This window comes from Aphanizomenon sp. CS-733/32, assembly GCF_028330045.1.
GTDB lineage: Bacteria > Cyanobacteriota > Cyanobacteriia > Cyanobacteriales > Nostocaceae > Dolichospermum > Dolichospermum gracile.
This window is the reverse complement of the sequence record NZ_JAQMSE010000238.1, coordinates 1-43,605: the sequence shown is the minus strand read 5'-3', so window position 1 is coordinate 43,605 and position 43,605 is coordinate 1. Positions and strand designations below refer to the sequence as shown.

Below are 43,605 nucleotides of genomic sequence, written 5' to 3'. Positions count from 1 at the left end.
CTTTCAATTATCTTGACGACGAGGATTGGTTTAATCTATTCTTTCAAAGTATTATTTTTTCTCGGTTCAGTTGCTTGGGAGTCGTTTCTTTCTCTTCGGCACTTATCTAACATATCAATCCTTCCTTTTTCTGTCAAGGGGGTTGAGAAATATTTTTTTGAGGAGGTGGGTAAAACCAGAGGCTATCTCCAGCTAAGGGCTTTATATGGCAAGGGTTAAACGGATTTCGATAATTTCAAATATCTACTGGGTGTTGCCCATAATAAGGTAGAGCTTCTGACCAATGGGGATTTTTTCCTTGCTGCCAATCTAAATAGGCTAATTCCAAAATGCTGTTGACGGTGGCTGCTAAGTGAGATGTGGCTGATATTAACTGATTGGTATGCCAATTAGTTAGGGTTTCTTGCCATGCAGACGGGGTGAATAATGTATCTGATAATAGGGCTGTAATGCCCGAATTATCAGGGTTAGGTTGATAAATAGCACCAAAAATTTGTCCCCGTTGTGCTGGCATTTCTACGGCAATTATGGGATGTTGGCAGTTTCTTTGGGATTTATGGGCTTGCCAAGCTACTGCGGCTAGGGTGGAAACTGTAAATACTGGAATGTTTAGCTGTTGTGATAGTGTGCGTGCGGTGACGACTCCGATGCGAGTTCCTGTGAAACCACCAGGTCCTTGGGCTACGGCGATAAGTTCTAGGTCTGCCCAGGTTCGTGGTTTAATTACTTCAACTAGATATTGATGAATGTGACTGGATAGGTCACGCCCTAAGTTCCAAACTTGAGATTGGGGATAGTCTGCAAAGTTGCTAATTGCTAAACCGAGTTCTGGTGTGGTGGTGTGCAATGCTAAAGCGTATTTATCGGGTAAGATATGTTTGATTATGGTTGTCAAGGTAAATGCAAATGTATTTTTCTGCTAAATAATACAGCATAATTCAGAAGTTAAAGGTGAAATCACCTCATTTTTGGGCTTTTACTCTTTTGCCGCTGGAAAATACCAATTAAATGTGATTGAACCACGAAGAAGCGAAGGACACGAAGAAAGAAGGAAAGAAAGAGAATAATTGGAAGTTAATGGAGTTTGTCAGAATTTGTGTTGCTGATTTTGGCTGTAAATACTCAGCAACATCTCAGAATTTAGTCTAATTAGGTGGGGACTAATTCACCTGGACGCAATTTAGACCATTTACCTGTTTCTTGTTTGAAGCTGAGACAACCGACAACATCCCATTCCATTTCAATTATTTCGCCTTGTGTGCGAATATTGACGTTGATGGCAGGTTCGTTGGGGTCAAAATCTGGTGTTTCTGTCAGGTGAGGCTGTTGGTGCTGGGTTTCTACGGCGTTGTAGGTGACGCAGCGGTCTACATAGTGGCAATTCACGCAAATACACATAATAGAACCAACTTTGGGAAGCTTTATAGTTAATGTAGCTTAATGCAAAATAATCGGCATTAGTTACTAGGTTGATTTTTATGACAATGGATAAATTAGTTGCTGCTCGTTTAGCTGCCAAAAATTGGCCTTTTAGTCTGAAATATTTGCCACAACCTGTTTATATGGTGGGTGGTGCGGTACGTGATGCGATTTTGGGTAGGGTTCGGGAATATGTGGATTTAGATTTTATTATTCCAGGGGATGCGGTGAAGGTAGCTAGGAAGATTGCTCAACGTTATCAAGCTGGTTTTGTGTTACTTGATGCTGAAAGAAAAATTGCCCGTGTGGTGTTTCCTAATGCTACGGCTGATTTTGCTCAACAAGAGGGGGAAAGTTTAATTACGGATTTGCATAGAAGGGATTTTACTATTAATGCGATCGCCTATAATCCCCATACTCAAGAAATTATTGATCCATTGGACGGCTGTAAGGATATAGAGTCTGAACTGTTACGGATGATATCACCTGTAAATCTACAAAATGATCCTTTGCGGTTAATGCGGGCTTATCGTCAAGCTGCCCAACTTGGGTTTACTATTGAACCAGCTACTCAAAAGACAATTCGCAGGTTAGCAACCAGTATTAGTCAGGTAGCAGTGGAACGGATACGGGTAGAAATTGGTTATTTATTGGCAAGTTCTCAAGGGACATTTTGGTTAAATACTGCTTGGAAAGATGGTGTTTTGACTAGTTTCTTTAAGAACGCAACTGATAAAAGTTTTATTAAATTGGCTGCTGTTGATCAAGCTGCTGCTTTAATTAGCCAATGTTGGCATGATTTAGGAGAAGAATTAGGCAATTATGTGCGAGGAACTGTGAAAACTTCTTGGTTAACTACTGCTAAACTGGCTTGTCTTGTAGACTTAAACCCGGAAATTGCCGAAGTTGAATTACAGGAACTTACCTATAGTCGGGCAGAAATTCGGGCTGTGACAACGGGATTAAGAATGTTTTCGGAAATAAAGGCGATACATAAGCCTTTGCGAAAACAGTATTTTCTCTTTCGGGAAATGGGAATTTTATTTCCGGCTGTGTTGGTATTAGCTTTAGCCAATGATATTGTAGCTAGGGGAATATTTGACGAAAGTATGCTATTTATATATGAACCTTTAATTAAGCGTTATCTTGACAAAAACGATGTGGTTGCACACCCTATTCCTTTACTCAATGGTAAGGAAATGATGAGGGCGTTAAACATTCCCGCTTCACCACTGGTAGGTGAATTATTAATGGAGGTTGGTGTTGCTCAAGCTGAGGGGAAAATTTCTACAGTAGAAGCAGCGATAGAATTTGCCAGAAATTTAGTCAAAAACTAAATTTGCTATACTCACTTTTGAGTTGTTTAATTTTTATGGAGTAGGGAATGAGTCTGATTTGGCAGGCTGATTTTTATCGTAGTCCGCTACAAAATGTTGAAGGGCAAATGCTATGGGAGTTATTAGTTTGTGATGAAACTCGCAGTTTTGAGTTTACAGCAAGTTGTCTCCAGTCCCAGGCTAATTCTACTTGGCTTGTCCAACAATTACAATTAGCGGGTAAGGACAAGTTACCAGATTTAATTCAAGTATTTCGGACTCAGTCTTTAAGTTTAATGACAATTGCGGCAAATAATTTAGGAATTCGGGTTGAAGCTAGTCGGAGAACTTTGGCTCTAAAACAGTGGTTAGCAGCGAAACAATATCCTGTAATTGTAGATAAACTACCTCCATTACCATTATCGGAAAATCTATGGGGGGAAGAATGGCGGTTTGCGACGATTCCATCGGGTGATATTGTGGATGAGTTTGCAGAACGGCCAATTCCTTTTTTGCAAATACCAGAATTTCTCAAACCAATTAATCTGGGTTTGGCTTCAACAGTACCTATACCTGGTGTAGTGATTTATGGTGGGAGAAAATCTATGCGGTTGGCGCAATGGTTAAAGGAAAGTCAGCCCGTTTCATTAAACTACATCGCTGGTGCGCCTGATGGGTTAGTATTAGAAGCTGGTTTAGTAGATAGGTGGGTGTTGGCGACTTTTACTGATGAGGAGGTGACTGCTGCGGGTAAATTGTATCAAGAGAGAAAACAACTAAGTCGGGGATTGCATTTTTTATTGGTGCAACCAGATGATTCGGGAATGACTTATAGTGGTTTATGGTTATTGCAAGATGAAGATTAAAAACTGATGCTTGTTATATTTTGTTGCTGAGGACAAGCCTACTGAAGTATGAAAATTGATGTATAATCAGAGTCCTGGGTGTTAGTAATTATTTATATGGGAACTTGGCAAGTTAACCAAATGTCTGCATAATTATTAAAGAAATCATAACTTAGTCAAGTTTTCTTGACCTTTTAAACGAAATTAGATCAATAAACGTGTAGTCGAGATATTCAGTTAATTCATGTAAGCTAGAAGCAAATGAGCGAAATTAGTCAACGCAGGGTTGTTATTGGTGATGTACATGGACACTATGAATGTTTGATGTTGCTGTTGGAGAAAATAGCCCCCACATCAGAGGATCAAGTATATTTTTTGGGAGACTTAATTGATCGTGGTCCAAAAAGTGCCGATGTTGTTGAGTTTGTTAAAGAAAATGATTACCATTGTTTGCTAGGTAATCATGAGCAGATGTTATTGAATATAATGACTGGTAAGAATGGTGCGTCTACAAATATGCAAACGTGGTTATATAGTGGAGGACAGGCTACCATTGCTAGTTACCAATCGGCAACAATTCCGAAACAACATCTAGATTGGTTTGAGAGTTTGCCCACATATTTAGATTTGGGAGATGTTTGGTTAACTCACGCAGGTGTTGATCCAAAAAAGAGTGTGCAAGAACAGACGGCGGAAGAACTATGCTGGATTAGGGATGAGTTCCATCGGATAGAGCAACCATATTTTGCAGATAAGTTGATTATAGTTGGTCATACTATAACTTTTACTTTACCTGGTGTAGCTCCTGGTAATTTGGCACAGGGGCAGGGATGGTTAGATATTGATACTGGTGCTTATCATCCCCGTAGCGGGTGGTTGACAGGGCTGGATATTACGAATAAGTTGGTTTATCAGGCTAATGTGTTCAATAGGTCTGTACGGACTATGGACTGGGAAGAGGTAATGACAATTGTGCAGCCACAAGAGTTCGCAGGTAGCCGCCGTCATAGAAAACGAGAATAATTATGGCAAAAATGCTCTCATTTTGCTTTGATAAACGGGATTATCTAAGCCATAGTTTTGACGGCTGGGTTGATTGTTAATCTGATTTTGCAGAGAGATGACGCGATCGCTGGCTCCTGGATGTGTACTTAAAAATGCAGGTACGGAACTACTTCCTTGTAGCTTTTTCATGAAAGAAACCATTGCTGACTGAGCATAACCAGTGCGGGTGATGTTTGCTAATCCTCTTTTATCAGCATCAAATTCGTCCTGGCGACTACGGGGAAGATTCAGGGCGAGTTGCACACCAATGCCTACGGCTTTACTTTTATCTAAACCTGATACTGAAGCTACACCACTGGCTATAGCTCGTTGTCGCATTTGTTTAATTAAATGTTTGCCTTCGATATGTCCCATTTCATGAGCTAATACACTGGCAAATTCGGCTTCATTGTCTGCTGTTTTTAACAAACCTGTATTCACATAAATAAAACCACCGGCGGTTGCAAAGGCATTAACAGCAGGATCTTCGACTACTTGAAAAGTATAAGGAATGTTTGGACGAGTGCTATTAGCTGCTAAACGTCTACCGATTTGTTCAACATAACTGTTTAGTTGTGAATTACGAGAAATTCTGACTTCTTGCTGTATTTCTTGGTTCATTTGCTGACCCAGATCAACTTCCTGGCGATCGGATATATTAGATAGGTTCAATATTTGGGTGACTTGTGGGACTATACGGATCAGATCGCCAAAACCTATAGCTTTACTTAATAATGGTGTACCTAAGCAAATCATCACAGCAACACTTACAGAAATGAACGGATACAAACAGCGCCGCTGCCACAAACGATAATTTGTCCAAATTCCTTGCGAGTTAATCATGATTCAGTTATATGAGATTGGTGTAACAACTTAAAATCAGAGGACGAATTTTCAGGTTACTAAGTTGCATTTCCAACTTCAGATAGTGCAAATAGTCAATTCAAATAACTTACTGCTACTATGATCCTGAAGCCCCTGCAATCATGATAAACTGTCGCATAACCATAATGTCTAGTTTCTGTCAATTCTGATGCAGTGATCAAGATTGTGAATCACTGGAAAAAACTTGTCAGTACGATCAATTACTTAGCTGAAAACTCAACTGCAACTTATCCAAACCTGATTATGGCTATTTTAGATTCTAAAGGTCGCTTGTTCGGTAAAATTAACCTATTAGATTTAGGGGCTGCATTAGTAATTTTGCTAGTGATAGTGGGTATCTTTATTTTCCCTGGTACTTCTGGGTCTGTGGCTCAAGTCGGTGCGAAAACAGTACCCATTGAGGTAGACTTACTGGTACGTGGACTCAATATTCGTAATCCTCAACAATTAATTAAAGAAGGATTTACAAAAGGTGGTAAAACTAATGTGATTATCCGTAATCAACCCTATGGTCAGATTGGGATTAAGTCGGTTGAGCAGTTAGAGAGAACACTGACAATTGGTCAACCAGATGGTTCTGTGAAAGAATTACCAGATCCTAGAAAAATTAACTTTAGTACGGATTTTCTCCTGACTTTAGAAGGACAAGCTACAGTTACTAAGGATGGGCCTGTTCTTGGTAATAGCAAGGTGAAAATTGGAATGCCTTTTGAATTAGAAGGTTTTAACTATAACTTCAATGCGTCTGTAATTGATATTCGATTGCAGGATAAATAGCATTTTGTTTAAGGCAGGACTTACGCAACTGGCACATTGGCTAGGGTGCGTCAGATATCAACAATCTGTTTATTTGCAGGATTTATGCAGTCTGACACACCCTACAACAAATTTTTACTGTGACACTTGCGTAAGTCCTATAAGGGTGAAGTTGTCCTGATTTCATCCTGTAGATTGGTAAAAAATATCTATTTATAATTTTGTAATCAAGTAGGTAAATACTGTGGCACAGGCTTCGTCTTCTTGGCGACAATTAATTAATCAAGTTTCAGAAATTCAGATCAAGATTCCCAAAAATCAGGTTTTTAAACATTTCTCTGAACCTGGGGTTTTGTTGGGATTATTGACAATTATTGTGGCTATGCTACTTTGGAGTTGGCAATTGCTGTTAGCTCTGGTGGTGGGTATTGGAATGATGGTATTTACTTATTCAGTGCAAAAATGGAATTGGCAATTGCGCTGGTTAGAAATACGTAAGTTGATGAGTAGCACTAATAGTAGGTTAGCTTATGCGATCGCTAGTGGTGGTATTGCGACTGTGATAACTTACATGGCTTCAGCTATTTGGGTTGATGCTCCTAGTCATTGGTTGGCTGCTGGTGCTATTGTTCAAGGTTTGGGAACGCTATTAACTTTAATTTTGCTGGTGTGGCAAATATTCAGTTTTCAAGGAAATCGAGAGGAAGATTATCTTGATAAATTATTGAACAATTTAACGGCAAAGGATTCTTTAAAACGGTTGCTTTCTATCCGTCAACTCAATAAACTGATTACCCGTCAGCAAGTTGATGCAGCAATGCAGGAAGATATTGGGGAATGTTTACAACTATTACTGAGTCAGGAACAAGAAGTAGTGATTCGGGAAGCTGCTTTGGATTGTTGGCAAAATTTAACTGGGTTGCAAGTGCTAAAGCCTATTCAGACAAAGGTATTTATGCCTGTATCAGCCAAAGTGAAGAACAAAGTTGTTGTAGATTGAACTACAGCAAATTGTCATCAAACCTGGAACAAGAACCCCACCCCCAACCCCCTCCCCGCAAGCGATGAGGGTGCTAAGATATACCTTATATGATTGGAAATTGCTGTAAGTAGGTGAATACAATAAAACCAAACTCTGTAAATAAACGTAAAATCACCCAAAACCTCTTTAATCTTGCATGAGTGCCTTTTGCCTCTTGCATTGCCATAACGACAATTTTCAACGCCAACCTACTTAATGGTTCTATTTTGTATTTTTAGTTGGGTTATTTTGCTTTAATTCTTCTTTGAGGACTTGCTGGTAAATTTTGGGTAAGGAACCACTAACAGAATTATTTTCTATCCCGTATCCTAAACTTGTCCATGTGGGGGAGAGTTTTCGGAGAACGTCATTTAATTTTTGTTGCTGTAATAGCTTAGGGATATTTACACCCCAAACTTTTGCATCATTTAACCAACGGTAAACTACGACATCCTGATATTCGGCTTCAAAACTATAATTAGTCCAAAACATCATTTTGGTGGGGTTTGGATGATAACGAGGAGCAATGTGATACCACGTAGTATTAATAATTTGATATCTACCTGCGGCTGTGGAACAGTTGCCTGTATTCGGACCTGTGACTATGGTGACACATTTTTGAGGATGACGGCTGAGATCATTAACTTGTTCACCACCATATAAGAGAGAGTAGGGACGATTACCACTGGCTTCGCTGGCGGATATTGTTCGCATTAATGCCCGAATATAAGGGTCTCCACCTTTCATGACTAAGGGAGGCTGTTTTCTGGTAAATATGGGTTCGGGGGATAATTGTATATCCCCAAAAATATACCACTGAAACAGGTACACAAAGCCCAAAAGTGAGGCGATGGGAGCGATGAGTTTTTCTACACCTTTAAGTTCAAAGTTTTTCAGAATTTAACTCCTTGTAGTTGTTTCTTGGGACTAATAAGAAAAAGTTAACTTTTTTATTTCAGAAGCTTGATAAGCTCAGTAATACTGCTATGATGACGGTATTTCGGTATTTAGCTACAATATCAATTATTGAATGACTGTGAATTGGTGACACCTAAATTTACCATTTTTCTAGTTGTTGACTGACTGTACATAATCAGTTCATGCTGTTTGTGTAAAGTTAATGACAACTTGTTGAAATTTTCGTGAACATTGAATTTTGATGCGAAAAAGCTTCCCTGAAGCGGGAATGATGAATATAGACAAACTTTAAAATATACAAAAAACAAATTTATGGTTACAAACAATAGTAAATACCAGGCATGGAAAGTAGCAGATGAGACTGAAAAACAAGAAGCTTATCTAAGTGCAACTAAATTTTATGGTAATTATCAAGATGCTATGAAAATGTATGCTCCGGTGGAGCAGGTAGAGGAGTATTTTAACACTCACTCTTCCTGGTTTGGTCGTTGTGCAGAACCGATGAAGGTGAGCCGGATAGGGGAAAATAGTTATGCTTTGGCGGTGGGTAAGTTTGGTGCTTTTGGTTACGATGTAGAACCGAAGATTGGCTTGGAGTTATTAAAATACCAAGATCATCAATTCCAAATCCGAACTATTCCGGTACCTGATTATCAGTCGCCTGGTTATGAGGTAGATTATAAATCATCAACACGATTGATAGGTAATTTAGATGGGGTGACGCGGGTAGAATGGGAGTTGGATTTGGTGGTTGAGTTGGAGTTTCCCAGATTTATTCAGCGATTACCCTATTCGTTAATTCAGTCTACAGGCGATCGCATCCTGAATCAAATTGTCCGTCAAGTTTCCCGTCGTCTCACACACAAGGTACAAAGAGATTTTCATCAATCTCTGAATATACCTTTTCCGCACAAGAAAAACAGGTAATAACAGTCTAAAGTATTGTTATCAGTGGGTTAATTTCCAAAAAAGATTTAGATGTAGCATCAATGGTTAAAGTATTGGGATTAGCTGGGTTGCCATTAACGAGTAATTTCCCGCAGAGGCGATCGCTAAATGAGTTAATATGATAGAAGCGAAAGTAACAGGCCAAAAAGCTATGGTTACAATATCTTATGAATATCAAAATCTGCCCACAGCAGAAGACTTACCCGACAGCGACGAAACCCCAGTGGATAATGAACTCCAAAATGATATTCCCAATCTATTGTTAAATTTATTGAAATGGATTTGGGGCGATCGCCAAGATTGGTTCTGGGGAGTAGATATGTGTGTTTACTATGAACCAAACACAGAAGAACCAGCAAAATCTAAATCAGTTGTTCCCGATGGATTTTTAGCTTTAGGAGTGGAGAGAGTCAAAAATGAAGGGGGTAGATTAAGTTATTTATTATGGGAAGAAAAAGTATTACCAATTTTGGTATTGGAAGTAGTTTCTCATAAATATAATGGCGAATATGATAGCAAGTTGTTAGAGTACCAAGATTTAGGGATTTTATATTATTTGATTTACAATCCCTTGAGTGGAAGAAGAGGATTGTATAAAAAACATCAGTCTTTAGAAGTTTATAAATTGGTAGATAGCAAGTATGAATTAGTCCCATCGGTTGCTCTGTTACCAGGAAATGGTAAAGTGGTCTGGATGCCGGAAATAGAGCTAGGAATTGGTTGTGAGCAGGGAAATCAAGGCAGTTGGCAACGAGAGTGGGTTTATTGGTATGATCGCTCTGGGATGAGGTATCCCACTGCTGAGGAACGGGCTGACAATGCTCAAGAATTGATTCAACAAGAACGTGCTGCTAAAGAAGAAGCTGAGGCGATCGCTCTTCAAGAACGACAACAAAAGGAAAAACTGGCAGGGTACCTGAAAACCTTGGGTATTAATCCTGACGAAATCCCATAGATGTCTTGAAAAAAAGCGCTCTCTACTTGCTTCAATAAGATGGGATCTACTTGCAGCAGTGCTTACGCTATTGCTTTTTGTCACATCGTAGAAATCTGCGGTTAGGACTATGTTAAACTAAGAAAAACAAATTAAGGCGATGAAGTTGCTATGGTATTAACAAAACCAATCATTGCACCACCAACTACATCTGAACACGATCAAATCACACTCCCCGACCATACACAACTGCCAGATTCAGATGGAACTTTTGTGAAAAATTTTCAGGAACTACCCCAAAGTATAATTCTCACAACTTCTATAGAACCAATTTTACAAAAACTACACCCTGACGGACGATATTGTATTGGACAGGATAGCGGTATTTATTGGCGAATCACAGAATCACCAGTTAGAGGCGCAGAAGCGCCGGATTGGTTTTATGTTCCCCATGTTGCTCCTTTATTAGCAGGAGTATATCGTCGTTCTTATGTAATGTGGAAGGAAATTGTTGCTCCATTAATTGCCATTGAATTTGTCTCTGGTGATGGTTCAGAAGAAAGAGACAGGACATCATTATATGATATTGATGAACAAACTGGAGAACCAAAGAAAGCTGGTAAATTTTGGGTATATGAACAAGCAATTCGCATTCCTTTTTATGCTATTTACGAGGTAGAAAAATCATCGGTTGAGGTCTATCATCTTGTAGATGGTAAGTATGAGAAAATGCCAGCTAATGAACGAGGACATTATCCGATTCCACCAATGGGGGTAGAGTTGGGGATTCAACAAGATACAGAAATACCTTGGTTACGTTGGTGGACTAGAGATGGTGAGATGTTGTTAACTGGCAATGAACGGGCGGATCAACAACAACAAAGGGCAGATGAGCAACAGCAAAGGGCAGATGAGGAACAGCGAAGGGCAGACCAGGAGCGCCAACAAAAAGAAAAATTAGCGGCTCATCTAAAATCTATCGGTGTTAATCCTGATGAAATTCTGTAGAGGATGTTTTAAAAGTTGATGGCGACTAGAAGTCGCTACTACACAAGCAAAGTCCACCTACGTGGACTAATGAGAAATCAAAGGTTTCAAACCCACGCAGGTGGGTTTCGTCTGTATAGCCGCGACTTCTAGTCGCCAGGGTTGGTTATCTAAGGACTGACAACTGGGCGCAGGCCCTGCGCCCCTACTGATAATTGACAATCTAAGCTTTCGTGAGAATTCTTTGGATGATTTCGACACCAGAGAGTGCTTGCCAGATGAAAAGCCCCAAAATGGCAAAATTTAACAATATATGAGTTATCCGCGCCCAATTTGCGCCTTTTTGCATGAAAGGAGATAGAGATGCGGAAAAAGCTATTAAACCTGTCATTCCTAATCCGGCTAATAGATGGGGTCCGACAAACAACTTACCATTATTAATGTAGGTGACAGCCATGCCACCGATTGAACCTGCCACCATCAGAGCTAACATAATAGAGCCAATTTGGTGATGTTTGATGGTATAACGCCCTTTAATTAGTTCTTTCTTTGCTTCTCCCTGAGCATTTCTGGTACGCTGTACTTGTAATCCTAAATATGCAGCATACAAGGAAAGTGCTAATAGTACCCACATAGTAACTGGGTGAGCGAAGTTCAACCAGAATCTGATTGTTGGAGTTAGTTCAAAAGCCATATTTTTTACTTCCAATTATTAAATCTTCATAAAACTTAGCATACATTGATTTTTCTTCCGGAGAAATTTTTCCATCTGGCCAAAGTGTAATCTGGAGTTGGAATCAGTCACATCTACCGAACCAGGATCTAACCAAATGATAGAAAATCAAGGTACTTCGTTGTTGAAGGCTGTGAAAGCTGGGGATATGCAGGGAGTATTTACGCTGCTGTCCGACGGTGCTAATGTGGATATTAGCGATATAAATGGAACTACAGCATTGATGTTTGCGGCGAATTTAGGTTATGCAGAAATTGTGCGATCGCTCTTGGATGCCGGTGCTAACATTAACTTAACCAGAAAAACCTATAATTTAACAGCACTAATGCTGGCTGCTAGTGCTAATCAAATAGATGTTGTCAAATTGTTAGTCTCTCAAGGAGCAAATGTCAATGCTACCAACGATGATGGTAGTACCGCGTTAATGATAGCAGCACTGAAAGGTCATCTTGAGATTGTACAAATTTTATTAGCCGCCGCTGCTGACATCACCATTACCGACAAAGATGATGATACCGCGTTCAAACTGGCCATAAAACACAAACATCCAACAGTAGTTAAAGCATTATCACAAAATAACCATATTGTCAATAGTCAAGATCCAGAGGGTGATACAGGACTAATAATCGCCGCAGATTTAGGCTATTTAGAAATAGTCCAAGCATTGTTATCATCTGGTGCTGATGTTAACATTAAAAACGTTGATCATGGAACAGCATTATTAGCAGCCACAGCAACGGGAAACACTGCTATTATCATCGCTTTATTAGATGCGGGTGCGGAAATTAATCATCAAGATAAAGAAGGTGAAACAGCTTTACATCTTGCCGTTGTCGAAGAATATATAGATGTAGTCAAAATATTAATCCAACGGGGCGCAGATGTGCAAATTAGAAATCATTTGGGAGATACACCCTTATTAATAGCCGCATTCCAGGGATATAGCGACATAGTAGCAGTTTTACTAGACGCAGGAGCAGATATGGAAAAGAAAAACTTCGGCGAAGTTGCGCTCACCTTAGCAGTATCCCAAGGACATTTGCAAACAGTGAAACTATTACTTAAACATGGAGCAGATATTAATAAATTAGCAGATGATGGTAAAACCGCTTTAGTTAAAGCCATAGCTGCCAACTATCCCGAAATATTCCAATTACTATTAGAAACAGGAGCAAATGTGAATCTGCAAAACTCCGCCGGTGCAACTGCTTTAATGTTAGCTGTAGCAGAAGGTTATAGTCAAGCAGTGGCAATGCTATTACAAGCTGGGGCGGATGTCAATTTAAAAAATCAAGGGGGTTATACAGCCTTAATGATTGCCGAATTTAATCATTATCGTGGTATTTGTAATATGTTAAGACAAGCTGGAGCGCAAGAGTGATAGATGTTGAATTATTTAAATATGAATTATTTTCACGCCAAGGTAAGAGTTTTCAAAATTAAATTCAGTGAAGTAAATTTATACTTTCACCAGAATTTAACCAGCCAGATATGCGATTTTTAGAATATAAGCAAATAGAAGTACAAGTTTCATCAATTCTGACTGCTGTTAACCCTGCTAATCCTGCTTGTTCTAATTTATCATAAATCCAAGCAGCGATCGCCTCACTAGTTGGTGATTCTAAACCCAGAGATTCATTTAAATAATAGTGATCTAAATAATTCTCAAGCAAGGGTTGGAGATATTTTTTAATTTCTGAATAGTCCATAACCATACCCTGTTTAGCACCTTCTGTTACTAATCTATCACCAGCTACATAAACAACTCCACGCCAACTATGTCCATGCAGCCGGGAACATTTACCATCATGGTAAGGCAATTTATGTGCTGCTTCAAAGCGGAATTCTTTAGCTAGTAGCCACTGCTGATTAGTCATTGTACCCCGATATACTTGTGTGTTTGTAAAGATAGTCTATAGTTAGGTTTTTGTTGTAATATCTGGAAAATCAGCGGTAGTGATTTCGACGAACTGTTCCACTCAGGTTGTAAGTAGACAAGCAAATTAGGGTGAGTAGATAGATATTTTTCATAAAAATCAATTTCTCTCCCAGTTTCTATGATTATCTTAACTTCATTAGCTCGACTCCAAAACTGACTTTGCACTGGATATTTAGTATTAAGATGTTCCTTGGGAGATAGAGTAATCCAAGCAGCGGGGGAAACTTCTTGCCAAAAAGAGCCTGATGTTTCAATGCTAACCAACTTATCTGCAACTAACAAAGCTTGTACTAATTCCGGTAAATGCTTATGAATAAATGGTTCTCCACCAGTTATTACCACTCTGGGAGATTTTATTTCCCCTAGAAGTTCAGCAATAGGACGTTCTATTCGGGGTAGATTTGCTCTTGGGTCAGCATAACCCGTATCACACCAAGGACAAGCAACTGGACAACCAGATAAGCGAATAAAGTCTACTAAGCAACCAGTCCAGTATCCTTCTCCCTGAACCGTACTTTGAAAAGTTTCATGAATTGGTAGCTTGATTTCTAAAGACGACATTTTTTAAATCCATAACCTCTTTGACTACCAGCTTGCCATAGAAAATTCCACAAATTATCGTTATGTCGAACTCACGTATTGTTGATATCTGACGCACCCTACCAATGTGCCAATTGCGTAAGTCATGCTCTTTTTATTGTATGGGGTTTTTATGTAAAATTTATACTTTACTTAAGTAAATATTGCTGGATTTAAGAATAATTAATCAGATAAGATTTTGATAAAAATCAACGATTTACAAATTATTAAAAAAGAGAAACATCAAGATGAAATTTTTAGACGACAAGGGTAGAAAGAAGTAAATTTATCTTTCACCGTTACCTTGTTTCTGCCTTGATGTTTCCTACTGTGCTAGATTTAAACAATATACATTTTTTTTTGTTGAGGAGAAGTATTGGAATTATCAATTTTTATGTGATAAAAACTACGTAGATGATAAATGAATCTCTCTTAGGTGTGGTTTTTTGAGCATTTGTGGCACTTTCGAGTAATCTTGAAGAAAAAATTAATTTTTTTAATCATGCCTTTAGGGTGTAGTGCGTAAGCACAATATACCTCGAAGTTATTTCTTATCAGAATTAAGAATAAACGGTTAAATACAGTAAAAGATAATCCTCCTTTTCCTTATATTTGACATGAAAATATTGGCGGTAATATTTCTGCATTACCCTATTCTTAGTTGGGAGAGCGATCGCCTGAGTAATCTATACTTAGGGCTTGCTGAATAAAGCTAAAATTGTTCCCTGTCCCCTGTCCCCCGTTCCCTGTTACTCAACTACTGTAGCCATAGTTTCCTCCATTCCCGGAGGTAGACTAGGTAATTCCAGACAATATCCTGCACCGTAAACGGTTTTAATGTAGCGTGGATGACGAGGATCAGGTTCGAGTTTAGTTCTCAAGTGGCGAATATGCACGCGAATAGTTTCAATGTCATCATCAGGATCATAACCCCAGACTTCTCTAAGGATTTCGCTAGGGGAAACAGTTTGTCCATGACGTTGCAGCAAACAGTGGAGTAACTCAAACTCTAAATGAGTCAGTTTCACCGTTGCTTTGAACCAGATAGCCTCAAATCTTTCGGGAACGAGGGTAATCGGTCCATAGTTGAGAATTTCGCTATGTTTTGCCGCTTGGGGAATCCGGTCAGTGCGTCTTAATAAAGCCCTTACTCGCGCTAACAATTCTTCTAGCTCAAAGGGTTTAGTCAGATAGTCGTCTGCACCAGCATTAAACCCTTCCACTTTGTCATGGGTTTGGCTTAAAGCAGTTAACATCAAGATAGGAATCTCGGCAGTCCGTTCATCCCGACGTAAGCGTTGGCAAACTGTAAATCCATCTACTCTAGGTAACATCAGATCAAGCATAATTAAGTCGGGTTGTAGCTGGAGAGCCAGAGCCTGACCTTTAATGCCATCTTCAGCTTGACTAACATCGTAGCCCGCCATTTCCAAGTTGACGGCAACAAGTTCTGAAATCGCTGGGTCATCGTCTATGACAAGAATCCTCGGCATTCTTAAAAAATTATAACTACTTTATTTAACGATAATTGACTCTCTCCCAACTACCAAAATTTCGCTACGCTGATTTTGGGAAAAAGTTGAGTGAGGGATGATGGGATAATCAAGCAAACCATAAGGCTTTGTTTTCCTTGATATATAAAAAGACTACCATCTTAATTATGAAAAATATGTTAAACCTAATATAAATATTAAAATCAAATCATTGTAAAATATACAACTCCTTATTTATGTATAAATACGAATATTTACCGCCCTGTTTTTTGCAAAATGGCGTGACCATGACGGCTTATACGGCTTTATGGGCTAATCGGGATTGGGAGAGTAAAATTACTCATCCAGAACCAAAATATCACGAGGTTATCTTCTCTGGGGGTCAGGGTGTACCAATTTTTGGTCAGGTTGCTATTCCTCCCAATGCCCATAGTACGATTGTTGGCACCTATGGTATTACTGGAGAGTTAGACCAGCAATGGTTTTTACGAATTTTGGGACGCAAGGCTTACGCCCAAGGCTATGCTGTGGTGTTATTTGATTGGCGGGCGCATGGTAAAACCGCAGAATTATCACCAACATTGACTTCGGATGGTTTGTATGAGGGGGAAGATTTTGTGAAAATAGCCGAAGCTGCGGCGAAAATGGGTTGTTCTTCACCATTTTGGTTTACAGGCTATTCTTTGGGGGGACAGTTGGCTTTGTGGGGAGTGAAAGCCGCTGTGGATTTAGCACCTAAAGACATTGACATTGCTGGTGGGGCGGTGATTTGTCCAAGTTTGGATTCGCTGCGATCGCTCACCTATTTAGTTAAACACCCTTTTGGTAAATATGTCGAGTCTCGCATTGCTAAGGAATTGAAAAAACTAGCCTGGAAAATCCATGCTGCTTATCCTGAATCTATTCAACCAGAGGCGATTGCAAGGGCTAACAGTATTTGGGGATTTGACGAAGAATTGGTGATTCCCCGTTTGGGTTTTGCAACGGTTGCTGATTATTATCAAGCCAGCAGTGGTTTAGAATTATTACCAAAATTATCTCAACCAACTTTTATTTTATATGCTGCTGATGACCCTTTATTTGATCCGGCTATCATTCCTGATTTAGAAGTTGCTGCTAGAAAAAATCCTGATATAGATTTATTACTGACTCGCTACGGTGGTCATGTTGGTTATGTGAGTAGCAGAAAATGTCAAAATCAATACCAAGATCCTGATCAATGGTGGGCGTGGAATCGTGTTTTAGAGTGGATAGAAGGAGTTAGGAGTTAGGAGTTAGAAAGAAAAAGGAAGAAAGAATATACCTAATTTTCCCGGCTATATCAAACATTTTGTCTCCCGGATCTTTACAGTTTAATTATTAGCGATTGTGTTGAATTTGAATTGGCTACCCGCACCTAAAGAATTAGATTTGTTATTAAATGATGTGCATATTTGGCGCATTAATTTAAATTCTGATGAATTACAATTACAATCTTTTCGGGAAACTTTATCTAGTGATGAAATTGTTCGCGCTGAAAGGTTTTATTTTCCTGAACACCGGCAAAGATTTATGGCTGGACGTGGCACTCTCCGCACCATTTTAGGGCAATATTTGGATATTGCCCCTAAACAAGTAGAATTTGAATATCAGCCGCGTGGTAAGCCTTTATTGGCGGCTAAATTTGCTGATCAGGGATTATTATTTAATTTATCTCATTCCCAAGATTTGGCTTTATTGGGGGTAAGCTATCAACATCAAATTGGTGTGGATTTAGAATATATTCGCACTATGTCTGATTTGGAAGGTCTGGCGAAAAGATTCTTTTCTGCTAGAGAATATGAATACCTGCGACTACTTTCTCCCGCCCAACAACAACAAATATTTTTTCGTTATTGGACTTGTAAAGAAGCTTATTTAAAAGCTACAGGAGATGGTTTAGTACAGTTAGAAGAAATTGAAATAGATTTAACACCAAATCAACCTAGTAAATTACTTGTCTCAGGAGATTGGAGTCTCAGAGAATTAACACCAGCAAATAATTTTGCGGCTGCGGTTGTGGTTGCAGGTAGTAATATTCATTTGCATTTTTGGGAATATTTTCTTGATCTCAGTTAATATCTTCCTTTATCCCGTTCTAAATCGAAAATCGCCTTTTCAAGATACCATCGGTCAGACTGTCCAGGGTGTTTGATCATGAGATGGTTGATTAGTCTTTCGGCGGTTGTATTTTCATTATTGAGTTTGCGAAGTAGTTGCTTCCACAACCTCGAATTTTTGTATGTATTGTGGGTATTTTTGGTATAGGTTTTAATCCTTAGTCTCCGTTGAAAAATGTTTTTAATGATCCAAATCGGGTTTTTATTTGGTGAAAATCTAACTCGCCTATAAGCATTTATTACCTGATCAAGTATCAAAAATATTACTCGTAGTCCCAGGAGGAAGAGAATGATCTGGGTGAGTATAAGAATTAGAGGACTCATACTTGACTAAACGGAGACATCGTTGAACTCATCTTTTAGCTTAATATCTTTCTTTCCAGTGACTTAAATCATGTGAAAGCGTATATTAGAAATTTCACGAAAAGGCGAACTGGCAAGTCAGCACCATCGCACACATCAGTAATAGAACTGATCCGTGTAGCAATTTGGATTGGCGACACGGTACGGACGGTGTTTTTTAATTTTTAATTCCGCCTGTGGTACTAAATGGTTTCTATTTCAAAATCGCGTAAATGGGCTTTAAACTTTTTGCTAAACTGGACTAAAAAAGGAAAGTTGGCACTTACAGGTCTATCATGCCATTGGGTGACAATAGCCACTAATTCCCCTTCTGCATCCTTGATGTCAAAAGCATCACCGCGATGTTCGGGATGATGATAAACTACTACTGATTCTTTAACACGCACGCGATCGCCTATTTTCATAATATATTGTGTATCTAACTTTTGTTGTTCCTAAACCATCTCCACAGCTATTTTGACTGCAAAATCCAGCATGATTTAATGGCAAACCCAATTTTACAACACATTGCGCTATTAAGCTGTAGAACAAACTTGTATATTTCTTATTGAGATGATTGGTAATTGGTAATTAGTAATTGGTAATGGTAATACTCTTTTCCCTACCACCCCTACCTATTCCCTTCCTGGACATAATTCTCGCACCTTTTGCGGAAGTTGTCGGCAGACTTGTGAGAATGATTGGGGTGATAATTGCCACCAAGCAAATAAACTGATTGTGGTACTTCCCAATAATAAAACTAATAATCCTGCTAATAGTACCAAACCTTTACTTCTAGATGGTTTTAGAGGTGCTTCTGTCAGACTTAAATCAAGCAAGGCTTGGGAACTTGCTGTTAAATCTGTTTCTATAGTGGCTGCTATAATTAATGCTTCTGCTTCAGGGACAGCTAGGGGTTGGGGCGGAATAATTTCTGCTGGCGGTGCGGGTATAATTGCCATTGAGGATGGTTTGGCAACCCGGCAAAGAGTTAAGACTACAGATATATTATCTTGGCCATTCTTTTCGTTAGCCAGTTTAATTAATTCCTGGGTAGCGTCTGCTATGTCTAAATCGCCTGTAAGTACGGGAATTGCGTAGTCTTGCCAAGATTGTGCGACTAAATTGCGATCGCTTAAACCATCGGAACACAGCAATAAAATCCCATCTTCCTCTATAATAAATCGTTGAACCGAAAAGTTGAGAAATTCTGCTTCTTTTGTGCCTAGTGCTTGGGTTAAGGCTTTGGCTTCTGGGATTTGCAATGCTTGACGATATAAACTTTTCCCTAAACCAACTTCTCGTTTTACCATATCATCGTCCACAGTCAGGAGTTGACAATAATTTTGAGTAATCCAATAAGCACGACTATCACCAACATGGGCTAAATAAAGTTCATGGGAATTTTCTAACTGTTCTCTTCTTTGAGGGATTTGTAATGACATAACTAAGGTTGTCGCCATGCGTTCCTTTCCCTGACGTTTTTGCTCGTCATTGCGCGACCATACTACATTATTAACGACTCGCAAACAAGACTCTATTTGTTGACATAAGAGGTTAGGAGTTAATAATTCTGTTTGTTCGTCTATTTCTGCCAATAAAGCCCGCATTTGCAATTTGAGAGACTGCAAAGCTAATTGACTGGCAACTTCACCACCTTCATGACCACCAATACCATCACAAATAATTGCTAGTCTTGGTTGTAATTGATCATCTATGTCCCTCGGATGACTAGGATAACAAGCATCTTCATTATGTTTAATGACGGAACCTGGATCTGTCCCCCCGGCTATAGTTAAATATAAAGGTAATTCTATGGCTGTTGTTAATAATAGTTCATTGAGTTGAGTATTAATAATTTCTAAATCATTTTCCGGTTGACACATTAACTCAACTATGCTTTCTAATTTTGAGGAACTGGTGGTTTTTGCACCTGTCACCCAATTGCGCCAAGAATTACCTAAATCTTGTAGAGTCGGTTGCCCTATGTTTTGATGCAGTTCTAATAAGCGAATACACCAACCTTGCACACATAAATTATCTGCTAATAATAAACTTTCGGTAACTCCCAATGCTGATAAAGGTTTCCACAATTGGAGAATTTGCCATAACCAGTAAATTTGTCTGACGGGAGATGCTTGTTCCCAGGAGTCGGTAATTGTCGGGTAAATACAACCGGTTTCATCTATGGGGGCATTTTCTAGTAACAGAATATCACCTTCTACTGCTGCTAAGGAGGTAAAACCATAGGCTTGGGGTATATGCAAATGTTCTGAGTATAAGCTTAGGTAGGGAATAACAATATTTGGTAGTTCTGCGGGGATATCTGGTAATAGTGCAGGTTGGGTATCTAGCCAAATTTGGGGTTTGATGACTTCATATCTGTCTGCTACCTTGGTTTCTGGAGAAATTTCTGCGGCTTGGTTGCCAGTTGCCCAGAGATAGCGGTAAATTAGGGGAGTGTGACAGCGATCGCAAATCGTATTTCCGAAGGAGTTCAAAGGCTGATCACATTCGGGATTTGGGCAATTAATCACTCGTTGGGTAGAAAACATAATTAAAATCAGGATTAGTTTTTTCTGTAAAGATTCACTGTATTGGTGTATCTAATGCCCAGCTAAGATGAAACTGCATTGAATTAAGATTTGTTCCCTATTCCCTATTCCCTGCTATCTCTAATTTGTAACTGATTGGGCTTCCTGATACATAATTTCTTGGAAGTGAATCATATCTTTTTGGGGGTCAGCCAAACTAACTTTCACTAATAAATTTTCTCCCAGACTAACAGAACGCCGGAAGGACATAGGCAACTGTAATCCCAAATCTTCTAATAAAATTAGTGCTAAATTGCTATCTTCTCGTAACCACATTAATACCGTTACCTGCCAAACTTGTTCAGGATGACGACGTAAATATTCTAAAGCGTAATATCTATTTGTTTGTCGTTCCACCATTGTTGCTTCTTGGGTGGTACTCATGACTGTCATCATCACTTCTTTGAGTTGTTCCGCAGAGAAAGGTAAACCTTCACCGCGTAAATGTGCTTTCAGTTGGAAGTGGGTGAGTAAGTCGCTATAACGACGAATGGGTGAAGTTGCTTGAGTGTATGTATCTAAACCCAGCCCAGCGTGACGCATTGGTGTAATGCTCATTTCGCTCTTAGGCATACAGCGACGCATGGCACAGGAACGGACAAAACCGGCGGGGAGTTGCAGTAATTCCTCGTCTGGGGGTAATTCTGGTTGGGGTTGACCACGAAAGGGGAGAGGGATATTATGGGTTTGACCATAACGGGCGGCGACTTCTCCAGCAAGAATCATCATTTCTGCGACTAATTGCCGGGATGAGGAATCATCTAAAACATCAATATTGATATCATCGTCTTTGACTTTGATCATGGCTTCGGGCATATTGATACTGATAGCGCCTTGACCATAACGCCAATTTTTGCGGATTTTTGCCCAATTAGCGATCGCCTCAATTTCTGGTTCAGCCCGTACTCCCAACTCCAACATCTCATCAACATCCTCGTAGGTGAGACGATAGGTAGGCTTGATTAACCCAGTGTGGATACAATAATTTTCAACCGCCCCAACTGCGTCTAAAATCACCCCAAAGCTGAGGGCGCAACAGACCTTCCCCTGTACCAAACTCATAGGACCTGTAGCCAACACCTCTGGAAACATGGGAATCATCCCCGTCGGTAAATACACCGTACTCCCCCGTTTTCTGGCTTCCAAATCCAACTCATCATCTGGCATTAATAACCGGGTCGGGTCAGCTATATGCACCCATAACCGTTCCTTACCATCTGGTAATACCTCCCAACTCAAACCATCGTCTATTTCCGTCGTGCTTTCATCATCAATGGTGTACACCTTGAGATGTGTCAGATCAAGACGGTTTGTGTCCAAATCTGTGGGAGGAAAATCCCAACGTTTTTGCGCCACTTCTAATACCTTTTGCGGAAATTGAACGGAGATTGATGAACGGCGCAGAAACAGATTTTCATGGGAAGTCCACCAACCCAAATCTATCAAAAGTTGAAATGCCGCCTGGGGCGTAGCAGAACGTCCCAGCATATTCATAGTTTCTAATACTGGGGCTGAAGGCGGACAAGCACGAGCTAAAGAGTCGTAATTCACCTTGAGCATGACAACATCAGCCAGCAAAGTCGCATATTTTTCTATGGCTTCTAAGCGTTGGCGGTCTAGCCGTTGCCATTCTACTACTTGTCCCTGAAGCGCCTGTTCTACACGGGCTAAAAATTCCTGCTGTCCCCTGGCTTTTTGGGATTCTACTTCAATCTGGTGTTTGCGTTCTGCTACTTGTGCCATGCTGCGGGGTTCATAAGCATCCCCTTTTTGTTTGAAATAGAGTTTATCTTCCGATAACAAACAATGGGCTGCATAACACTGGGGAAGGGTGGATTCCGAAAACAATATATTTGCCAATTGGCTAGGAGTGACAGATTCCCCATCTTCAATGAGTAATTCCCACGCTATTTCTAGACTTGATGGATCTAGATAAGGTTGGACTTGACTTAAGAAGTCAGCGATTTCCCCTGGTTTATAGGTTTGTCCATTCACTGTGTAGGTAAATTGGCGAGGTGCAAGACTGTGAGATTGACCCCGTTCATCTACTACAAACCAACGAGTTTTACCGTCTGGACGATCTACTACTCCTAGACGGCGATCGCTTTGAACCCTAAATTCAACTAACGTCCCCTTATCCACAACTGTCGCACTTTAATATTTTTAGATTTTTAGACTGGAGATTCTGGATCAAATACCTGTTATTTAATCCTTGTACAGCAGATTGCAGATTAATAAACTACAGGATCTAAATTCAGAACCGGATAGCAACCCAGTTTTACTCCTGACTCCTGACCTCTGCTGTATTTAATAATTTGCTATGCAGAATGCTATCACCTTTGACAATTTCATTCCCAAATTTAGCGATATCGTACCATTTTTGAGAATGAATTAATTAAATGTTTTTGACAATTTCCTAACATTAAATATCAAATTTTAGATTTTGGACCCAAAGTAACTGGGCATCTCCATGCAACTGCTACTTTCTTGGAAAATAATCCAAAATCCAAAATCCAAAATATTCTTAACCTTCGGCGTTAATGAAGGGTAACAAAGCCACAATCCGGGCGCGTTTAATGGCTGTAGTCAAAGCGCGTTGTTGCTGACAGGTTAAACCAGTGATTCTCCGAGGCAAAATCTTACCACGTTCGGTAAGAAACTTCCGCAACAAATCTACATCTTTGTAATCAATGGCATCTCCGGGCTTAATTGGAGACAGGCGACGACGATAGTAACTCATTCTTACTTAATTTCCTTGTGAACTGTGTGTTTATTGCAGTGGGTACAGAACTTTTTCAGTTCTAAACGGTTGGTTGTGTTCCGACGGTTCTTGGTACTAGTATAACGAGATACGCCAGGGGAACGTTTATCTGGATTTGTCCGACACTCGGTGCATTCTAGTGTCACTATTATGCGCGCACCTTTACTTTTAGCCATAATCTTACAAACTGTAAAGCCTGGAGGATAATTAACACAAATGGTTATCATCTCATATTTCGGGGAAATTTTGCAACCAACCGTTTAATTTTTATATCTAATGAATAACCCCGACGGGAAGAAACTATAACCGTCCGCAAAAAGCGGTCATGGAAAGCCTGACGCATCTGAGTATCAGATAAAGCTGCACCCCCGTCAATGATTAAAGGAAGTAATAAGACGACAGCAGCGGGATTGAGGATGATATTCCCCAGGAAAATGGATAATAATAAGCTAGAACAGCAAATAATCCCTTCTCGCAGCAACAATGTCTGAAATTGCGGGATTCTATTGACTATTTCCCCATTTACGACTTCTAGGATCTTTAAATCAAATGCCCAACGGCCTAAACTTTGTCCCTGATTGTTGTAAACTACGACTACGCGGAAAACTAACCAAACAAAAATAAACACAAAGATTTGGGCAAATTGAATACCAATTTCATTACTTCTAACCATAGAACTCAGTAACCATGCACCAAAAAAGTCTATAGCTAAAGCCATTCCTCGACGAGTAAGATCCCCTTTAGGGTAGTGCCTTTGATTTACCTTAACAAGAGTCATACTATTTACCTCCCTAGTGGTAGAATTTAAATTTATTTAAACCCGTGTGGACTTATAGTGTTAAGTCAAGATGTAGGGACGCATGGACTGCGCCCAGTCAGGAGTCACCGAGTCAAACTCGCTTGCTTTTCAGAACAAGAAGGTGCAAGGTTTTGGCTTATGGTGTCTCAAAACAGTTGCATTTTTCTTTGTCGGATATGGACAATTGAGGATATCCAGATAGTTGAAACTGTTCCCTCCCCTCACAGAAGCTATTGGAAAATCTGTATCAATTTTTACTCCCTGGAATAAACAATGCAACAAATAGTTGATTCTGATACGGCATTTATATTTATATTAAGAGATAATAATTAAATCAGATTGCAGACTAATAAGGTACAGGATCTAAATTCAAAACCAGACAGCAAACTATTTTTACTCCTGACTCCTAAATTCTGCTGTAGATATTCACTCAATCTTGATGACCATCTGACACAAAATTAACAATTAGTTTCATAACTAATAACTAATAACTAATAACTAATTAGGTCTTGTTCTGATGTCAAATATTTACAATACTCAAGAGTTAATTCAGATTTTAGCAATCGAACGCCAAGCTTGCTTGAAAGGAGAAAGGTTAAAGTTAGATATAACTGTTGCTAGTAATCCTGTTATAGATCCGTTTATCAGAACCGAGGGAGTACAAAGATTCACGGCTTACCAAGATTTTAAAGCCTCTATTCATGAATATCAACGAGAAAATCAAGTTTCTGGCATTATCTGGAAAGATATTCAAGTTAAAGGTAAAAATCTGCATTATCCAGAAATTGATCCAGAATTGATTGCCTTAGAAAGTGATTTAGAAATCTTGAAACCTGCTAAAGATTCTCTTTTAGAATTTTGGTATCTGGTGACAGAAGAAATGGATTTATATCTAAGTTTCAGTAATGGTAAACAACATCAAAAAGTGAACACAGTAGATGTAGAAAGAATTGTCCAAAGAACAGAATGGGCAACTTTATTAAAGTGGGAAAATCCCAACTTTTTAGAAATTATTTTACAACTAGGTTGGGGACAACCACAAGAAGCCGCTTATAAACGGGGAAGACCATTAGCTGGTAGTGAATTTATTCATGCCGTCAATCCAGGATGTTATCCTATCGGTTAATATTAGGAGGCAGATGTTTGGCTTGTTAAGCATACTATAGTTTCTGTATTAGAATCATCACAGAAGTATATTAAGTTGAGCGAGATCCAAAAACTTCACCCCCAACCCGCAAGCGAGGAGGGGGCTATGATTAACATAACAAGTTAGGAAGAGGTAATTATTGTTTGATTCCTTTCATTGATAAACCTATGCGTTTGAGTTTTTCGTTGATTTCTAAAACTTGTACTTTCACAACTTGTCCAACTTTCACAATTTTTTTGGGATCATCTACAAATATATCCGCAAGTTGGGAAATATGCACTAAACCATCTTGATGGACTCCAATATCAACGAAAGCACCGAAGTTAGCAACGTTGGTAATAATTCCTTCTAGTTGCATTCCTACGGTTAGATCTTTAATTTCTTTGATTCCTTCTTTAAAGGTAGCATATTTAAATTCAGCACGGGGATCTCTACCTGGTTTTTCTAATTCCCTGAGAATGTCGCGCAGGGTTGGTTCTCCAATGGTGTCGGTAACGTATTTTTTGATGTTGGCTTTTTTGAGTTTTTCTGCAATTTGTGTAACTTGATTTAAGGATACTTCCAAATCAGCCGCAATAGATTGTACCAGGGCGTAACTTTCTGGATGAACTGCGGTATTATCTAAGGGATTTTCACCACCACGAATTCTTAAAAAACCTGCGGCTTGTTCAAAGGCTTTTGGTCCTAGTTTGGCTACTTTTAAGAGTTGACGACGATTTTTAAATGCGCCATTTTCGTTGCGATGGGCAATAATATTATTGGCTATAGTCGGGGTAATTCCTGAAACAAATGTTAGCAATTCTTTAGAGGCGGTATTTAAGTCTACACCCACATAATTCACGCAACTTTCGACGGTTTCATCTAATTTCTTTTTCAGTAATTTTTGATCAACGTCGTGTTGATATTGTCCAACACCAATTGATTTAGGATCTATTTTCACTAATTCCGCTAAAGGATCTTGTAATCTTCTACCAATACTAATTGCACCTCTGACAGTAACATCTAAATCAGGAAATTCTTCTCTAGCTACTTCGCTGGCAGAATATATAGATGCACCAGATTCATTAACCATGACTTTAATTGGTTTATGGGCTATATTTGGTAATACTTCGGCAACAAACTCTTCTGTTTCTCGTGAGGCTGTACCGTTACCAATAGCAATTAATTGAATTTGGTATTTTTCAATTAGCTTCTTAATAGTTTGTGCCGCCTTTTGACGTTGTTCTGCCGCTTGGTGGGGAAACACAGCTTCATATTCCAAAAATTTGCCAGTTTCATCTAAAATAGCAACTTTACACCCGGTTCTAAATCCTGGATCTATGGCCATTGTCGGTTTCATTCCTGCGGGTGCTGATAACAGTAGTTCTCGTAAATTGGTTTCAAAGGTTTTGATTGATTCTATATCAGCAAAGGTTTTTTTCTCCTTAGTTACTTCGCTAATTAAGGAAGTTTTCATCAAGCGGTTAAAACTATCTTTTAACATGACTTGATAAAAGTCGCGCACGTTACGAACTTTAGTTTTGATTTCTTGAGATTCTAAATAACCCAGGATAAAATCTTCGTCATAAGCAACTTCAAAACTAAGGATTTTTTCATCTTCTCCTCGACATAAAGCCAACAGATTATGAGGGGCAATATTTTTGACTTTAATCTGATAATTGCGGTACATTTCAAATTTAGTTGTCCCTTCAGAATGTTCGTCTTTGATGCGAGAAATAAACAGCCCATTTTCTAAAAGATAATCGCGGATATATGCCCGTAATTCTGCTTTTTCTGCTACTTCTTCGGCTAAGATATCAGATGCCCCTTTTAAAGCTTCATCTGCTGTTTTTACTCCTAAAGTTTCGGAAATATACTTTGCTGATTCTTCCTCTAATGATGCAGAAACAGCATTTTTTGTATTTAGAGATTGAATAAATCTGGCGAGCGCTTCTAACCCTTTTTCCCTGGCAATGGTAGCACGAGTCCGACGTTTGGGACGATAGGGTAAATATAAATCCTCCAGTTCGGTTTTTTGGAGACAGGATGCTATTTTTGCTTGTAGTTCTGGGGTAAGTTTATCTTGTTGAGCGATCGCATTAATAATGACTTTCTTTCTTTCTTCTAACTCCGTTAAGTAATTATGCCTATCTTGTAAATCCCGTAATTGCACCTCATCCATTTCATCTGTTTTTTCTTTACGGTAACGCGCAATAAAGGGAATTGTTGCCCCTTCTGCTAAAAGTTCCAGCGCGTTTTGTACCTGCTGGGGTTTAAGTTGTAGTTCACTTGCGAGGAGTTGGGAAATGTTCAACATCGGGTATTTAAATTAAAAGTGTTAAATGAATTCCAGCACGAATAGATAGTGTTAGTTCAATGTACCAAATAATGGCACTATTTGAAAATAGCGATTCCCTAGCTTGACAATAAAATCATTGCCATTTTGCTTTACTTAAGTATATGATCAGTAACGTTCCTGAAAATGGTCTAACTCTACTGGTATTAAACAGTAGTTCGTAGTTTGGAGATGAGTAAAAATGCCTTTATTTTTCTTGATGACATTAGTTACAGGTGTAATGACTAGCTATCTCTTCAAAAGAAATGATGATGAAATCACTAATATTGCAGGTGTTTTCACAGCCGTCATTTTTATTGTAAGTTTAGTATTAGCACCTTGGCCAATTCAGTTTGGTTTGTTGATGTTTGTGGTGATTATTAGTCACAAACTGCTGAATAAAAGTTGGTTTTAAGCTAATTCTTTCAGAAATTTTCGCAATTTCGAGCCATAATCTCATATAAGTCGGCGATTATCCACCCTCTGTCATAAGATAATTTAGTGAGGGGAAAGAGGGTGTTGATAGTTGGATAAAAGATATTATAGTCTCAAAGATAAAAAAGGATCTTGTCTCCTTACCATCTGTTACAGATTTTCAACCTTTTTGATATAATTAAACCTTGTCAAACTTCCCATTGTTGCGCTTTCTTACTACCCTAGCATCAAAAATATATCAACCAGCAAGACTGACGCAGAATCAAGAAAATTTGGTTTATATTATAAGTCTTAAGTAAATAAAATATATGTAATTTTGATTATGCTGAAAAAACTCATTCTCGAAAATTGGAAAAGTTTCCGTTATGCAGAACTTCCACTTGATCCTTTAACTGTGCTTATTGGCACTAATGCAAGTGGTAAATCTAATGTAGTTGAAGCTTTGGAATTTTTGCAAAGAATAGCGAACGGTGAAAATATTGAAACAGCTTTAGCAGGGGATAAAACACTTTCTTCTATTCGTGGAGGTGTTGAATTAGCTGCACGAAAAGGTGAAAATGAGTTTACTTTAAAGGTGTTAGTTGGTGCTGAAGATGATGCAAATTATTTATATAATTTACAAATACAAACACTACCTTCCTTCAAGCTTTGTGAAGAATATCTAGAAATTATAGACATGAATAATAATGATATACTTAAAATTAAACTTATGGATTTTTATTATCAAGCAAAGAGTGGTTTACACTTGAAAGGTACAAGAGTTTGGAGACTATCAAAAACACGAAGAAATGATAAAAAAATACTAGAACAACCAACAGATGTAGAAGAAGACAATCAAAAATATTTGAAACTACCAAAAATAGCAACAAATTTTACTATTGATAATTTGTCCAATCTTTTAGTTTTAAATCCGATTCCATCTAAAATGCGCGATTACTCAAGACTTTCTGAAAATATAGAAAGCGATGGTTCAAATATTGCTGGAGTATTAGCAGGATTACCAGATGATAAAAAAACAGAAATTGAAAATACGCTATCTGAATATTTAAAAGATTTACGAGAAGGTGATATTAAGAAAGTATGGGCTGAACCAGTAGGAAGACTGAAAACAGATGCAATGCTTTATTGTCAGGAAGAATGGAAACCAGGAGAAATCACAGAAATTGATGCTAGAAGTATGTCAGATGGAACATTACGCTTTCTAGCCATTCTCACAGCATTATTAACCCGTCCTGAAGGTAGTCAAATTGTCATAGAAGAAATAGATAATAATTTACATGCTTCCCGTGCAGCACTACTGGTAAAAATATTAAAAGAAATTGGCACTAAACGCAATATTGATATTTTACTCACTACCCATAACCCAGCTTTACTAGATGCGTTCGGTCCCGAAATAGTTCCCTTTGTAGTTGTCGCACATCGAGATTCAGAAACAGAAGAGAGTAAACTTACCCTTTTAGAAGATATTGACAACTTCTCCAAATTATTTGCATCCTATTCCTTGGGACAAATGACAACTAAAGGCGCAATTGAACGCAGCCTTTCTCATGGGTAATAATTAAAAATATGAGAAAAGTTTTACTAATAGATACATCTTTATTGTGCGCCTGGTTAAAAGTTCCAGGTAAAGAAACTGCTGGTAATAATAAATGGGACTTTGAACTTGTTAATGAAAAAATTCTCACAGAAATTGAAAAAGGAACAACCTTGGTACTGCCATTAGCGACAGTGATAGAAACAGGAAATCATATTGCCCAAGCTAAAACTACAAATTCAGATAAGCTGTTACGCAGCTAAATTTGATAACCATAATTTACTTGAACTTTGTAGTGCGGGCATCTTGCCCGCTAGAATTATACAAACTAAATGCACAACAGCTTAGTAAAAGAATAACATCAGAAAAATTTGCCGAAATTATGATTTATGCTGCTGACGAAACAAGTCCTTGGGCTGCTTTTCGTGAACAAATTGTATTATGGGAAGCGGAAGGCTTGAAAAATTTAGCAGAAAAATTTCCTAATCAAGCTGTAGAAAAAACTTCTATGGGAGATGCGAGTACTGTAGTTTTAGGTTGGTATTACTATTATGAAAAAGGTTTTCATGTAGAATTTTTGACAGCTGATAGTGGTTTAAAATCTCAAGAACCACCACAGCCTCAGCCACCAACACGCCGCAGTACTCGGGGAAAATGATGAGAGTATTAAATAAATTTATCTTCCTAGTTTACAATATTCATCCACCAAATAACGCTTTGATGACACTTAGGAAGACCCTTATCTAGTCCTATCCGGGAAATGGGAGAAATCCTTGGCTAAATTATCAACAATTTTAATATTTACTGTAAACTACATTTAGGTATCTATCTTATTGAAGTAAAATATTGTCATGCCGAATAAACTCAATCATTTACATATCAAGAACTTCCGCTCCCTGGCAGATGTTCATATTTCACCTGATTCCCTCAATATTCTCTTTGGACCCAATGGAGCGGGAAAATCAACATTTCTAGATACAATCTGGTTTATTAGAGATTGTGCAATTAGAGGAGTTGATTCAGCTTCCTCATTTAGAGATCATGGAATTGGTATTCTTTGGGATGGAGCAAGTGAAACAGACAATATATTAATTGAAATAGAAGATGAATCAACTAAATATGAAGTTTCATTTGGATTATCTTCTGGGAGAATTGAAGCTTTTGCGGGTGAAAGATTAGTTAATAAAGTTAATAATCAATTACTTATTAATAGAACCATAGGTAGTGATAAGGCAACATTTTATCAATTTATGGGAGAAGATGAAACTACTATCACTCTCAGAGAACCAGAAAAACTTGCCCTAACTAGCTATGTAGCCTTTGGGAAAGGTGATGGTGCTGCATCAGAGTTAGACAAATTACTTCGTGCTGCACGTTCTTATCATTTAAGAGGTGCTTCTCTATTTAATCTGAGAAGAGCCGGTTCAGAATCAGAACCTGGTGATAGATTACAAGATAGATGTGAAAATTTATGGTCTGTTTTGAGAAACTTACATGATAGACAAGTAATTGATGATAGATATGACACAATTATGAAATTCATGCGCGAAAGTTTCCCAGCTTTCGATGGTTTATATTTTGAGCAAACTGGCAGAAATACAGTTTATGCAAATTTTTTAGACAAAAGACGACGTAAACCAATTCAAGCTTCAGGAGTATCTGACGGATATATTCAAATGCTTATTAATCTCACGGCCTTATTTTCTGAAAAACCTAATAGTTATTCCTTAATTTTATTAGATGAACCTGATATATCTCTTCATCCTTGGGCATTGGCAGTTTTTGGTAAAGCAGTAAAACTGGCTACAGAAAAATTGAGTAAACAAGTATTTATTGCCACTCATTCACCAGTTTTAATTAGTCAATTTGAGCCACAAAATATATGGGCAATGGAACTTGATAAAAATGGTCAAACTGTGATGAAAAAGGTTAGCGAAATAACAGATATTCAATATTTGTTAGAAGAATATGCTACAGGTTCATTATATATGGCTGAAATGATTGCCCCCCAAAGTCAGTCTGATACTGAGGAATTAAGTCAATGAATGGAGAAAATATCACTAGCAACCAGCCATGCTATTCTGGGTTTGAATTTGGATTGATTGTTACAGGTGAAACTGAAACAGAGCATCTACCAAGCTTATTCAAAAATCTCACAAAAACTGGTATATGTACATTTAAAATTATTAGGCGTATTGGACAGCTTTCGCCTAGAACTTCTCTTAAAAAACATACTTTATCTATTATTGGAACAAACAAGAAGGATTTGACTCAAAATCAGCAAAAAATTGGTTGTGTAGCTAGATCCTATTTGTTAGAAAATTCATGTAGATATGTATTGTTAGTAGATGACTTAGAAAAAGATAGAGTGAGCAAAGCTCCACAAGTTTTCCAAGTATATCGAGAAGCACTAGATTTGATTTTACTAGAACAAAAAAAGCGTGCTTCAGTTCATTTTTTAGTAAACATGATTGAAGCCTACTACTTTGCTGATTCTCACGCAATCAATATAGCTTTAGGTTTAGTAACTCCTTTACAGGATTATCCTGAAGATGTTGAAAAAATACCCCATCCTAAAAATGAATTTAAAAAGTTATATCCTGGATTTGATGAAAAAGAGGATGGTGGAAAAATACTAAAACTTCTCAGAGTTGAACATATTTTATCTCGTCCTGATACCTGTGCATACCTGAGAACTTTATTTTATTGGTGCTACAAAGTTTTACAAAAATACCCGTATCCAGAAATTCTAGAACTATTCCAGGCTGAACAATATCACTTTCATGATGGGATCTTAAGTGAGGTAACACAACAACAATTAGACAATATGGCGGAAAACCCTACAGCCTAACTGCCAACAACAGCTTTCATAGATTTGTTAGACTGAACACACCAGGATTTTTTCAGTCACATCTGTAGATAACGCCAGCAGCCGAGGCACTTCATGCTTACAAACACCCTACTTCTCTCAAATCAACTTCCCAGTTTACAATATTTATCCACCACAGAACGCTTCGATGACACTTGGGAAGCCCCCCTGGCAACCCTTTTGGGACTAGGACGCGCTGCCGGTGCTGATTTTGTAGAATACTTCCTAGAACGCCGCAACTACATCAGTTGTTTAGCCGAAGAAGACACAATCACCAGCATTTCCCCCAGTTTAGCTACTGGTGCAGGAGTGCGGGTATTTCGTGGCAAAGCTGACTGCTACGTTAGCACCAATAACCTCACATTTGCCGGTTTAAAAGCTGCTTTAGAAAAAGCCCTTTCCATCTTAGGCTTACAACTACCTGGTCCCACTGGTTTCATCCCCGAAATCAACCTAGAATTACTCAGAGACTACGCCACAAAACGCGGTAAAGACGGTTGGCTGCCCTTATGTAGTTCTATCCGCGAAATGGGAGAAGTCCTCCTGGATGGTACAGCCCAACTTAACAAAAAAGCTACCCACGTCCAATCTCGTCGCGCTTCCTACTTCCGTGATTGGCAAGAAGTATTAGTTGCTGCCAGTGACGGCACATTTGCCCGTGATATCCGCCTCACCCAGTCAGTTGGGTTTAACCTCCTTTGTGCTGACGGCGCTAACCGTGCCTCCATTGGCGAACGTGCTGGTAACACCAGTGACGCTAACTTCCTGAGAACCTGGGATTATCAACAAGCCTCCGAACAAATCGCCGAATCAGCCGGTAAAATGCTTTATGCAGATTACGTAGAATCAGGAACTTACCCCATTATCATGGCCAATCATTTTGGCGGTGTAATTTTCCATGAAGCTTGCGGACACCTTTTAGAAACCACTCAAATTGAACACAAAACCACACCATTTGCCGATAAAAAAGGTGAGAAAATCGCCCATGAAAGCCTGACTGCTTGGGATGAAGGACGCACTGATAACGCCTTTGGGACTATTGATATGGACGATGAAGGAATGCCCGCCCAAAGAACATTATTAATTGAAAAAGGCATCCTCAAAAACTTCCTCGCTGATAGAACCGGTTCAGTGCGGACAGGACACCCCAGAACAGGCAGTGGCCGCCGTCAAAATTACACTTTTGCTGCTGCTAGTCGGATGCGAAATACATATATTGATTGTGGTGAACACACCACAGAAGACTTATTTTCCTCCGTTGATAAAGGCATTTATTGTAAGAAAATGGGTGGCGGCAGTGTCGGCGCAACAGGTCAATTTAACTTTAGCGTTGATGAAGCTTATTTAATAGAAAATGGCAAAATTACCAAACCATTAAAAGGTGCTACTTTGATTGGTGAAGCAAAGGAAATTATGAATAAAATTTCCCTATGTTCTCAAGATTTAGAATTAGCTCCCGGCTTTTGTGGTTCTGTTAGTGGCAGTATTTATACAACTGTTGGACAACCCCATATTAAGGTTGATTCTATCACTGTCGGCGGCAGATAAAAACCAATACGGTTTAGTTAAATCTAGAACTCTTTGTGAAAGTCATTTTTTAAACGAACCACAGAGGCACAGAGGACACAGAGAGAAGAAAAAATTTTTAACTAAACTGTATTGAGATAAAAACAGATAAGCCATATTATCTGCGTTCATCCGCGTTCAAAATTCAGAAATTAATTCATCATGACAAAAATACAGGAAATCGCCACTTACGCCCAAGAAAATGCCGCTAAACTCGGCATTAAAAAATTCGACATTTACGGTTCAACTGTAGATGATACCAGCGTTCAAGTTGACCAAGGAGAACCCAAACAAGTCAAGGCTTCTAATCGTTCTGGGGTAACAGTTCGAGTTTGGAATGAAGAAAATACAATGGGTGTTACCAGCACTACAGATGTAGATCCCAAAGGGTTAGAATTAGCTTTAAAAACTGCTTACGAAGCCAGCTTTTTTGGTGTAAAAGAAAATGTTCCTGATTTTAGTCCAGAAGCAACTATTCCTATCCCTAATAAACACCAAGAAAAAGCTCTCCAAGCACCTGTTTCTGAACTAATAGAAAAGCTATTAGTAGCAGAAAAAGAATTATTAGCAACTCATTCTGCTATTAAGGGAGTACCTTATAATGGGTTAGCACAAAGAGATATTGACAGATTTTATCTCAATAGTGAAGGGGCTTTAAGAACTGAATCTCATTCTTTGGCTTCTATTTATTTGTACAGCAAAACTGAAGAAGAAGGTAAAAAGCCTCGCAGTGCTGGTGCTTATCGAGTTAAGGAAAGTGTCGCTGATTTAGATATTGCTGGTTGTATCAAAGAAACTGCTGAGAAAACTATCAGTCATTTGCATTATGAAAAAATCAAAACTGGTAAGTATCAAGTAGTTTTTTCTCCTGAAGCTTTTTTAAGTTTGTTAGGTGCTTTTTCTAATTTATTTAACGCCCAAAATATTCTGGATAATCAAAGTTTATCGAAAGCTGATGATATTGGTAAAGAAATTGCTTCACCTTTACTTTCAGTTTATGATGACGCTTTACACCCTGCTAATATTGGGGCAGAAAGTTTTGATGGTGAAGGTACACCAACCCGGCAAATTAAGTTAATAGAAAAGGGCATTTTAACCAGTTTTTTGCATAGCGCGGGAACTGCTAAAAGATTAAATGCTCAACCTACAGGTAATGCTAGTATTGGCGCAAAAGTCAGCGTTAGTCCTAATTTTTATCATGTTTTTGCAGCAGGAACGCCTGAGAAAGAATTGAGTTTAGCAACTGCGGAAAATGTGATTTTAATTGATGATTTACAAGCTCTCCATGCGGGTGTTAAGGCTTTACAAGGTTCTTTTTCTTTACCTTTTGATGGTTGGTTAGTTAATAAAGGTGAGAAAGTTAGTATTGAGTCGGCAACGGTAGCTGGTGATTTTCTGGAACTTCTCAAATCTATTGTTTATGTGGAGAAAGAGGTGGAATTAACACCAGGAGGAGTTGCTCCCAGAGTTTGGGTGAGTGAACTTTCTATTACTGGAGATTAATATCTTTTTTTCATTCTGTGCGTCTGTGGTTTAAGGTTAATTTATCGAACCACAGAGGCACAGAGGACACGGAGGAAGGAGGTTAAAAAGGAGTGTTTTCACATAACCAAGCTAAGGCTGCACCGAGTGTTTCTGCTATGATGCTAATGAGACGATAAAGAGCGATCGCACTAATCACTAAGGCCACCGGAAAATGATATTGTAATAGTAACATCGCTGTGGTTTCAAACACGCCCAAACCACCAGGCGCACCAGGAACAACTAACCCCAATACCCAAGCACAACTAAAAGCTCCCACTAATAAGGGTATTTGCTCCCAATTTACAGAAGTTAACGCCATTATAGTTAATATAAATCCAGCAGCCCGCAACCCTAAAAAAACTAATTCTCCTAATAATGGTTTCACCGGATAGCGTTTAATTATAAAAATATCAATTAGCTGATTTTCTCCATCAGGTTTTTTATTTTTCCAACGTTCTAAAAGTTGAATAACTGGGTTTAAAAATCGGGTATCAAGTACACATAAGACAATTATTAAGGCTAAGAATTGGATAATAATTAAATTAAAATTTAGACTATTAACAATAAGTTGACTACCAAATAAAACAATAATAATTAAAGCTGCTGCTAACATTAATAGTGGTTCTAACAAAACACTTAAAGTCGCAATATTTGTAGGGATATTAGCATTTTTAGCCGCCATGATTCGCCCATAATAATGCCAGACATTCCCAGGTAAATATTTAGCAATATTCGTTTTTAAATAAACTTGGATAAACTCAATAGCAGATACAGATTGATTTAACTCCCTGAGTACCCAAGTCCAAATCCAACCCGCCCAAATATGAGCCAATAAAGTTACACTTGTAGCAGTTGCCAATATTAACCATCCGGTAATATTAATCCGAATAGCACTAACTCCTAACCAATTATCTTTTAACGCTTTCAATAAAAAAAACAGCGTTCCACCTAAAATCAACCACCGGATAATTTTCTTCATTTTTGATTTGTGAATATTGAAAATATTGGGCGCATAGAATTCACTTCTACACAGACAAAATCCACCTACGTGGGTTAAATTAATATTAGTCCACGCAGGTGGACTTTGCTTGTGTAGCCGCGATTTCCAATCGCCCATCTAATTTAAGAACTAATTTTGATTTTGCAAATACCAACTTTCTAAGGCCAAACGATGAACTTCTCGCCAAGGAATATTATGTTGTCGTGCTAATTCTGCACAATCTTCATATTCTGGCTGCACATTAGTAATTACCTTTTCCGTAGCTGTTCCTGTCCATGCCACTTTTACCGCTATTGTTCCATAAATAGTGTCTACATTTTGCATTTCTCGTTGTAAAATTGCCCGTTTTTGAGTAGTGCGACGAATGCCTAAAGTGCTAGTTTCTCGAAATAACACCGCTTCACAACTAGCTAAATTTTCAGGATGACAAATCACAGTTAATAAAATTCCAGTTCGTGACTTTTTCATCCCTATCGGTTGAGTAAACACATCCACCGCACCCGCAGCAAATAAAGCCTCAAATACATAACCAAATACTTGAGGATTTAAGTCATCTATTTGAGTTTCTAGGACAGTAATCGGTTCTAAATTTGGGGAATATTCCGCTAAATTAGAGTTATCAGTCTGTAAAGATTCATTTTCACCGTACCAAAGCCGTAGTATATTGGGAATGGGTAAATCTAGAGAACCCGCCCCTAATCCTACTTTTTTGATAGTCATTGGTGGTGGTGAACCAAAGTCTTGAACTAAGGTAGTAGCGATCGCCGCCCCCGTTGGTGTTACCAATTCTCTGTCAATACCATTGCTATAAACTGGACAACCCCGCATTTCCCACAACTTTAACACCGCTGGTACTGGTACAGCCATTCTTCCATGTGCCGCATTAACAGTACCACCTCCAGTGGGAAATGGAGAACAGTATAGCAAAGGCACCCCTGAGCGATCGCAATCAATACCCAACCAATCCAAACCTAAACAAGTACCAACAATATCCACAATCGCATCCACCGCACCCACTTCATGAAAATGAACTTTTTCCGATGCGATGCCATGAACAGCCCCCTCTGCAACTGCCAACTGTCGGAAAACAGCTAAACTCCAAGCTTCCGCCCGCACTGGCAAATTCCCCTTAACAATCATCTCCTCTATTTCTGGCAAATGACGGGTGTGGTGGTGATCATGTTCATTGTGATCATGATGATGGTGATGATGAGAAACCAAATCTACATCAACCTTAGTCGCTTGTTGACCTTGACGGTGAACCAATTCCGCCCGCAATCGGTATTCCTGCCCAAGTCCCAAGCCATTAAGTTGTTCTCTCAAATACTCCACAGGTACACCCAAACTAACCAACGCCCCCAAACACATATCACCAGAAACCCCTGTTGGACATTGAAGATAAACAATTTTATTCATAAATTTATTAGTCATTAGTCATTAGTCATCAGTCATTGGGAAAATTCTTCCCCCTTGCCCCCTGCATCCTACACCCCTGTTTCTTCTCTGTCACCTGTCACCTGTCACCTACTCCCCACCTTATTATGGCCAAAATATTCACCATTCATCCTGATAATCCTCAAAGCCGCCGAATAGAGGAAATAAAGTTAGCGTTATTAAGTGGCGCTATCATGCTCTACCCTACAGATACAGTTTATGCAATTGGTTGTGACTTGAATGCCAAGTCGGCGGTGGAAAGAGTGCGGCAAATCAAACAGTTAGCAAATGATAAACCACTGACATTTTTATGTCCCTCACTCTCCAATGTGGCGACTTATGCCTTCGTAAGTGATACAGCCTACCGGATTATGAAACGGTTAATACCAGGACCCTACACATTTCTGCTCCCTGCGACCAAACTAGTACCGCGACTGGTGCAAAATCCCAAACGCAAAACCACAGGAATTCGAGTGCCAAATCATAACGTTTGCTTGGCATTAATGGAAGCGTTAGGAAACCCAATTATTTCCACTTCTGCTCATATTAGAGCAAATGAGGAAGATCAGGAAATAGTTGAAAACGGAAAACAACCAATGTTGTCACGGGTAGATTTATACGACCATTTGGATAAATTGGTAGATATCATTATTGACACTGCCGAAGAACCTACATATCAAGTGTCTACCATTTTAGATTTAACCGATGAAGAACCAGTTATTATTCGGAGAGGTTTAGGTTGGGAAGCTGTAGCTACTTGGGTTTAAGAATAAAGCTTTACAAGTGCAACCCCTTGTTTTGGACTCCGTTGCCCTAATTATTATGATCACCTGACTCCAATTTTGAAATTGTCATCCTCCCAGGCACTCTTACCCCAGTCATGAAATTATGGCTACGCCACACAGGCTACTGGCCAATCTTAGCATGACTAAGGTTTTGGCAATTTGTCCTCAGAGTGAATATCTATTATGCCATCTTTGATTTAGTTGCTAAAAATAAAGCGACACAATTAACAAGCCCTTAACTTTGGAAATTTCCAACAGTGTTTACATATCAGGAGTCTAGTTGGTGAGTTTTGAGGCATAAATCCCCAAAGATTTTTACTCCTGAGACTGGACTTAAATACTGTATATGCGTTTGAGTTAAGGTGCAATACCAATTTTATAGAAAAGTCATGAAAGCTAACATCGCCAATCTGCCTAATTCTACATCTGCTTTTGATAGTTATATTTCTCTTGAAGAATTGTCTGTTCCTACCAGCGATACATTAGTACAACTTTTATCCCATGAGATGCAATCTCAAGTTAAATCCGCCACTTCAGGTGTACAAGATGTTGTTGTCCGCATAGCTAAAGAAGTGGAACGGATATGTGATAAAAGCTCCCGCATTCAAAACTCAGGACAAATTCAGTCTTGGCAAATTACTTTAGGAAGACATCGTTTACAAAAATGTCTGCGTTACTATCAACTTGGTTCTAAACAGGGACGAGTAGAATTGCACAGTAGCTTAGGCGCAATTGTTTATCGTCACGTAACTGTTGCTGGCTCAGATTTAGGATTTGAGGCTCGTTACAATCTGATTGAAGACTTTTTACAAGCTTTTTATATCGAAGCAATTAAAGCTTTCCGTCGAGAAACCGAACTACCTGAAGATTACACCCCCCGTACTCAGTTACAAGTAGCTGAGTATATGGCATTTACAGAACAATATGCCAAACGCCGGATTAATTTACCTGGTGGTGCTAATCAACAACTAATTGTTTTACGCGCTCAAGGTTTTGCCCGTCGCCAACCCCAAGAAACTACTGTAGATATTGAAATGGCAGTGGATTCGGCGAAAACGGAAGAAGCCGAATCTTATCAACGCAATGTGGCAGTGCAGCAAATTCGCTCACAAATGATTGCTAAACCTGGTTTTGACCCTTCGGAAGAATCGGAACGCAATCGCGTGATTACCGAATTGATGAAATATCTGGAGTCTCAAGGACAATCTGATTGTATGAATTACTTGACTCTCAAACTCCAGGATCTTTCTGCACCAGAAATTGACCAAATTCTCGGTTTAACCAGTCGTCAACGGGATTATTTACAACAAAGATTTAAATATCATGTTGAGAAGTTTGCCAAACAGCACCAGTGGCAATTAGTTCATCAATGGTTAGGTGCTGGTTTAGAACATAAGTTAGGTTTGTCTTCCCAGCAATGGGATATTTTTTGGAATCAACTCACACCACAGCAACAGCAAATTTTTGAACTAAAAACTGCTTGTCAAAGTGATCAACTTATTTCTAAAGCTGTTCAATGTACTCCTAAACAACTGCAAAAACGCTGGACGCAAATGTTAGAATTGGCATGGTCTATTCGTAACGGTCATGCTGAAACCAAAAATAATTAAGTTCCATCTAGTCGGTTGGGTTGACGCAAGGAAACCCAGCATTTTTATGGAAATATTAGGTAAGACGGGCATGAATATTTATCGTTAGGGCAAGGTAGAAGACAGGACGGAAGAGGGTTTGGGGCAACTTTACCTTTAGTTACATACTTCGGTTTTTTACGCCTTTCTACTTAGGTTGGTGTTAAGAATGTTTAATTCCTACTTTTTTAGTGTTTGAGATGCCAGGTTCAAAATTTGTTCCTGACAAATACCCGGATTTTTATATTTGCCTACAGAGACATTAAATTTTCTTTGAGAAGTCCATGAAAACAAGTTTTATTTAGTAAATAAACCCCAAAATGGACGTGAGTAAGTTTGCTCGGGGATTTGACTTACCATCTACTTAGGATTAAACTAAAAACTAACTAATCAACAATACCTTGTCTAAATTAGAAAAAGCCTTGATTTGTAGGTTGGGTTGTGGAACGTAAACGTATCCCTGCGTGAACGGGAAGCAATAGCATGAAACCCAACATAAGCGTTGGGTTGGGCTGTCCCTGAACCCAACAAAGCAGGAAATGGACAAGGTATTGATCAATAAAGTCTATAATAAGGCAGTCTAAATTCAAATGTTTGATGGATTTTGGGATAACGTCTTTCGCTACCCTCGGTATTTAGTTAGCATTGTCTTGGGTATTTTTCTGAATACCCTCGAACCGCTGTTTCCATTATTAAAACGTCCTGTGACGCTGATGGCTATTTTAGGCTTGTTTACTGGTGGTCTTTTTTTCGTAACGCTTACCGTGCGGGCTATGCTGGGATTGAGTTCAATGTAACCCAAAAGCCGGGAAAGTGTTGATTTTATGCACCGTCCACTTTCATTTACGTTTAGAATCATGTTATTAAACCTCTGTGAGAAGGCGGAATTTATATGGCTACAAATCGCCGCGTTTCCCGCGTTGCTGAATTAATTAAACGGGAAGTTAGCCAAATGCTACTCAACGGTATTAAGGATGACCGTGTGGGTACGGGAATGGTCAGTGTTACCGATGTGGATGTTTCTGGGGATCTACAACACGCTACCATCTTTGTGAGTATTTATGGAACGGAGGAAGCGAAAACGGAAACAATGGCTGGTTTAAAGTCAGCTACGGGTTACGTTCGCAGTGAATTGGGGGCTAGAGTCAGATTAAGACGGACTCCAGAAGTGATCTTTGTGGAAGATCGTTCTATAGAACGAGGTACTAAGGTGCTGAGTTTATTAAACCAACTGGAGCAACAACGAGCATCAGCAAGTGTGGATGGGGTAGTAGAAGAGATGGCTGAATGATTTATTAATGCAAAGTTAACCAAAATATAAATAAATTTGGAACTTGTTGCTAGTTAAAGCACTCTAGGTGGGGATAATAGGCAATGCCTTGATTCCCTATTTTTGGAGAGTTATGGGTATTGCAAATCTTGTGTCTTAGGATAGAAGTCAAAAATCATAGACTTATATATGCTAATAAAGTTAACGCTGAAGCAAATTTAGTATGATTTTAATAATTTTAATACAAGTTAATGTTAAAAATGTAAATATCTAGGTTTGATTAGTAAACTTAACTGCTGTTATCTTAGGAATATGAAGTTGAAATACCATGAATGTCATCCTTTGTTGACAAACTTAACATTTCTTTAGATAATTTGGAGGTGTATAGCGTCAAAATGATAATAGTTCCGTATAGCAAACTACAAAACCCTGGACACAGGTTTAATTATTGCCATGTTTGTTCCTCGTGCATAACGGGAACGCTATCTAAATGTATTTTTGATGTAATTTTGTGAGAAAAAACCATGACTGTGAATACGGTGCCTTCTATCAATTACAATTACTACTCTCTGAATGTTATTCAGGACGAAGCACGCCGACTGGTGGAGAGGGGAATGGTTGGTCGTCAACAACCAATATATACACTTTGCCAGTTTATCCCGGCTAGAGAGTGGGTTTGTGTAGAATGTGAATTAGAGAAATGTGATTTTTTACTGCGCGATCGCATCGGTGATTTAATCGGACGTGAAGAGTGGGATAACGACTAATAATTTTGTTTTTTTAATAAACTACTGTTATTTTTAATTGTACTTGTTTGTAGTTTCTGGCTATAAACAGGTATATTTTTTTCTATATTTCTTGAATTTCATTTGACGCAGAGAAATAATGATATAAAGTCGGGTAGGATCTTCGGTAAAACTGCGATCGCTTATTTTGGTTGATCACGCCCAAACCCATTGTCCATCTACATTCTCATAGATAAATTCCCTTGTATATAAGTATAATTTATGTAGGGATAGAAATAGTTATTATCCCTACATAAACACTTTTTAACGCAAAATACAGCTATACATAAGCTGCAATAGAATCATTTTCCCTTGCTAGTGCTACGTCGGGCTTCGCGGGTTTCGTCTTCGAGACGACGGCGATCGCGCCAGTCTGCTAATGTTAGATAAACAACACCACCAGTGACTCCTACTAGCAGCAGCACGCCAAATAAGGCTAAAATACCCAAAAATGGACTTTCCACGATGCCTCTATAGTCCGTTGCGTCCCCAAACTACCATAGAAATAGACCAAGTAAACACAACCAACAGCGATACCCAACCCAGTGTCAAAATCATAGTTCTACTTTTCAAATAATTACAAAACGGCTCTAATATCCATCATACTGGGAAAATGCAGTGGATTCATTAACTAGATTGATAGGAGAGTTAAAAAAATTATGGAATTAATGGCAGAACGGTTAGAATCCCTGAAAGCGGGAGTAATTGGTAGCATATCTTTAGGTTTAGCTTAACCGACAGAAGCCCCACGTCTCACTCTTAGGAGCGTGGGATGAATGGCGCGTGAGTTGACGACAGTTCCCTGACTAATGTGCGTAGCACGAAGGAAGGGAACATGGAGGAAACGAACACTTTCTTATTCT

At 38.8% G+C, this 43,605-nt stretch carries 44 protein-coding genes; 25 read left to right on the top strand and 19 right to left on the bottom strand.

The features are described 5' to 3' along the window. Nucleotides 1-235: 235 nt before the first annotated feature. Nucleotides 236-895 carry a tRNA (adenosine(37)-N6)-threonylcarbamoyltransferase complex dimerization subunit type 1 TsaB gene (gene tsaB, locus PN471_RS20630; RefSeq protein ID WP_271778434.1) on the bottom strand — a complete coding sequence of 220 codons (660 nt, stop codon included), beginning with the start codon at nucleotides 893-895 and terminating at the stop codon, nucleotides 236-238. 254 nt (nucleotides 896-1,149) lie between these two features. Beyond that, complete coding sequence (locus PN471_RS20625; protein ID WP_193895427.1) at nucleotides 1,150-1,398, bottom strand: Ycf34 family protein; 249 nt, start codon at nucleotides 1,396-1,398, stop codon at nucleotides 1,150-1,152. 86 nt (nucleotides 1,399-1,484) lie between these two features. On the opposite strand from PN471_RS20625, the gene PN471_RS20620 reads away from it, so the two are divergent. The 3 genes from PN471_RS20620 to PN471_RS20610 all read left to right on the top strand — a co-directional run bounded on the left by PN471_RS20620 (nucleotide 1,485) and on the right by PN471_RS20610 (nucleotide 4,603). Next, nucleotides 1,485-2,756 (top strand): CCA tRNA nucleotidyltransferase, encoded by a 1,272-nt coding sequence (locus tag PN471_RS20620; RefSeq protein WP_442867172.1) that lies wholly within the window; start codon nucleotides 1,485-1,487, stop codon nucleotides 2,754-2,756. Nucleotides 2,757-2,803: 47 nt separating this feature from the next. Continuing rightward, the gene (locus PN471_RS20615) at nucleotides 2,804-3,601 is read left to right on the top strand and encodes a Tab2/Atab2 family RNA-binding protein (RefSeq protein WP_271778432.1); all 798 of its coding nucleotides are present in this window, start codon (nucleotides 2,804-2,806) and stop codon (nucleotides 3,599-3,601) included. Between the two features lie 240 nt (nucleotides 3,602-3,841). Further along, a complete protein-coding gene (locus tag PN471_RS20610) occupies nucleotides 3,842-4,603 on the top strand; it encodes a metallophosphoesterase family protein (RefSeq protein ID WP_271778431.1) in 762 nt (253 codons plus the stop codon). Here the strand turns inward: PN471_RS20610 and PN471_RS20605 are convergent, their stop codons facing one another. After that, a complete protein-coding gene (locus PN471_RS20605; protein WP_193895421.1) occupies nucleotides 4,604-5,467 on the bottom strand; it encodes a M48 family metallopeptidase in 864 nt (287 codons plus the stop codon). It abuts the gene before it with no gap. Nucleotides 5,468-5,752: 285 nt separating this feature from the next. Between PN471_RS20605 and PN471_RS20600 the strand changes: the two genes are divergently transcribed. Together PN471_RS20600 and PN471_RS20595 are read left to right on the top strand one after the other, a co-directional pair. Further along, nucleotides 5,753-6,286, top strand: coding sequence for a DUF4330 domain-containing protein (locus PN471_RS20600; protein WP_271778430.1), 534 nt, complete (start codon nucleotides 5,753-5,755; stop codon nucleotides 6,284-6,286). 223 nt (nucleotides 6,287-6,509) lie between these two features. Beyond that, on the top strand, nucleotides 6,510-7,265 hold the full coding sequence (locus PN471_RS20595) for an armadillo-type fold-containing protein (RefSeq protein ID WP_271778429.1): 756 nt from the start codon (nucleotides 6,510-6,512) through the stop codon (nucleotides 7,263-7,265). A gap of 243 nt (nucleotides 7,266-7,508) precedes the next feature. Here the strand turns inward: PN471_RS20595 and PN471_RS20590 are convergent, their stop codons facing one another. Beyond that, nucleotides 7,509-8,186, bottom strand: coding sequence for a glycoside hydrolase family 24 protein (locus PN471_RS20590; RefSeq protein ID WP_442867171.1), 678 nt, complete (start codon nucleotides 8,184-8,186; stop codon nucleotides 7,509-7,511). A gap of 330 nt (nucleotides 8,187-8,516) precedes the next feature. Here PN471_RS20590 and PN471_RS20585 point away from each other — a divergent pair, with 330 nt between their 5' ends. The 3 genes from PN471_RS20585 (at nucleotide 8,517) to PN471_RS20575 (ending at nucleotide 11,094) form a co-directional block, all read left to right on the top strand. After that, complete coding sequence (locus PN471_RS20585) at nucleotides 8,517-9,131, top strand: DUF1997 domain-containing protein (RefSeq protein WP_271778428.1); 615 nt, start codon at nucleotides 8,517-8,519, stop codon at nucleotides 9,129-9,131. Between the two features lie 172 nt (nucleotides 9,132-9,303). After that, nucleotides 9,304-10,107, top strand: coding sequence for a Uma2 family endonuclease (locus PN471_RS20580; protein ID WP_271778427.1), 804 nt, complete (start codon nucleotides 9,304-9,306; stop codon nucleotides 10,105-10,107). Nucleotides 10,108-10,257: 150 nt separating this feature from the next. Next, nucleotides 10,258-11,094 (top strand): Uma2 family endonuclease, encoded by an 837-nt coding sequence (locus PN471_RS20575; protein WP_271778426.1) that lies wholly within the window; start codon nucleotides 10,258-10,260, stop codon nucleotides 11,092-11,094. A gap of 202 nt (nucleotides 11,095-11,296) precedes the next feature. Here PN471_RS20575 and PN471_RS20570 read toward each other — a convergent pair whose 3' ends face one another. Then, entirely contained in the window at nucleotides 11,297-11,767 is a 471-nt protein-coding gene (locus tag PN471_RS20570; protein WP_271778425.1) for a DUF4079 domain-containing protein, read from the bottom strand. Nucleotides 11,768-11,903: 136 nt separating this feature from the next. Here PN471_RS20570 and PN471_RS20565 point away from each other — a divergent pair, with 136 nt between their 5' ends. Continuing rightward, nucleotides 11,904-13,187 (top strand): ankyrin repeat domain-containing protein, encoded by a 1,284-nt coding sequence (locus PN471_RS20565; RefSeq protein WP_271778424.1) that lies wholly within the window; start codon nucleotides 11,904-11,906, stop codon nucleotides 13,185-13,187. Nucleotides 13,188-13,251: 64 nt separating this feature from the next. On the opposite strand, the gene queD is transcribed toward PN471_RS20565, so the two are convergent. The 3 genes from queD to PN471_RS20550 all read right to left on the bottom strand — a co-directional run bounded on the left by queD (nucleotide 13,252) and on the right by PN471_RS20550 (nucleotide 15,817). Then, the gene (gene queD / locus PN471_RS20560) at nucleotides 13,252-13,683 is read right to left on the bottom strand and encodes a 6-carboxytetrahydropterin synthase QueD (RefSeq protein WP_168643686.1); all 432 of its coding nucleotides are present in this window, start codon (nucleotides 13,681-13,683) and stop codon (nucleotides 13,252-13,254) included. Beyond that, on the bottom strand, nucleotides 13,680-14,306 hold the full coding sequence (locus PN471_RS20555) for a 7-carboxy-7-deazaguanine synthase QueE (protein WP_271778423.1): 627 nt from the start codon (nucleotides 14,304-14,306) through the stop codon (nucleotides 13,680-13,682). The genes queD and PN471_RS20555 overlap by 4 nt, the downstream gene beginning before the upstream one ends. Nucleotides 14,307-15,073: 767 nt before the next feature. Beyond that, nucleotides 15,074-15,817, bottom strand: coding sequence for a response regulator transcription factor (locus tag PN471_RS20550; protein WP_193895404.1), 744 nt, complete (start codon nucleotides 15,815-15,817; stop codon nucleotides 15,074-15,076). A gap of 236 nt (nucleotides 15,818-16,053) precedes the next feature. Between PN471_RS20550 and PN471_RS20545 the strand changes: the two genes are divergently transcribed. Beyond that, nucleotides 16,054-17,088 (top strand): YheT family hydrolase, encoded by a 1,035-nt coding sequence (locus PN471_RS20545; protein ID WP_271778422.1) that lies wholly within the window; start codon nucleotides 16,054-16,056, stop codon nucleotides 17,086-17,088. 97 nt (nucleotides 17,089-17,185) lie between these two features. Next, the gene (gene hetI, locus PN471_RS20540) at nucleotides 17,186-17,914 is read left to right on the top strand and encodes a 4'-phosphopantetheinyl transferase HetI (protein WP_271778421.1); all 729 of its coding nucleotides are present in this window, start codon (nucleotides 17,186-17,188) and stop codon (nucleotides 17,912-17,914) included. A 586-nt stretch (nucleotides 17,915-18,500) separates the two neighbouring features. On the opposite strand, the gene PN471_RS20535 is transcribed toward hetI, so the two are convergent. The 6 genes from PN471_RS20535 to PN471_RS20510 form a co-directional block, all read right to left on the bottom strand. Next, nucleotides 18,501-18,722, bottom strand: a complete 222-nt coding sequence (locus tag PN471_RS20535; protein WP_193895398.1) for a ferredoxin-thioredoxin reductase variable chain — start codon at nucleotides 18,720-18,722, stop codon at nucleotides 18,501-18,503. A gap of 210 nt (nucleotides 18,723-18,932) precedes the next feature. Then, on the bottom strand, nucleotides 18,933-20,852 hold the full coding sequence (locus PN471_RS20530; RefSeq protein ID WP_271778420.1) for a protein phosphatase 2C domain-containing protein: 1,920 nt from the start codon (nucleotides 20,850-20,852) through the stop codon (nucleotides 18,933-18,935). A 120-nt stretch (nucleotides 20,853-20,972) separates the two neighbouring features. Continuing rightward, nucleotides 20,973-23,033: a ribonuclease catalytic domain-containing protein gene (locus tag PN471_RS20525; RefSeq protein ID WP_271778419.1), complete on the bottom strand. Its 2,061-nt coding sequence runs from the start codon at nucleotides 23,031-23,033 to the stop codon at nucleotides 20,973-20,975. Between the two features lie 382 nt (nucleotides 23,034-23,415). Further along, a complete protein-coding gene (gene rpsR / locus PN471_RS20520) occupies nucleotides 23,416-23,631 on the bottom strand; it encodes a 30S ribosomal protein S18 (protein WP_168644988.1) in 216 nt (71 codons plus the stop codon). Nucleotides 23,632-23,633: 2 nt separating this feature from the next. Then, complete coding sequence (gene rpmG, locus PN471_RS20515; protein ID WP_010998585.1) at nucleotides 23,634-23,828, bottom strand: 50S ribosomal protein L33; 195 nt, start codon at nucleotides 23,826-23,828, stop codon at nucleotides 23,634-23,636. A 47-nt stretch (nucleotides 23,829-23,875) separates the two neighbouring features. After that, entirely contained in the window at nucleotides 23,876-24,430 is a 555-nt protein-coding gene (locus PN471_RS20510; protein ID WP_271778418.1) for an RDD family protein, read from the bottom strand. Between the two features lie 538 nt (nucleotides 24,431-24,968). Here PN471_RS20510 and PN471_RS20505 point away from each other — a divergent pair. Next, on the top strand, nucleotides 24,969-25,577 hold the full coding sequence (locus PN471_RS20505) for a hypothetical protein (protein ID WP_271778417.1): 609 nt from the start codon (nucleotides 24,969-24,971) through the stop codon (nucleotides 25,575-25,577). A 157-nt stretch (nucleotides 25,578-25,734) separates the two neighbouring features. On the opposite strand, the gene PN471_RS20500 is transcribed toward PN471_RS20505, so the two are convergent. After that, entirely contained in the window at nucleotides 25,735-27,894 is a 2,160-nt protein-coding gene (locus PN471_RS20500; RefSeq protein WP_271778416.1) for a Tex family protein, read from the bottom strand. 220 nt (nucleotides 27,895-28,114) lie between these two features. Between PN471_RS20500 and PN471_RS20495 the strand changes: the two genes are divergently transcribed. The 8 genes from PN471_RS20495 (at nucleotide 28,115) to PN471_RS20460 (ending at nucleotide 35,819) form a co-directional block, all read left to right on the top strand. Beyond that, the gene (locus tag PN471_RS20495; protein ID WP_193895384.1) at nucleotides 28,115-28,327 is read left to right on the top strand and encodes a hypothetical protein; all 213 of its coding nucleotides are present in this window, start codon (nucleotides 28,115-28,117) and stop codon (nucleotides 28,325-28,327) included. Between the two features lie 342 nt (nucleotides 28,328-28,669). Further along, nucleotides 28,670-29,902 (top strand): AAA family ATPase, encoded by a 1,233-nt coding sequence (locus PN471_RS20490; protein ID WP_271778415.1) that lies wholly within the window; start codon nucleotides 28,670-28,672, stop codon nucleotides 29,900-29,902. Nucleotides 29,903-29,913: 11 nt separating this feature from the next. Further along, the gene (locus tag PN471_RS20485) at nucleotides 29,914-30,144 is read left to right on the top strand and encodes a hypothetical protein (RefSeq protein WP_271778414.1); all 231 of its coding nucleotides are present in this window, start codon (nucleotides 29,914-29,916) and stop codon (nucleotides 30,142-30,144) included. Nucleotides 30,145-30,176: 32 nt separating this feature from the next. Then, nucleotides 30,177-30,539, top strand: a complete 363-nt coding sequence (locus tag PN471_RS20480; RefSeq protein WP_271778413.1) for a hypothetical protein — start codon at nucleotides 30,177-30,179, stop codon at nucleotides 30,537-30,539. Nucleotides 30,540-30,732: 193 nt separating this feature from the next. Further along, the gene (locus PN471_RS20475; RefSeq protein WP_271778412.1) at nucleotides 30,733-31,926 is read left to right on the top strand and encodes an AAA family ATPase; all 1,194 of its coding nucleotides are present in this window, start codon (nucleotides 30,733-30,735) and stop codon (nucleotides 31,924-31,926) included. Further along, complete coding sequence (locus PN471_RS20470; RefSeq protein WP_271778411.1) at nucleotides 31,923-32,732, top strand: DUF4276 family protein; 810 nt, start codon at nucleotides 31,923-31,925, stop codon at nucleotides 32,730-32,732. Before PN471_RS20475 ends, PN471_RS20470 begins: the two co-directional genes overlap by 4 nt. Nucleotides 32,733-32,825: 93 nt before the next feature. Continuing rightward, nucleotides 32,826-34,298, top strand: coding sequence for a TldD/PmbA family protein (locus PN471_RS20465; protein WP_271778410.1), 1,473 nt, complete (start codon nucleotides 32,826-32,828; stop codon nucleotides 34,296-34,298). 180 nt (nucleotides 34,299-34,478) lie between these two features. Next, complete coding sequence (locus PN471_RS20460; RefSeq protein WP_271778409.1) at nucleotides 34,479-35,819, top strand: TldD/PmbA family protein; 1,341 nt, start codon at nucleotides 34,479-34,481, stop codon at nucleotides 35,817-35,819. Nucleotides 35,820-35,901: 82 nt separating this feature from the next. On the opposite strand, the gene PN471_RS20455 is transcribed toward PN471_RS20460, so the two are convergent. Together PN471_RS20455 and larC are read right to left on the bottom strand one after the other, a co-directional pair. Beyond that, nucleotides 35,902-36,819 (bottom strand): lysylphosphatidylglycerol synthase domain-containing protein, encoded by a 918-nt coding sequence (locus PN471_RS20455; protein ID WP_271778408.1) that lies wholly within the window; start codon nucleotides 36,817-36,819, stop codon nucleotides 35,902-35,904. 150 nt (nucleotides 36,820-36,969) lie between these two features. Continuing rightward, nucleotides 36,970-38,256, bottom strand: a complete 1,287-nt coding sequence (gene larC, locus PN471_RS20450) for a nickel pincer cofactor biosynthesis protein LarC (RefSeq protein WP_271778435.1) — start codon at nucleotides 38,254-38,256, stop codon at nucleotides 36,970-36,972. 125 nt (nucleotides 38,257-38,381) lie between these two features. Here larC and PN471_RS20445 point away from each other — a divergent pair, with 125 nt between their 5' ends. From PN471_RS20445 to PN471_RS20420, 5 genes are all read left to right on the top strand, one after another. Continuing rightward, the gene (locus tag PN471_RS20445; protein ID WP_271778407.1) at nucleotides 38,382-39,041 is read left to right on the top strand and encodes an L-threonylcarbamoyladenylate synthase; all 660 of its coding nucleotides are present in this window, start codon (nucleotides 38,382-38,384) and stop codon (nucleotides 39,039-39,041) included. Nucleotides 39,042-39,448: 407 nt separating this feature from the next. Then, complete coding sequence (locus tag PN471_RS20440) at nucleotides 39,449-40,669, top strand: HetZ-related protein (protein WP_271778406.1); 1,221 nt, start codon at nucleotides 39,449-39,451, stop codon at nucleotides 40,667-40,669. Between the two features lie 608 nt (nucleotides 40,670-41,277). Further along, the gene (locus PN471_RS20430; RefSeq protein WP_072033605.1) at nucleotides 41,278-41,484 is read left to right on the top strand and encodes a DUF751 family protein; all 207 of its coding nucleotides are present in this window, start codon (nucleotides 41,278-41,280) and stop codon (nucleotides 41,482-41,484) included. 95 nt (nucleotides 41,485-41,579) lie between these two features. Continuing rightward, nucleotides 41,580-41,978 carry a 30S ribosome-binding factor RbfA gene (gene rbfA, locus PN471_RS20425; RefSeq protein ID WP_193895369.1) on the top strand — a complete coding sequence of 133 codons (399 nt, stop codon included), beginning with the start codon at nucleotides 41,580-41,582 and terminating at the stop codon, nucleotides 41,976-41,978. 503 nt (nucleotides 41,979-42,481) lie between these two features. Beyond that, nucleotides 42,482-42,724 (top strand): DUF4327 family protein, encoded by a 243-nt coding sequence (locus PN471_RS20420; RefSeq protein ID WP_028091717.1) that lies wholly within the window; start codon nucleotides 42,482-42,484, stop codon nucleotides 42,722-42,724. A 320-nt stretch (nucleotides 42,725-43,044) separates the two neighbouring features. Here PN471_RS20420 and PN471_RS20415 read toward each other — a convergent pair whose 3' ends face one another. Next, entirely contained in the window at nucleotides 43,045-43,206 is a 162-nt protein-coding gene (locus tag PN471_RS20415; protein ID WP_271778405.1) for a hypothetical protein, read from the bottom strand. A 7-nt stretch (nucleotides 43,207-43,213) separates the two neighbouring features. Continuing rightward, nucleotides 43,214-43,300 carry a cytochrome b6-f complex subunit PetN gene (gene petN / locus PN471_RS20410; protein ID WP_013189847.1) on the bottom strand — a complete coding sequence of 29 codons (87 nt, stop codon included), beginning with the start codon at nucleotides 43,298-43,300 and terminating at the stop codon, nucleotides 43,214-43,216. Nucleotides 43,301-43,605 lie beyond the last annotated feature (305 nt).

Excerpts from the sequence above, each read along its gene's own strand:
- PN471_RS20625 (WP_193895427.1), bottom strand. The coding sequence starts at position 1,398 with ATGTGTATTTGCGTGAATTGCCACTATGTAGACCGCTGCGTCACCTAC.
- PN471_RS20620 (WP_442867172.1), top strand. The coding sequence starts at position 1,485 with ATGGATAAATTAGTTGCTGCTCGTTTAGCTGCCAAAAATTGGCCTTTT.
- PN471_RS20615 (WP_271778432.1), top strand. The coding sequence starts at position 2,804 with ATGAGTCTGATTTGGCAGGCTGATTTTTATCGTAGTCCGCTACAAAAT.
- PN471_RS20610 (WP_271778431.1), top strand. The coding sequence starts at position 3,842 with ATGAGCGAAATTAGTCAACGCAGGGTTGTTATTGGTGATGTACATGGA.
- PN471_RS20605 (WP_193895421.1), bottom strand. The coding sequence starts at position 5,467 with ATGATTAACTCGCAAGGAATTTGGACAAATTATCGTTTGTGGCAGCGG.
- PN471_RS20600 (WP_271778430.1), top strand. The coding sequence starts at position 5,753 with ATGGCTATTTTAGATTCTAAAGGTCGCTTGTTCGGTAAAATTAACCTA.
- PN471_RS20585 (WP_271778428.1), top strand. The coding sequence starts at position 8,517 with ATGGTTACAAACAATAGTAAATACCAGGCATGGAAAGTAGCAGATGAG.
- PN471_RS20580 (WP_271778427.1), top strand. The coding sequence starts at position 9,304 with ATGGTTACAATATCTTATGAATATCAAAATCTGCCCACAGCAGAAGAC.
- PN471_RS20575 (WP_271778426.1), top strand. The coding sequence starts at position 10,258 with ATGGTATTAACAAAACCAATCATTGCACCACCAACTACATCTGAACAC.
- PN471_RS20570 (WP_271778425.1), bottom strand. The coding sequence starts at position 11,767 with ATGGCTTTTGAACTAACTCCAACAATCAGATTCTGGTTGAACTTCGCT.
- PN471_RS20565 (WP_271778424.1), top strand. The coding sequence starts at position 11,904 with ATGATAGAAAATCAAGGTACTTCGTTGTTGAAGGCTGTGAAAGCTGGG.
- queD (WP_168643686.1), bottom strand. The coding sequence starts at position 13,683 with ATGACTAATCAGCAGTGGCTACTAGCTAAAGAATTCCGCTTTGAAGCA.
- PN471_RS20555 (WP_271778423.1), bottom strand. The coding sequence starts at position 14,306 with ATGTCGTCTTTAGAAATCAAGCTACCAATTCATGAAACTTTTCAAAGT.
- PN471_RS20550 (WP_193895404.1), bottom strand. The coding sequence starts at position 15,817 with ATGCCGAGGATTCTTGTCATAGACGATGACCCAGCGATTTCAGAACTT.
- PN471_RS20545 (WP_271778422.1), top strand. The coding sequence starts at position 16,054 with ATGTATAAATACGAATATTTACCGCCCTGTTTTTTGCAAAATGGCGTG.
- PN471_RS20535 (WP_193895398.1), bottom strand. The coding sequence starts at position 18,722 with ATGAAAATAGGCGATCGCGTGCGTGTTAAAGAATCAGTAGTAGTTTAT.
- PN471_RS20530 (WP_271778420.1), bottom strand. The coding sequence starts at position 20,852 with ATGTTTTCTACCCAACGAGTGATTAATTGCCCAAATCCCGAATGTGAT.
- rpsR (WP_168644988.1), bottom strand. The coding sequence starts at position 23,631 with ATGAGTTACTATCGTCGTCGCCTGTCTCCAATTAAGCCCGGAGATGCC.
- rpmG (WP_010998585.1), bottom strand. The coding sequence starts at position 23,828 with ATGGCTAAAAGTAAAGGTGCGCGCATAATAGTGACACTAGAATGCACC.
- PN471_RS20510 (WP_271778418.1), bottom strand. The coding sequence starts at position 24,430 with ATGACTCTTGTTAAGGTAAATCAAAGGCACTACCCTAAAGGGGATCTT.
- PN471_RS20505 (WP_271778417.1), top strand. The coding sequence starts at position 24,969 with ATGTCAAATATTTACAATACTCAAGAGTTAATTCAGATTTTAGCAATC.
- PN471_RS20500 (WP_271778416.1), bottom strand. The coding sequence starts at position 27,894 with ATGTTGAACATTTCCCAACTCCTCGCAAGTGAACTACAACTTAAACCC.
- PN471_RS20495 (WP_193895384.1), top strand. The coding sequence starts at position 28,115 with ATGCCTTTATTTTTCTTGATGACATTAGTTACAGGTGTAATGACTAGC.
- PN471_RS20490 (WP_271778415.1), top strand. The coding sequence starts at position 28,670 with ATGCTGAAAAAACTCATTCTCGAAAATTGGAAAAGTTTCCGTTATGCA.
- PN471_RS20485 (WP_271778414.1), top strand. The coding sequence starts at position 29,914 with ATGAGAAAAGTTTTACTAATAGATACATCTTTATTGTGCGCCTGGTTA.
- PN471_RS20475 (WP_271778412.1), top strand. The coding sequence starts at position 30,733 with ATGCCGAATAAACTCAATCATTTACATATCAAGAACTTCCGCTCCCTG.
- PN471_RS20470 (WP_271778411.1), top strand. The coding sequence starts at position 31,923 with ATGAATGGAGAAAATATCACTAGCAACCAGCCATGCTATTCTGGGTTT.
- PN471_RS20465 (WP_271778410.1), top strand. The coding sequence starts at position 32,826 with ATGCTTACAAACACCCTACTTCTCTCAAATCAACTTCCCAGTTTACAA.
- PN471_RS20460 (WP_271778409.1), top strand. The coding sequence starts at position 34,479 with ATGACAAAAATACAGGAAATCGCCACTTACGCCCAAGAAAATGCCGCT.
- PN471_RS20455 (WP_271778408.1), bottom strand. The coding sequence starts at position 36,819 with ATGAAGAAAATTATCCGGTGGTTGATTTTAGGTGGAACGCTGTTTTTT.
- larC (WP_271778435.1), bottom strand. The coding sequence starts at position 38,256 with ATGAATAAAATTGTTTATCTTCAATGTCCAACAGGGGTTTCTGGTGAT.
- PN471_RS20445 (WP_271778407.1), top strand. The coding sequence starts at position 38,382 with ATGGCCAAAATATTCACCATTCATCCTGATAATCCTCAAAGCCGCCGA.
- PN471_RS20440 (WP_271778406.1), top strand. The coding sequence starts at position 39,449 with ATGAAAGCTAACATCGCCAATCTGCCTAATTCTACATCTGCTTTTGAT.
- PN471_RS20430 (WP_072033605.1), top strand. The coding sequence starts at position 41,278 with ATGTTTGATGGATTTTGGGATAACGTCTTTCGCTACCCTCGGTATTTA.
- rbfA (WP_193895369.1), top strand. The coding sequence starts at position 41,580 with ATGGCTACAAATCGCCGCGTTTCCCGCGTTGCTGAATTAATTAAACGG.
- PN471_RS20420 (WP_028091717.1), top strand. The coding sequence starts at position 42,482 with ATGACTGTGAATACGGTGCCTTCTATCAATTACAATTACTACTCTCTG.
- petN (WP_013189847.1), bottom strand. The coding sequence starts at position 43,300 with ATGATTTTGACACTGGGTTGGGTATCGCTGTTGGTTGTGTTTACTTGG.